This is a genomic window from Streptococcus orisratti DSM 15617 (genome assembly GCF_000380105.1).
GTDB lineage: Bacteria > Bacillota > Bacilli > Lactobacillales > Streptococcaceae > Streptococcus > Streptococcus orisratti.
Map to the genome: position 1 here is coordinate 1 of NZ_KB904457.1, position 50,359 is coordinate 50,359.

Genomic DNA, 50,359 nt, shown 5'->3' on the forward strand with positions numbered 1-50,359 from the left:
CGCCCAAGCAGACGAGCAATCTCAGAGGGGTTCTTGCCCATCTTGAGATAGGCGCTGATTTCTCCGCGTTCAGAGGCTGAAAGGTGTGAGTATAACGATTTTTTGGTAGAATGATTAGTGGACATGTTCATCTGCTTTCTATACTGAGTTGGGGAATTCTAGTATATCAGACGAGCATGTCTTTTTTGTTGCACTTCATTTTACAACGCGGGAAACATTTCAAACAGTTATAAGTTATGAGATGTTTACAATTCGCTATAGCTTATGATATAATATATTATGTATAAGTTTAAACGAATAGGGAGAACTGTATTATGGAAATTTCTGAAGTTATAAAAAATATTCGTTACCAGCTGAGTTTATCTCAAGAAGGATTAGCAAGAGAATTGCATATGGGATTCACTTCGGTTAATAGATGGGAAAACAATAAATCAAAACCCAATCAGATTGCAAGACACGCTTTGGCAGAACTTTGCAGGAAAAATAATTTAGATCAGGAATTGATAGATTTATTAGAGAAAACAACTAAGTGAAAGGTGTCGCAATATGAGGAACGAAAAACAAATTGAACTGAGTTTTATTGAAAAACTTAAAGAGTTAAAGTATATATATCGAGAAGATATTAAAGATAAAGCCTCTCTAGAGGAAAATTTTAGAAAGCATTTTCAAGAACTTAATAGGGTTAGATTAAGTGATTCTGAATTTGCAAGATTGAAAGAAAGCATCATTACACCGGATGTGTTTTCAGCGGCAAAAATCTTGAGAGAAACGAACACATTTAAAAGGGATGATGATACACCCCTACAGTACACCCTTGTAAATACGAATGATTGGTGCAAAAACGAGTATGAGGTAATTAATCAGCTTCGTATTAATACAGAAAATAGTCACCATAGATACGATGTTATTATTCTTATCAATGGCATTCCTGTTGTACAGGTTGAATTAAAGTCGCTCCAAATTACTCCTAAAAGAGCAATGGAGCAGATTGTTGATTATAAAAATGATCCCGGAAATGGATATACAAATTCTTTGCTCTGTTTCATGCAACTTTTTATTGTCAGCAATGAAAGTAATACCTACTATTTTGCCAACAACAACAAAGAGCATTTTGCTTTTGATGCTGATGAACGCTTTTTGCCTGTATATCAATTTGCCGATAAGGACAATAAAAAAATTACCCATTTGCACGATTTTTCTGAGGCTGTGTTGCGTAAATGTGCTTTGGGTGAGCTGATTAGCAAATATATGGTCTTAGTAGCAAGTGAACAGAAAATGATGATTATGAGACCATATCAAATTTATGCAGTTAAAGCTATTATGGATTGCATTGAGCAAAACAGAGGAAATGGCTATATTTGGCATACAACGGGAAGCGGTAAAACCCTCACCTCTTTTAAGGCATCTACCTTGTTAAAAGATAATCGCAACATAGCAAAATGTCTTTTTGTAGTGGACAGAAAGGATCTTGACCGACAGACTAGAGAGGAATTCAATAAGTTCCAAGAGGGATGTGTGGAAGAAAACACCAATACGGAAACTTTGGTAAAAAGACTTGTTTCGGAGGACTATCGAGATAAAGTCATTGTAACGACCATTCAAAAGTTGGGTTTGGCGCTTGACGACGATAATAAGCGGAGTAAAGAGAAAAAGAAAAAAGGTGAACTCACATACAAAGAAAGATTGGCGCCTTTAAAAGATAGCAGAATTGCAATTATCTTTGATGAATGCCATCGTTCACAGTTTGGAGAAAACCATAAAGCAATCAAAAACTTTTTCCCAAAGGCTCAGCTCTTCGGGTTTACTGGAACACCTATTTTTGAGGAAAATGCAACTTATAAGCAAATTGATGGAACAATCGGTTCTTATACAACCACGAAGGATGTTTTTGAAAAAGAGCTGCATGCTTATACGATTACTCATGCCATTGATGACAGAAATGTATTGCGATTCCATATTGACTACTTCAAGCCGGAAAATGACAGAGATGCTTCAAGAATCAATGAGGAACAACAAAAAAGGGCTGTGGTACAAACTATTCTGTCAAAACATGACGCTATAACAAATAACAGAAGATACAACGCTATTTTAGCTACATCATCAATCAATGATGCTATTGAATATTACAACTTGTTCAAAGAAGCACAACAAAATTGTATTGATGCCGACGACAGTGAATTTACGCCATTGAATATCGCCTGCGTATTCTCGCCGCCGGCAGAAGGTAATAAGGATGTTCAGCAAATTCAAGAGGATCTTCCACAGGAAAAAGAAGATAACAAAAAAGAACCTGATAAAAAGAAACAAGCGTTGACCAGTATTATCAAAGACTATAATGAACAGTATGGAACCAGCCATGACATCAACAATTTTGATGTATATTATCAGGATGTACAGCAAAGAATTAAAGACCAGAAATATACTAACGCAGATTATCCTCATAAAAACAAAATTGATATTACCATTGTTGTGGATATGTTGCTGACCGGTTTTGATTCTAAGTATCTGAATACTTTGTATGTAGATAAGAACTTAAAATATCATGGCTTAATTCAGGCATTTTCCAGAACAAATCGAGTTTTAAATGATACAAAACCTTATGGTAATATTCTTGATTTCAGAAGCCAGTCTGATGAAGTAGATAAAGCTATTGCTCTGTTTTCCGGTGAAAATAACAGTAACCGAGCAAAAGAAATATGGCTTGTTGCCCCAGCACCAAAGGTTGTTGAGAAACTGGATAAGGCAGTAAGTGAATTAGAAAAGTTTATGGAATCACAAGGATTGGAGTGCAAACCGGAAGAGGTAAACAACTTGAAAGGTGATGCCGAAAGATGTGAATTTATCAATAAATTCAAGGAAGTACAGCGTTTGAAAACGCAGTTGGAGCAGTACACGGAAATTGAAGAAAAAGACGCAGAAAAAATCGAGGAGCTGTTGCCGGAGGATACCCTGCGTGCGTTCCGTGGTGCTTATATTGATGTGGCACAAAGACTGAAATCTGAGCAAGGAAAAGAGAACGAGGATAAAAATCCTGAAGTTGAACAGATCGATTTTGAGTTTGTTCTGTTTTCGTCTGCAATTATCGACTATGACTATATTATGACATTGATTGCGAAATACACCCAGACCGAACCGAAAAAGCAAAAAATGAGTAAAGAACAACTCATCGGTATGCTTTCGGCTACTTCCAATTTGCTTGATGAAAGAGAAGATATTATCGAATATATCGATTCGCTTCAAGTTGGCGTGGCTTTGGATGAAAAGGAAATCAAAGCAGGGTATCAGAAATTCAGAGAACAGAAAAACAATCAGGAAATCAATATCATTGGGAAAAAACATGGTATTGAAATCCAAAGTTTGCAAGAGTTTATTCAGGAAATCATTGACCGAATGATTTTTGACGGAGAAAAACTCGGCGATCTTTTGGCGCCGCTTGACCTAAGCTGGCGAGAAAGAACGCAAAAAGAACTGGATTTGATGGATGACCTGATCCCGCTGTTAAAAAAACTGGCAGATGGTCGTGAAATTGTGGGGTTAAATGCGTATGAATAAGAAGAAAGAAATAGTTCCTAAGTTACGGTTTCCAGAATTCATTGGGGACAAATTGAAAATTACGAAGTTGGGAAAAATATCTTCCGTCGTAAAAGAAAAAGCAGGAGAAAATAAATACACTCTTATGAGTGTAACATCTGGCGTGGGTTTAATACCACAAACAGAAAAATTTGGGAGAGAAATAGCAGGAGATTCCTATAAAAATTATATTGTTATCAGGAAATATGATTTTGCATATAACAAAAGCGCGACAAAGCAGTTTCAAGAAGGTTATATTTCTATGTTGGGAGAATATGATATAGCCGCTGTTCCCAATAGTATTTTTACTTGCTTTAGAATTACTGGTAATGAATCATATCCTCCGTTTTTTGATTACCTCTGGCACAATAACTATCACGGACATTGGCTGAGAAAATATATTGAGGTGGGTGCAAGAGCACACGGGGCGTTAAGTGTTGATACAAAATATTTATGGAGTATGCCTCTTGCATTACCTGATTTTAAAGAACAACAAAAGATTGCTGATTGCCTATCATCACTTGATGAGCTGATTGATACGGAAAGAAGAAAACTGAAAGCATTAGAAAAATACAAAAAAGGCTTGATGCAAAAGCTGTTCCCTGCGGAAGGGAAAGCCCTGCCCGAATGGAGATTTCCTGAGTTTCAAGGATGCGGAGAATGGAAATTGCAAAAGCTAAAACTAATATGTGGTTTTCAAGAAGGATATGCCTTTTCGTCAAGTGATTTCGTTACAAATGATACAGATTCTAACTATATTCAAGTTGTTAGGATTACTGATATAAATAACAAGAATTCAAATACTGACAAAGTGTTTGTCAATATGGATTTGATTAAGCGTAACGATTTATATAAATATTTAATTTCAAAAAATGATTTAATATTGAGCTTGACGGGTGCAGCAGGGTTTAATTTCTTTATATGGAATACAAATATTGCTGTATTAAATCAGCGTACTTTGAAATTGATTCCTAAAGACGAAAAGAACCATGCAATTAAATTTTTGATAGAACCACTAATACACAAAGAAATAAACATGCATGGTACGGGACAGAACAATAATCTTTCTAAAGAAGTTTTGAAAAATGTTGAAATTGTTCTTCCTACATCTTTCAAAGAACAACAAAAAATTGCAGATTGCTTGTCTGAGATAGATAAGATAATTACCGAGCAATCAAATAAAGTGGAACAGTTAAAAGCACATAAAAAAGGATTAATGCAGGGATTGTTTCCTTCTCTTGAGGAGGCAGATGTATGAGTGGTACAAAACAATTTGCAACCTTAAAAAGATTTGCACACAATATTCGTGATACGCTTGGTACTGCGGATGCAACAAATACGAAAAATTACTACCTTTTGTTTGCGTATAATGGAACTGGAAAAACAAGGCTTTCCGGTGAATTTAAGAATTTAGGAAAAAGAAGAATTCGAGGCAGTGAGGAAACAACAAGAGATACACTGTATTATAATGCCTTTACCGAGGATCTATTCTATTGGGACAATGATTTAGAAGGGGATACGGATAGACGCCTGTTTTTTAATACAAATTCTCGTTTTTTTGATGGCTTGAGAGACCTTGAAATGGACACTCGTATACGGGGATTTTTGCAGATTCATGCAGATTTTGACTTTACAATTCATTATGATGATGGATATGTCAGCTTTTCACGAACAGTACAAACCAGAACCGGAGAGGAAACTGTTACCGGAATAAAAATTTCTCGTGGCGAAGAAAACCTATTTGTTTGGTGTTTCTTTCTTGCTATTGTTCAACTTGTAAAAGACGAAGCGTTATCTTATGATTGGGTGAAATATATCTATATTGATGATCCGATTTCGTCCCTTGATGACAATAATGTTGTAGCGTTAGCATGTCAACTGTCAGAATTGTTAAAAGATTGTAAGATTAAAACTGTTATTTCCACTCATCACACGCTGTTTTTTAATGTGATGTACAATGAGTTGAGAAAAGAAAGCACAGCCAGTCGTTTTTTGAGTTTTGATAAAGAGACAAACGAATACATAGTAAAAAACACCGGAGACACTCCGTTCTTTCATCATGTTGCACTATTGAAAGAATTAAAAAAAGTGGCTGACAGCGGGAAAATCTATACTTATCATTTTAATATTTTAAGAAATATCCTTGAAAAAACGGCTACATTTCATGGATTTGATGATTTTTCAGCCTGTATAAAACGGGAAGATGATGATTTAGATGATGTGATTTTTGCTCGAATGACGAATCTACTAAGTCATGGTAATCACTCGATATTTAATCCTCTCGAAATGGTTGAGGATAATAAGGAAATATTCAAAAATATACTGAATAGATTTCTGGAAAATTACAAATTTAACGACAAGCTGTTTATAGAAAGATAGAGGTAGTAAATTATGAATGATACACAACAAAAACAGTTAGGCTCAACATTATGGGCGATTGCTGATAAACTGCGTGGCGCAATGAACGCCGATGATTTTAGAGATTATATGCTGTCTTTTCTCTTTTTGCGCTACTTGTCCGATAATTATGAAGAGGCAGTAAAAAAAGAATTGGGAAGTGATTATCAGAAAAGTGAGCTTGAAATTCAAAAAAATGCAGAGGATCTTGATACCTATATTGGCGAGCTGAAATCCGTTATTACCCAATACAGTAGATCGCTTTCTCCTGAAAAATTAGGGTTACATGAAGACGAAAAAGACCATCAAAAAATTGAAAAAGCAAGACAATATTTTGTGGATGATAATAATAAGATGCTCTATAGCCACAATGTAATCCCGCTTGCAGTCTGGTATATTCGCAATTTGGATCAAGTTGATATGCTTGAAAAACAAATGCGCCGTAAAATTCATTATGTGATAAAACCGGCATATTTGTGGAGTAATATCTATGAATTGGCACGAACACAAAATAGTCAATTGCTGAAAACTTTGCAGAGTGGCTTTAAATATATTGAGAATGAGTCGTTTGAAAGCAGATTTCGTGGATTGTTTTCAGAAGTTAATCTGGATTCCGATAAGCTCGGGAAAAATTATGGTGAACGCAATAGCTTACTATGTTCGATTATTACAGAAATCGCAAAAGGACTTGCTGAATTTCCAAATGAAACAGATATTCTTGGTGACGCCTACGAATATTTGATAGGCCAGTTTGCTGCTGGTTCTGGTAAAAAAGCGGGTGAATTCTATACCCCGCAGCAGGTTTCAACTATCCTTTCCCGAATTGTATCTCTTGATAGTCAAGATCCAAGCACCGGAAAAAAGAGCAAACTAAAAAATGTGCTTGACTTTGCCTGTGGTTCGGGATCTCTGTTAATTAATGTACGAAAGCAATTTTGTGCAAATGGTATCGGTCAGATCTATGGGCAGGAGAAAAATATTACTACCTACAACCTTGCTCGTATGAATATGTTACTTCATGGTGTAAAGGATTCTGAATTTCAGATTCATCACGGAGATTCCTTATTAAATGATTGGAACATCTTAAATGAGATGAATCCTGCGAAAAAAATGCAGTTTGAAGCAGTGGTAGCCAATCCGCCTTTCAGTTATAGATGGCAACCCAAAGAAGAAATGGCAGAAGATTTCCGATTCAAAAATTATGGACTTGCTCCAAAGTCAGCAGCAGATTTTGCTTTTTTATTGCATGGGTTCCATTTTTTAAGCGATGATGGAACAATGGCGATTATTCTACCGCATGGAGTATTGTTCCGTGGTGGCGCTGAGGAAAAAATCAGAACAAAACTTATCAAAGATGGAAATATTGATGCTCTCATTGGTTTGCCGGCAAATCTGTTTTTCTCTACGGGTATTCCAGTGTGTATTCTGGTTCTTAAAAAATGCAAGAAATATGATGATGTGCTGATTATCAATGCAAGTGAGTATTTTGAAAAAGGGAAGCGTCAAAATACGCTTTTACCGGAGCATATTGATAAGATCATTGAAACATACCAATACCGAAAAGAAGATGATAAAAAATATTCCCGCCGAGTTTCTATGGAGGAAATTGAGAAAAATGGATATAATCTAAATATTTCTCGTTATGTCAGCACTGCGCCCGAAGAAGAAATTGTTGATATTGAAGAAGTACGGCAGGAGCTTGAAAAAATTGAGAATGACATTAATGTGGCAAAGGCTCGGCATAATGAGTTTTTGAAGGAATTGGGATTGAATTTATTACCATAAGAAGAAAGAATCAGTTGTGATGTTTTGCAACTGATTCTTTCTTCTTTATACATAGATTATTTCAGCATTAACTATTTCGGTAGCTCTTTCTCGAATATTATTGAGTTGTGAACACCAAAGCATTGGATTTTTTGCCTTAAGTTCTTCTGTTATATTTTCGCTTTCTGCTAGTTGCTTTACGATTTGAAGAAACATATTTTTAGCCTGATTTTCAATATCGACAAGATAGCCGTTTAGTTTCCCACTTGTCAACAGGTTCATATAAATAATTTTATGGTGTTGCTTTAAATATCTTGCGTGCCGATGCCCCCATGTTCCGATTGGTTGAGCCTGTTGTTTGGATAAGATGAGATTTGGTAGCATATAATCTCCGACTTGCGTATAAGTACCGCCCATCTGTTCAAATAATGATTTTTCCATTTTGTTTTCCTCCTGTGTTTTAGTGTACTTTTATTTTACAGAAAGATGGGTAATAATACCAATGTGCTGATAAAAAAATACAGCGTACCTGCTATATCACAGATACGCTGTATTTTCATATATTTATTTCGGGATATGTATTTACCAATTGCCGATACATTTTTCTTGACGGCTGTCGTGAACCACCCTCCCACTTAGAATAGATGCTCAAACTAATACCTGCTTTTTCAGCAAAAGTTGCTTGATTTAATCTGTGTGCTTTTCTGATTTCACGAAGTCTATCACTGTATGGATAATCCATAAATTGAGCAAATTCATCGAAGAGCATATTTCTATCAATTTCAAGGATTTCAGCCATAGCAACGGCTGTTTGATATGGTATCGGGAATCGTTCACGCTCATACATTAACACTGTTGCGGGTACAATTCCTACACTCTCAGCTAACTGTCGTGTGGTTAAACACTTTCGCTGTCGGTAGTATTTTAGCATTGCCGCAGGAATTTGTTCTGTAGGAACACCTTCGAAGCAAAAGTGTAAATGCATTAACATTTTTCCGTGCTTGTATTCATATAAGTTTGTGTGATTGAGAATAGTGTCGTATTTACCCCTAAGTATAGACGAAAAGTAATCTATAATCACTATCGAAGTAGTCTAGGTGAAATAATAGAAGGACATTTAATGCCAGACCACGTTCACATGTTAGTTAGTATCCCACCACGAATTAGTGTTTCAAGTTTCATGGGCTACTTAAAAGGTAAGAGTGCCCTGATGATGTTTGACAAACACGCCAATCTCAAATACAAGTTTGGGAATCGCCATTTTTGGGCAGAGGGCTATTATGTGAGCACAGTTGGACTGAACGAAGCCACTATCAAAAAATATATCCAAGAACAAGAAAAACATGACCTCGCCCTAGATAAATTGAGCGTAAAAGAATACGAAGATCCCTTTAGGGATGATGGCAAGTAATACCAACGCCTCTTTAAGAGGCAAGTGACGAGTCAAAAGCAGTGAGGCTTGAACAAAGTGAAAGCCAGCGTCTTTAGGCGCTGGCTGGTGATGTGGGCTTATAGCCCCTGTTCAAACCACCCGTTAGACGGGTGGTCATGATTCTTATGATGATTTATAAGGAAAAATAGAAGCATAGATCTAGTATTCACAAAACAAATACTATAATAAATAATCAGTATTGTTCCATTTAAGAAATTAGGAATATAATAGATTCATACATAAGAAAGAGGTAAAAATGATGACACAAACAATGACACTCAACGACGGAAACAAAATCCCTGCCATTGGTTTTGGAGTATTTCAAATCCCTGCAGATAGCTCAACCTACAAAGCCGTGAAATAAGCCTTGGAAATCGGCTACCGTCATATTGATACCGCGCAAGCCTATTTCAATGAAAAGGAAGTCGAACAAGCGATCAAGGATTCAGGTATTCCACGGGAAGAAATCTTTGTCACTAGCAAACTCTGGATTCAAGACTTTGCTTATGAAACAGCCAAAGCTGCTGGAAAAATCAAATCAATCGGTGTATCAAACTTCACACCAAACTTCTGGAAACAATTTGTTCCAAACTTTGCGACAATGCCTGCTGTCAACCAAGTTGAGTTCAATCCGTACTTCCAACAAAAAGAAATACGTGACTTGCTTTCAAAAGATCAAGTGATCATTGAAGCTTGGGCACCACTCGGACAAGGCAACAAAGACCTCTTTGAAGAGCCTGTTATTACAGAACTAGCAAGCAAGTATGGTAAAGATGTGGGGCAAATTATCCTCCGTTTTGAAAACCAAGAAGGAATCGTTGTCTTACCAAAATCAACTAAAAAGAGCCGTGCCGTATGACCTCTAACAAAGACATTTTTGATTTTGAATTGACTGCTGAAGAATTAGCGGCCCTTCGTGCTCTAGATAAGGGTAAAGGTGCACATGATCCAGATGCCCCAGGTGTGGGAGAGTATCTTTTGACTGCTTACGATATTCATGCTAATGACTAGTTGAAAGACCAAGGTGTAAGAAATGAAAAGTGGGAGTAGCTGATAAAAATGCAGATATGCTCACCTAGCTTTTTATGCTATCTTGCTATTCTTTGAAAAATCTATAATGTAATAGACTCGGAGGTTGGACCTCTGAGTTTTTAATCTTGCCAAGCCTAGTATGTAAATTGTGAATACTTGTATGATAAAGAAGTATTTCAAAAGGTTAGCATTTTTCAGTACAATAAGACTATAAAAATAATAAAAAATTACATCCCAAATAGAACGAAGTTGTTCCCATGATTGTGGTCAACCTCACTTGCAACAATTCTAGCTCTCAGGACAGCAGTGACTTTGGTTTGGCCGTACAATTAACCAGCCGTTACTATCAAGAGCTAATCCATGACTTAATTCCTGCTGTTGAGAAGAAATACAGCACCTACGCCACCTCAACCAGTCCAGAAGAGTTGATTGACTCTCGTCGCTATCGAGCCTTCAGTGGTTTTTCAATGGGGTCCGTCAACACTTGGCGAACTTTTGAGAATGCCTTGGACTACTTTTACTATTTCAATCCTATGAGTGGAAATGTCGGAACACCGGCCAGAGTATTTGCAAAAATAGCGGAGCAGAAACAGCAGGATTTCCTGATTTATGCTGTCAGCGGAACTGATGACTTTGCCTATCGAGCTTTTAAACAACAGGTCCTCTCCCTTTCTAGTCAAGCTCCAAGAATATTCAAACAGGAAGAAAATATCATTTTCCGTGAAAGAAAGGGAGGCCGTCACGATTATCAGGCAGTGTGTGATTATACCTATAATGCTTTTCGGAATTTTTTTAAAGAAGAATCGGAAAGCACCTAATTAATGCCATAAGCAAATACCGTACAAAAGAAATGATAATAATTCAAGTTAATTCTAACCTTTGACAAGTAGAACTTTATATCATTATCTCCTATGCATTTCTTGCTCCAAATGTAATTTTAGTCTTTTCATTTATCATAAAAAATAGTATAATTGGTTTATTATAAATTTTTGGAAAATTTTGAGAATAGCTCTGCTATTTTCTTAGAATGAGGTATTAAAATGGGCTACACAGTCGCTATCGTTGGTGCTACCGGTGCCGTTGGAACTCAAATGATTAAAATGTTGGAAGAATCTACGCTACCAATTGATCGCGTTCGATTGCTTGCGTCTGAGCGTTCAGCAGGTAAAACGCTTCCGTTTAACGGTCAAGAAATCGTTATTGAAGAAACGACAGAAAGTGCTTTTGAAGGAGTTGATATCGCTCTCTTCTCGGCTGGAGGATCAACTTCTGCCAAATATGCTCCCTATGCAGTAAAGGCTGGTGCTGTAGTAGTTGATAACACATCTTATTTCCGCCAAAATCCAGATGTTCCGCTTATCGTTCCAGAGGTTAATGCACATGCAATGGATGCCCATAACGGAATTATTGCCTGTCCAAATTGTTCAACAATCCAAATGATGATTGCACTTGAACCTATCCGCCAGAAATGGGGGCTTGACCGTATTATTGTGTCAACATACCAGGCAGTTTCTGGTGCTGGTGCTAATGCTATCAATGAAACTTTGGGACAATTGCACGAAGCAGTGGTTGATGGTGTTGAACCCAAAAAACTACACGCTGAAATTTTACCATGTGGTGGTGACAAAAAGCATTATCCAATTGCTTTCAATGCTCTTGCTCAAATCGATGTTTTCACTGAAAATGATTACACCTATGAAGAAATGAAAATGACTAATGAAACTAAGAAAATCATGGAAGATGATAGCATCAAAGTTTCAGCAACTTGTGTTCGCGTTCCTGTTATTTCTGGTCACTCTGAATCAGTTTACATTGAAACCAAGGAAATTGCAGCAATTCCAGAAGTAAAACAAGCTATCGCTAACTTCCCTGGTGCTATTTTAGAGGATGATCCAAGTCAACAAATCTATCCACAAGCTATCAATGCAGTAGGACGTCGTGAAACTTTTGTTGGTCGCATCCGCAAGGACTTGGATGCTGAAAAAGGCATTCACATGTGGGTTGTTGCTGATAACCTTCTAAAAGGTGCTGCTTGGAACTCTGTTCAGATTGCTGAAAGTTTGCATGAACGTGGCCTTGTTCGTCCTACGACTGAACTTAAGTTTGAATTGAAGTAATTTGACCTGTGTTGTGTTGAAAATTTAGTTCTTCAGAACTAAATATTAGTTACTTGTTAATTAGCCGAGGAGGGAGACAGCATGTCTATTGAACAATTAAAAAATGTAAAACTCATTACAGCCATGGTAACACCTTTTAAGGAAGATGGGTCAATTAACTTTGACGCGCTCCCAAAATTGGTAGAACACCTTTTGGCACACCATACTGAAGCGTTACTATTGGCAGGGACAACAGCAGAAAGTCCGACACTCACCCATGATGAAGAATTACAATTATTTGAAGCTGTTCAAAAAATTGTCAATGGGCGTGTCCCATTAATTGCGGGTGTGGGAACAAATGATACTCGAGATTCTATCGAATTTGCCAAAGAAGTAGCGGCTTTTGGCGGTTTTGCTGCTGGTCTTGCCATTGTACCTTACTACAATAAGCCTTCCCAAGAGGGGATGTATCAGCATTTTAAAGCTATTGCAGACGCCTCTGACCTACCTATCATCATCTATAATATTCCTGGGCGTGTCGTTGTCGAAATGACTCCAGAAACCATGCTTCGTTTGGCTGAACACCCAAATATCATTGGTGTCAAAGAATGTACAAGCCTTGCTAACATGGCTTACCTTATTGAACATAAGCCAGATAATTTCTTGATTTATACGGGTGAGGATGGTGATGCTTTCCATGCCATGAACTTGGGAGCAGATGGTGTTATTTCGGTTGCTTCACATACTAATGGTGATGAAATGTATAATATGCTGGTAGCTATTGAGAACAATGATATGAAAGCTGCAGCAGCTATTCAACGACAATTTATTCCGAAAGTTAATGCACTCTTCTCATATCCAAGCCCCGCGCCAGTCAAGGCTGTGCTGAATTACCTCGGGTTTGAAGTTGGTCCACTACGTTTACCACTTGTGGCAGCACCAGATGAAGATGCTAAACGTATTATCAAAGTTGTTGTAGACGGAGACTATGAGGCTACTAAAGCAACCGTAACAGGTGTTGTCCGTCCAGATTATTAAAATAATCATACTTACTTCTCAAAGTTCGAGTCATATAACAGCGTGATACTAATGTCGGAAATAGAGTTCACCCCATTTCCATTCTTAAAAGGTTTGCTGAACTTTTTGAGCTATGAGAAGAGGAGGAGAACTCTCTTTTTGGCTTCTCCTTTTAGAAAGCGAAGGTTAATGATGTCACTCTCAGATTTTTGGGATAAAGTAACCCCTCCAAAAACTTTAACACTTAACTTAAAGTTATCAGAAGTTAAACAACTAAAACTTATCCAGAATCGACATGGAGTAATAAAACTCAGTGATAGCAAAGATAAGGAATACCAATTAAAGAAGATTACTATGCTTCTCTCCGAGAAGGATAAACACAAAATTTCTGAAGGAGCAGTAGCTAGTGCTTTTGCAGCTGCATTGATGGATAAGGATGTACTGACTGGTGCTTTGATTGGAGACTGGTGGGAAAAACAAAGAGATAATCAGAGTCGCCAAGTTATAATTGAGTTAACCGAAGTGGAAACAAAGGAGGTTAGAAAAATTAGTTTACGTTTGAAACGTCAGCAATATCAACAAATACGCCGTTTTTTCAATCTTATTTAGATATTTTTTTGAATTATAGAGAGTCTCCTCTGATGAAAAATAACATAAGAAATTGTAAGGAGAAGTTAGATGTCGCAAAAGCCCAGAGTTGCCTTTATTTGTGTCCATAATTCTTGTCGAAGTCAAATAGCTGAGGCACTGGCCAAAAAATACTACTCTCATATCTTTGAAGCCTACTCTGCTGGAACAGAAACAAAAACACAAATCAATCAGGATGCTGTACGTATCATGAAAGAACAATATGATATCGATATGGAAAAAGAACAATTTCCCAAACTCATCGCTGTGCTACCACCGATTGATATCGTCATTACCATGGGTTGTAATGTGGAATGTCCTTATTTGCCTTGCCGTTACAGAGATGACTGGGGACTTGATGATCCTAGCGGGAAATCAGACGAATTATTTTTGTTAACAATTCAACTTATTGAGAAGAAACTACAATCCTTAGCAGAGATTTGTCTGGCAAAAGGTAAAATACTTGACAAAATGTGAAAACATTTGCATAATGAAAGTGGGTTATGAAAACTCATAAAATGAGGAATTCTAAACTACCAAATTCATATTTCCTACAACTTTTTGAGTTATTTAATTGATTATCATATCATTTTACACATGAGAGGAGTGTCTATGCAAATTATTAAACGCAATGGTCAAGTTGCTGATTTTGACCCTGATAAAATTTACCAAGCCATCATCAAAGCTGCTCAAACAGTTTATGTATTAGATGATACATTACGTGAGAATTTAGCTAATGTCACCAAAAAAGTGGTTCTTGATTTACAAGAAGCTCAGGTTGAACGACCAACTATCAGTATGATTCAGTCTTGTGTTGAAAATCGTCTCATGGATGCCGGCTACATTAACATTGCCGAACACTACATTTCCTACAGATTACAACGTGATCTTGAGAGAAATGGTTATGGTGATAGCATCATTGTTCATTTACGTTTTGAACAACTCAAGTAATGCACCAATTGACTCAATTGAAATTCTCCAAAAACTTATCAAATTCTTTAAAAATGAATAAGTAAGAAACGAATGAAGCTAGTTTGTCAAAAGAACAAATCTAGTGTTCATTCGCTTTTTTGATATTCAAGAATTCATGGATTAGGGTTCTTTCAGTAGAGGGACATTATTAAAAATGATCTGCCTTAGAGCATCTCTGCTTTTTCAAAAAGTCTCCGTCTCCCAGAAAAGCTTAAACTCAGTAACCTTCAATGAGTTTGCTTAAGTTATGCCTATTGAATACGTGTAGCGATATCATTAAAAATACTTTGTGAAAAAAATATTTTATAGTACAGAAAAGGCTTGTTATAGTCCAGAAAGAAAGCGGTTCAATTATTTGCACTTTGTGAATTATTGGAATAGAATGGGTTTGTAAATAAGATTTTTGGAGGGCCTTATGGTTACTTTATCAAAAGAACAACATTTAGAGATGTTTTTAAAAATGGAACGCATTCGTGAATTTGATATGCGCATAAATAAATTAGTTCGTCGTGGATTTGTTCAAGGGATGACTCACTTCTCAGTTGGTGAGGAAGCTGCTAATGTCGGGGCAGTCCAGCACCTGACCTACGATGACATCTTTTTCTCAAATCATCGCGGTCACGGTCAGTCTATTGCAAAAGATATGGACTTAAATAAAATGATGGCGGAACTTGCTGGAAAAGTAACTGGTGTTTCTAAGGGGCGTGGAGGCTCCATGCACTTGGCTGATTTTGAAAAAGGGAACTATGGAACTAACGGTATTGTTGGTGGTGGCTATGCTCTTGCAGTCGGCGCAGCTTTGACCCAACAATATAAAGAAACTGGCAATATTGTTGTGGCCTTTTCAGGAGATGGCGCAACCAATGAGGGTTCCTTCCATGAATCTGTTAATATGGCTGCAACCTGGAAACTACCTGTAATTTTTTTCATCATTAACAACCGTTATGGCATTTCAATGGATATTAGTCGCGCTACGAATACCCCTCATTTATACACACGAGCAGAGGCTTATGGTATTCCTGGATTTTATTGCTCAGATGGCAATGATGTTCTAGCTGTTTATGAAACAATGGGACAAGCCGTGGAGCATGTCCGTGCTGGAAATGGCCCAGCTATTGTTGAAGTTGAATCTTATCGCTGGTTTGGGCATTCAACAGCTGACGCTGGTAAGTACCGAACCAAAGAAGAAGTAGATGGTTGGAAAGAAAAAGACCCTATTATCAAGTATCGTACTTATCTGACTTCTGAAAATATTGCTAGCGCTGAGGAATTAGAAGCTATCCATAATCAGGTAGTTAAAGAAATTGATGCCGCTTATGAATTTGCACAAAGTAGCCCAGATCCAGATATTTCAGTTGCTTTTGAGGATGTTTGGGTAGATTAGGGATAATTTTTAAGAATAAGCAATACATATAATTAAGCATTTGGAGAAATAAAATAATGACTGAAACAAAATTAATGGCTTTGCGTGAGGCAGTAAATCTTGCCATGAGCGAAGAAATGCGTAAGGATGAGAACATTTATTTGATGGGGGAAGATGTCGGTGTTTACGGAGGTGATTTTGGAACTTCTGTGGGCATGTTTGAGGAATTTGGTCCAAAACGTGTTAAAGATACTCCAATTTCTGAAGCGGCGATTGCTGGGGCGGCGATTGGATCTGCCATTACAGGACTTCGTCCAATTGTCGATGTAACTTTTATGGATTTCATTACGATTGCTCTTGATGCCATTGTTAATAATGGGGCCAAAAACAATTACATGTTTGGTGGTGGTTTAAAGACACCAGTAACTTTCCGTGTAGCATCAGGTTCGGGAATTGGCTCTGCGGCACAGCATTCACAATCTTTGGAAGCTTGGTTGACACACATTCCAGGTATCAAAGTTGTTGCACCGGGTACGGCAAATGATGCCAAAGGTCTTCTAAAATCTTCTATTCGAGATAATAATATTGTCATTTTCATGGAACCTAAAGCTCTCTATGGAAAAAAAGAAGAAGTTAATCAAGATTCAGATTTCTACATTCCGCTTGGAAAAGGGGAAATTAAACGTCAAGGTAGTGATTTAACAATTGTTACCTATGGCCGCATGTTAGAACGTGTGCTCAAGGCCGCAGAAGAAGTCGCTGAACAAGGTATTAATGTTGAAGTTGTTGACCCACGTACCCTTATTCCTTTGGATAAAGAATTGATAATCAATTCTGTCAAGAAAACAGGAAAACTTATGCTGGTTAACGATGCCTATAAAACTGGTGGTTTTATCGGTGAAATTGCAACAATGGTGACTGAAAGTGAAGCCTTTGATTATTTGGACCATCCGATTGTACGTTTGGCATCTGAAGACGTTCCTGTTCCTTATGCACGTAAACTTGAACAAGCTATTTTGCCAGATGTGTCTAAGATAAAAGAAGCCATTATTAAGGTGGTTAATAAGGGAAATTAATTCTCAGATAGAGGCTATTTAGTAAAAATAGCTCTAACTATTTAAACTAGGAAGGTATTCAAATGTCTTTTGAAATTATTATGCCTAAACTCGGTGTAGATATGCAGGAAGGTGAAATCATCGAGTGGAAAAAGCAAGAGGGCGATGTGGTCAGTGAAGGCGACATTCTCCTTGAAATTATGTCTGATAAAACTAATATGGAATTAGAAGCCGAAAACTCTGGTGTGCTGCTGAAAATCACTCGCAGTGCAGGAGAAGTGGTTCCAGTAACGGAAATTATTGGCTACATTGGTGAAAAAGGCGAAGTTATTGATTTAGCGACTCCAAGTCGGGTTGCTGAAGAACTTTCGGTCGAAGCAGCGGCAGCTAAGCCGATTCTTGCAACTCCTGTGCCAGCTATTGTTGAGCGCAAGGCGGGTGAAAAAGTACGTGCAACCCCAGCTGCTCGTAAAGCAGCTGCCGAGTTGGGCATTAACCTTGAAGTGATTCAAGGTACAGGTGTCTATGGTCGTGTTCACAAGGATGATGTTGAAAACTTCAAGGGGGCTCAGCCAAAGGTAACACCACTTGCTCGTAAGATTGCCTCTGACAAGGGAATTAACCTTACGACTGTGATTGGTTCTGGAATTGGTGGCAAAATCACTAAAGAAGATATCTTGGCTCTTGTGCAACCAGCCAAGGTTGAGGTTTCCAACTCAGAGGTCAAGGAAAAAGCTGCGTCTGCCTTACCTGAAGGTGTTGAAGTGGTTAAGATGTCTGCCATGCGTAAGGCGGTAGCTAAGAGTATGGTGAATTCTTATCTCACTGCTCCAACGTTCACACTCAATTATGATATTGATATGACAGAAATGATTGCGCTACGAAAGAAACTTATTGAGCCTATCATGGAAAAAACAGGTTTTAAGATCAGCTTTACCGACTTAATCGGTCTAGCTGTAGTAAAAACATTGATGAAACCAGAGCATCGTTACCTCAATGCCTCCCTCATCAATGACGCAACTGAAATTGAGCTCCATAAATTTGTGAACCTTGGTATCGCAGTTGGTCTTGATGAAGGCTTGCTAGTGCCTGTTGTTCATGGTGCAGATAAGCTGAGCTTGTCAGAATTTGTTGTAGCTTCTAAGGATGTCATCAAGAAGGCTCAGACAGGTAAGTTGAAAGCAGCTGAAATGTCTGGATCAACCTTCTCCATTACTAATCTGGGAATGTTTGGCACTAAGACATTTAATCCCATCATCAACCAGCCCAATTCGGCTATTTTAGGTATTGGAGCAACCTTCCAAACACCAACCGTTGTTGATGGTGAAATCACCATTCGACCAATTATGGCAATGTGCTTGACTATTGATCACCGTATTGTTGATGGGATGAACGGTGCCAAATTCATGGTAGATTTGAAGAAATTGATGGAAAATCCATTTGAATTGTTGATTTGATAACTGTTTTCGCTACTTTTCTAATGTAGCGAGGGTAGAACCAATCATTGATGGTGGATTAGTAAAAAAGAAATTTATATTTCTGAGAGAAAATAAAGAAAGGATGTAGAACGAGTTCGTAACATTTGAACACGAACTAAATGCTCGGATAATAATGGCAGGTGTAGGACCCTCTGATTAGCGTAGATATGCCTACAAAATCGAAGATTTCTAACCTACCACAAAAAATTCTGCCGCATTTTGACGTTCTTTGTATCATAATTATGGCAATTGAAATTATTATGCCTAAATTGGGTGTTGACATGCAAGAAGGCGAAATCATTGAGTGGAAAAAATCAGAAGGTGAGACAGTCAATGAGGGCGACATTCTACTTGAAATCATGTCTGATAAGACAAATATGGAAATTGAAGCAGAAGACTCAGGGATTCTTTTGAAAATCGTTCACGGAGATGGCGATGTTGTTCCCGTCACTGAAGTTATTGGCTATATTGGTGCGGAAGGCGAAATTGTCGGAGAAAATGCAGTACCGGTAGTAGAAGTTGCTCAAGCAACGACACAACTTGAAGCTGCTGGACTTGAAGTCCCTAAAGCTCCCGGAACTCCTGCCCCAGCAGTTACAAAAGCAGCGCTTGCGAATGACGAATACGATATTATCGTGGTCGGTGGTGGCCCTGCTGGTTATTACGCAGCTATTCGAGGAGCTCAACTTGGCGGTAAGATTGCCATTGTTGAAAAATCAGAATTTGGCGGTACTTGTTTGAATGTCGGCTGTATTCCAACTAAGACTTATTTAAAAAATGCTGAGATTCTTGATGGTCTGAAAATTGCCGCAGGACGTGGCATTAATCTTGCTTCCACAAATTACACTATTGATATGGATAAGACCGTTGCTTTTAAAAATTCGGTCGTTAAAACCTTGACTGGTGGAGTTCAAGGTCTCTTGAAAGCTAATAAAGTCAGCATCTTTAATGGTCTTGGACAAGTAAACCCAGACAAAACAGTCACTATTGGTTCTAAGACCATTAAAGGACGTAACATTATCTTGGCAACAGGTTCTAAAGTTTCTCGTATCAATATTCCTGGTATTGATTCTAAACTTGTTTTGACATCAGATGATATTCTTGACCTGCGTGAAATGCCAAAATCGCTTGCAGTTATGGGCGGCGGTGTTGTTGGTATCGAGCTTGGATTAGTCTGGGCATCATACGGTGTTGACGTAACTGTCATCGAAATGGCCGACCGCATTATTCCCGCAATGGACAAAGAAGTGTCATTGGAGCTTCAAAAAATCCTTACGAAAAAAGGAATGAAAATTAAGACTTCTGTTGGGGTTTCTGAAATCATCGAAGCCAATAATCAATTGACCCTCAAGCTTAACAACGGCGAAGAAGTCGTCGCTGAAAAAGCTCTGCTATCCATCGGACGTGTTCCACAAATGAATGGTCTTGAAAAACTTAATCTTGAAATGGATCGCAATCGTATCAAGGTCAATGACTATCAAGAAACATCTATTCCTGGCATCTACGCTCCAGGTGATGTCAACGGTATTAAAATGTTGGCACATGCAGCTTACCGTATGGGTGAGGTTGCTGCTGAGAATGCCATGCGAGGCAACACGCGTAAGGCTCATCTTGACTTCACACCAGCAGCTGTTTACACTCACCCCGAAGTAGCTATGGTTGGGATTACCGAGGAAGATGCTCGCGCAAAATATGGTGATATTCTTATCGGTAAATCAAGCTTCGCGGGTAACGGACGTGCCATTGCCTCAAACGAAGCTCAAGGTTTCGTAAAAGTTATCGCTGATAGTAAGTACCATGAAATTCTCGGTGTCCACATTGTCGGACCAGCTGCTGCCGAATTGATTAATGAAGCTGCAACTATCATGGAAAATGAATTAACTGTTGATGAGTTACTTCTGTCAATTCACGGACACCCAACCTTCTCTGAAAACATGTATGAAGCCTTCGCAGACACACTGGGTGAAGCTATACATAATCCGCCAAAACGCAAATAAAATCCTCACTAGAATTAGAATATAATTATCAAAGAACACCTAGCCATTGCCTATAGGTGTTCTGATTTTCGATGGAGTTAAAATAAACATGAAATACATTGTCAATAAGTCTAATAACCCAGCTTACAATATCGCTCTTGAAGCCTATGCTTTTCGCGAGTTAGTTGATGAAGATGAACTTTTCATTCTATGGATTAACGAACCTGCTATAATCATTGGTAAACATCAAAATGCCGTTCAGGAAATCAACAAAGAATATACGGATGCACACGGCATTCATGTGGTTCGCCGTCTATCCGGTGGCGGTGCTGTTTACCATGACCTAAACAACTTGAACTATACTATTATTTCCAACAAGGCCGATGAAGGTGCTTTTGATTTTAAAACTTTTTCTCAACCTGTTATCGCAACTCTGGCCGACCTTGGTGTCAAGGCTGAATTTACAGGTCGTAATGACCTTGAAATTGATGGTAAAAAATTCTGTGGTAATGCGCAAGCCTACTATAAAGGCCGGATGATGCACCACGGATGCTTACTTTTTGATGTTGATATGACAGTGCTCGGCAATGCCCTTAAAGTTTCAAAGGATAAAATTGAATCCAAAGGTGTCAAATCGGTTCGTGCACGTGTTACTAATATTCTCAATGAGTTGCCAGAAAAAATCACCGTCCAAGAATTTTCAGACAAAATTTTGGATAAGATGAAAGAAACCTACCCTGACATGACTGAGTACATTCTCTCGGAGGATGAATTGTTGAAAATCCAGAAATCAGCTGATGAACAATTTGGTACATGGGATTGGACTTACGGCAAAGCACCAGAATATACAGTCGAACGCTCAGTTCGCTACCCTGCAGGTAAAATAACAACCTACGCCAATGTTGTTAATTCTGTCATAGAATCTATCAAAATCTATGGAGACTTCTTTGGTGTTGGAGATGTTTCAGATATTGAAGACTTGTTAGTTGGCACACGCTACGAGTACACCGATGTCTTAGAAAAATTAAAAACGATTGACACAACTCATTACTTTTCTCGTATGACAACAGAAGAGGTAGCCAAAGCTATCGTGGCATAATGAAATTAACTAAAAAAGCAGGGCAAAAACTAAAATTTTACCCTTCCGATTAAATTTGATTTTCGAAGAGTATGAGCAATCAAAAATAGCTTAGAATCAACGTTTCTGATGACGGAATTCTAAGCTATTTTCTTATTTTTTACTTTGCACTTTTACAACATACAATAAACAATACCAATATATTGAAGAGTAGATGCTAAAAGGATGAAAAGATGCCAAATCATGTGATCATAAGGACGTTTACGGGCATAAAAGATAGCACCAATGCTGTAGGAAAGTCCTCCAGCAATCATTAGCAACCAAAACATAGCGCCCGTTTTACTGATGATTGCTGGAATGACAAAGACAACTAGCCAGCCCATCAGAAGATACAAGAAAAGACTGAATTTTTCATTGATATTTTTGGCGAAAATTTTGTAAAGAATACCGAAAATCGTTGCTCCCCATTGAAGAACAATGATCAGATAACCGAGCCAACCACCAACCAGTGACAAAGCAACAGGTGTGTAGGAACCAGCGATAGCAATATAAATCATGCTATGATCAATGATCCTCAAAACGTATTTTTGAGGTGAATCATATTGCATAGAATGGTAGACAGCGGATGAAAGGAACATCAGAAAAAGGCTGATCACAAAAATTGACATTCCCACCGAAGCAGCTATTCCATAATGCTGATAACTGAAAATAGCCGTTATAGGCAAAAGAACCAGCATTGCAGCAGCACCAACAGCATGTGTCACACTATTAGCCACCTCCTCACCAAATGAAAGACGTTTACTAAGCTTCATAGTAATACTAGTGTTCATTTTCAATACCTCCAAGTTCTTGAACCAATTGATGTGTTGCATCGTATAATTTTAAAGTTTGACAAGCAGAAATCACCACCTGAGGTAATCCTTCAAGATCATCTCCGTTCATACAGGCAACAAAGCCATCATAGCTTTCTTCAGACCGTCCACCTGCTGTCAAAATTTTCAACGTTTGACTAATTTCTTGAATTGAAAATACATTTTTCAGACTTGTAATAGCAATCAACCTTGCCACTTGATGCCGACCATATTTTTTCTTAATAGGTTTTTCCAGATGACCATGCTTGACATAGTTATTAATCATAGAAGCTGTCAGTCCCTTATCATTTTGAGAAATGGCAGAGCTGGTAACCTGATTAACGTAGAGAAGGACTTGGTCCAAATACAAATCAATTTCAGGTAGCTCCGCCCATTTAGGATACTTTTTCACCATCGGTTCATCACCTCTTTATAATCTAGTCTTAATAACTAGATTATATATTTATCAAAAAATAAAGTCAAGAAAAAACCTTCATAAAGAAGGTTTTTAAAATAAGGATTTAAACTTTTCTTGTGACTCTATCAGAGCGTGAGTAATTTCAGGTTCAAACCCTGAATGTCCAGAAATGGTATAAATTATTTCAGCCTTATTGAGCTGCTCAAAAAGTAACTGGGCACCAATAGGTCGGCAATCCACATCATAACGCCCATGAATGATGATTGTGGGAATATTCTTTATTTTATGGGCATTTTCTAAAATATAATTATCTGACATAAAACAACTATTGATAAAATAATGTGTTTCCATTGTAGCCATGGCTATATCTTCATCGGTAATGCTATCTGATAAAAGCTTGGGATATAGTGTAATAACGCTATTTTCAAAATCTGCAAAAGCTTTTCCATATCGCTCTCTAATAGCCTTATCAGGAGAAGTCAAGTAGCGATAATAGCTAGCAATATTATTCTTTTGTTCTTCTAGCGTCAAAAGACTGGTGAATTTAGCATAGGCTTCTGGGAAAAATTGACCAGTACCTCCTTGATAAAGCCAGTCAATATCTTCTTGCCGTCCAAGGAAAACACCACGTAAAATCAAACCACAAACACTTGCTGGATAGGTTTCAGCATAGTAGAGTGATAACGTTGTTCCCCAAGATCCTCCATGAACCAACCATTTCTCAATACCAAGGTGACAACGAACTTTTTCCATATCTTCGGCCAAATCTTGGATTGTATTATTGTTTAATTCAAGAAAAGGCTCACTTCGACCACACCCACGTTGGTCAATACAAATAATTCTATAAAAATCAGGATCTAAAAATCGACGTGCCCAATCACCACAACCACATCCTGGTCCACCATGAACGAAGATGACAGGAGCACCCTCAGGATTTCCAGACTGTTCAACATAAATACGGTGTTGCCTATCCACTGCAAAAAGTTCCGTCTGAAATGGTGTTATTTCTGGGAAAAGAGTTTTCAAGCTCATAAATTTCTCCTTAAATGAAAAACTAGTCACTTTCTAGTTTTTATTATCTCTGATTTTCTGTAATATTGCTTGCGCAGTTTCTTGATTAAGATGCTTAGCTTGCAAGAGCTGAGTAACCAGTGTATTAAGCTCCTCTTGGCTAGCGCCAGCTAAGAGAGCAAGTGATTTGGCTTGCAATTTCATATGACCCGCCTGAATGCCAGTTGTTGTCAAAGCCTTCAGTGCAGCAAAATTCTGAGCTAAACCAACAGAAACAATAACCGAAGCCAAGTCACGTGCACAAGGATTGTTCAGCAAGTCATGTGAAATTTGAACGGTCGGATTAAGTCCGATAGACCCTCCTTTGGTTGCAATTGGCATTGGCAAAGTAAGTTGCCCTTTTAATACTTGTTCATTTTTGTCAAAAGTCCAATTCGATAGACCGCGGTATTGACCATTTTGACAAGCATAAGCATGGCAACCTGCTTCAACAGCTCGCCAATCATTTCCAGTCGCCATTACAACTGCATCAATACCATTAAAGATCCCTTTGTTGTGTGTACTAGCCCGATAAATATCCACTTGCGCTAAATAACTAGCTAACTCCATCTTTTGAGCAATTACTTGGGCTTCTTTTTTATCACGACTTAGAAAACGCAAATCAATGGAACAAGTGGCAGTCACTAGACTTTCCGTTGCATAGTTAGAGAGAATAGCCATAAGTGCTTGCCCACCAGATAATTCCTCTAAGGTCGGGGTGATTGCTTCCATCATGGTGTTGACCATATTGGCTCCCATAGCTTCTTGTGTATCAATAGTCACAAAAACAATTAGAAACTCTTCTTTAACTTCTACGCGAAGTTCACGCGCCCCACCTCCTCGTTTGACAATAGAGGGGTGAGCGTCATTAGCTTGAGATAATAGCAAAGCTGTTTGGTTGAAAATGTTCTGCTCAGCTATTTTACTATCTGGAACATTGTACAAAGCTACTTGACCAATCATTTCCCGATTATGGACAATCGTCTGAAAGCCACCAGAACGTTTAATGATTTTCGCCGCAAAACTAGCTGCAGCGACAACCGAAGGTTCCTCCGTCACAAAAGGTACTTGATATTCTTTACCATCAACAAGGACATCTGGAACCAGAGCCAAGGGAAGTGAGTGAGTGCCTATAACATTTTCTGCCATTTGATTAGCTGTTTCAAGAGATAATCTTCTCTGTTGCTCTAGTTGTAACTGATTTTCAGCGTTAAGCAAGTTGTTTTTACGGAGATGTTCAACCCGTTCTTGGGGTGCTTTCTTAGCAAAGCCAGTCCAGCTTAATTTAATCATTTTTTCTACCATAAATGCGTTGATGTTCTCGAATTTCTTTTAATACAAAAGGTCCTGTCTCATAGTCTGCAAAAGTCGCATTTCCTTCCTCATCTAACTGCGCCTCCTCAAAGAAAAGATGTTCGTAGTCTGAAATTGATAGGACGGTGCGTTTTTTGAGTTCCCCTAACCGACTAGGCTGTAGTTGATTTTGAAAACCTTCAACTAGCTTACCTGTGAAGATTTCAGCCACAGCACCACTTCCATAGCTAAAGAAGGCAATTTGATCACCGGCCAAAAGGTTTTGACTATTTTCCAAAAGTGACAAAAGTCCCAAAAAGAGCGAACCAGTGTAGATATTTCCAATTTGTTGACTGTAAAGAATAGAACTCTCAAAATTTTTCTTGAGTTTTTCTTGTATATCAATTGGCATAGACTTGTCCATGATTTTGTTGAAACCTTTGAGAGCTAACTTAGGAAATGGTAAGTGGAAACAGAAGGCTGCAAAATCAGCCAAAGAGGTATCGAACCTTCTTTGATACTCAGACCATGTTGATTTTAGCATATCCAAATATTGTGTTGTTGAGTATCGACCATTGACGTAAGGAGTAGTAGAGTAGTTTGGACGCCAAAAATCCATGATATCACGCGTCTGCGCAAGTGTCTGATCATTTAATTCCAAAATACGCGGACTTTGAGAAATAAGCATAGCAATACTACCAGCTCCTTGAGTTGATTCTCCAGAGCTTTCAATGCCATATTTTGCAATATCGGAAGCGATCACCAAAACTTTACTATTAGGATGCTTTTCAACATGAAGACGTGCATAATCTAGAGCAGCAGTGGCACTGTAACAGGCTTCCTTCATCTCGACACTACGAGCAAAAGGCTGTATTTCTAGTAGGCTGTGTACATATATAGCTGCCGCTTTGCTTTGATCAACAGATGATTCAGTTGCTACAATAACCATATCAATAGCTTCTTTATCATCCTCCGTTAAAATACTATCAGCAGCAGAGGCCCCCATCGTAACAATATCATCAGTGATGGGCGCAATGCTAAGTGCATTTAAAAGCAGTCCTTTGCTAAATTTTTCAGGATCTGCTCCACGACTATTTGCTAAATCATCCATTTGAAGGACATATTGAGAAGTCGCAAAGCCCATCTTATCAATACCGATTTTCATGAATAAACCTTTCTTTGCGTTAAATTATGAATTATGCTTAACCTCTATTCTACCACAAAGTCGTGAAAAACCAATGTAAAAAACACGATTGTTTTAAGTATCAAAGTATGGAGAGCCATATTAAAAAATATCAAGGAGGCCGGATTATGTTTATGAAAAACAGACAATTTCAAAAGACGGGAAGGTTGTTATTTTCTGAGGAAAACGTCTTTTTCTCGCTTTTTTAGACATTTTCAGGTACAATATTTTGTGACTTTAAGAAGAGATGAGACTTCTGAGCATTGTGAGCCAAAAAATCGTGTTTTTGAAGTGCTGCTGGTCAACATCACTCGCCGCAGTTACTTGACGATTTGACAAAAGTTAAAGCTTTCCATCGTTTGCTAGAAAATATAACTAATTAAACAGTTGGTTCATATCAGTTTTATAAGGGGTAATTATGACAAAAGCAGATAAGATTTTTAAAGACAATATCTCAAAGATTTTAAATGAAGGCGTTTGGTCTGAACAAGCTCGTCCAAAGTACAAGGACGGTACAACTGCCAATTCAAAATATATCACAGGCGCTTTTGCAGAATATGATCTAAGTAAAGGAGAATTTCCGATTACAACTTTACGACCAATTGCTATTAAATCTGCTATTAAGGAAGTCTTATGGATTTATCAAGATCAGTCAAACAGTCTAGATATCTTAGAAGACAAATATAATGTGCATTACTGGAACGACTGGGAAGTCGATGGAACGCGAACTATTGGTATTCGCTATGGTGCTGTGGTCAAAAAGCATAATATTATTAACAAAATTCTCAAACAACTAGAAGAAAACCCTTGGAATCGCCGCAATGTTATTTCCCTTTGGGATTACGAGGCTTTTGAGGAATCGGCAGGGCTTTTGCCATGTGCGTTTCAGACTATGTTTGATGTCCGTCGTGTAGATGGTCAGATTTATCTTGATGCAACTCTTACACAACGCTCAAATGACATGCTCGTGGCGCACCATATCAATGCCATGCAATATGTTGCCCTTCAAATGATGATTGCCAAACATTTTGGTTGGCAAGTTGGTAAGTTTTTTTATTTTATTAACAACTTACACATTTACGATAACCAGTTTGATAATGCACAAGAATTACTTCGTCGTGAGCCGTCCAATTGTCAACCACGATTGGTATTAAACATTCCAGATGGTACCAATTTTTTTGAAATTAAACCTGAAGATTTTGAATTAGTTGATTATGACCCTGTTAAACCTCAACTTAAATTTGATTTAGCTATCTAGAACGCAGCAGAGTTTTATCTCTGCATTTTTTAGGGAAATTTGATAAAATGGATTGAGACAATCTGATACCAATAGAGAGGAAGAAACTCTGACAAGCAAGACTATGACAAAAAAACTAATTGCCATTTGGGCTGAGGATGACAATCATCTGATTGGAGTCAACGAGAGATTACCTTGGCGCCTGCCAAAAGAATTACAACATTTCAAAGAAACGACTATGGGACAGGCTTTATTGATGGGACGTGTCACATTTGATGGTATGAATCGTCGTATTTTGCCAGGTCGTGAGACCTTAATCTTGACTAGAGATTCTGATTTTGAAGCAGATGGTATTATTCCTGTTCATAGCGTAGAAGAAGCATTGCAGTGGTTTAAAAATCAAGATAAAAACCTTTACATCGTAGGTGGTGCCAGTATTTATAAGGCATTTGAAAGTCATTATAATCAGTTGATTAAAACCTCTGTTCATGGTGTTTTTGAAGGAGATACATATTTTCCAAATCTTAATTTATCAGGATTTCGTGAAGTTTCTCAGACTTTCTATGAAAAAGACGAGAAAAACGCTTTTGATTTTACCGTCACTGTATTTGAAAGGTAGGAAAGGAAGCCATGCAAAGAAGTATTTTTGGCATTTTTACAGCGTTTTTGTGTGCTATTTGCGTCTTAACAGCTATTCCTGCCTTTCGTAGGAGACGTTATGGTCTGGGCATTCTATTACTTTTAAACGCCTTTACCAATTTAGTCAATACCATACATGCCTTTTATGGCACATTATTTTAGATTAGAATTTAGAGGAAATCATGGCTGGAAATCGAACTAACGATATTAAAGTACATTGCTCGTTTTGTGGAAAAAGTCAAGACGAGGTTAGAAAAATCATTGCGGGCAATGGTGTATTCATCTGTAATGAGTGCGTGACATTGTCCCAAGAAATAATAAAAGAAGAAATGGCAGAAGAAGTTTTAGCAGATTTGGCCGAAGTTCCAAAACCAAAAGAATTACTGGCAACACTCAACGAATATGTTGTTGGTCAAGATCGTGCCAAACGTGCTCTAGCTGTCGCTGTTTACAATCATTATAAGCGCATCAGTTTTACTGAAAGTCGCGATGATAGTGATGTTGATTTACAAAAATCAAACATTCTTATGATTGGCCCAACAGGTTCTGGTAAGACCTTCTTAGCACAAACCTTAGCTAAAAGCCTTAATGTTCCATTTGCTATCGCAGATGCTACTTCATTGACCGAAGCTGGTTATGTGGGAGAGGATGTCGAAAATATCCTTCTAAAACTTATTCAAGCGGCTGATTATAACGTTGAACGTGCTGAACGTGGAATCATTTACGTTGATGAAATTGATAAAATCGCCAAAAAAGGTGAAAATGTATCTATCACGCGTGATGTTTCTGGCGAAGGAGTTCAGCAGGCTCTCTTAAAAATCATTGAGGGTACAGTTGCTAGCGTACCACCTCAAGGTGGCCGGAAACATCCAAATCAAGAAATGATTCAAATTGATACTAAAAATATTCTTTTTATCGTGGGCGGTGCTTTTGATGGTATCGAAGATATTGTCAAGCAACGTTTGGGTGAGAAAATCATTGGCTTTGGACAAAATAATAAAAAAATCGATGATGATGCGTCCTATATGCAGGAAATTATTTCAGAAGACATTCAAAAATTTGGACTTATCCCCGAGTTTATCGGTCGCTTACCTGTTATAGCAGCCCTTGAACAATTAACCGCTGAAGATTTAGTACGTATCTTAACCGAGCCACGAAATGCTCTTGTTAAGCAATATCAGGCCCTCCTGTCATATGATGGTGTTGATCTTGAGTTTGACGACGATGCTTTGATTGCTATTGCAAATAAAGCGATTGAGCGTAAGACAGGTGCGCGTGGTCTTCGTTCGATCATTGAAGAAACCATGTTAGACATTATGTTTGAAATTCCTAGTCAGGAAGAAGTGACCAAAGTTCGTATTACAAAAGAAGCTGTTGAAGGTAAAGATAAGCCAATTCTAGAAATTGCCTGAGGAGGAAGTTATGGCAGAAGAGTATTTAAATACCCACAATGCTGACTTACTTTTAAGTGCGGCCAACAAATCGCATTATCCTCAGGATAATTTACCAGAGGTTGCCCTAGCAGGTCGTTCAAACGTTGGAAAATCCAGTTTTATCAATACTTTACTTGGACGAAAAAATTTAGCCAGAACCTCTAGCAAACCCGGCAAGACACAATTGCTTAATTTTTACAATATCGATGACAAACTACGTTTTGTTGATGTTCCTGGCTATGGCTATGCTAAAGTTTCTAAAGCTGAACGTGCTAAGTGGGGGAAGATGATCGAGGAATATCTAAGCAGTCGTGAAAACCTACGTGTGGTAGTTAGTTTGGTTGATTTTCGTCATGACCCTAGTGCTGATGATATTCAAATGTATGAATTCCTCAAATATTATGAAATTCCTGTCATTGTTGTAGCTACCAAGGCTGACAAAATTCCAAGAGGTAAATGGAATAAGCACGAGTCTGCCATCAAGAAAAAACTCAACTTTGAAAAATCCGATCACTTTATCATATTCTCATCAGTTGATCGTACAGGTTTGGATGAATCTTGGGATACCATTTTATCAGAATTATAAGTAAAGAGACTGAAGTAGTTCACATGATTACTATTAATGAAGTGAACTTTCTCAGTCTCTTCTTTAATAATCCGATAATCAATATCCTTCAAAAATAAAACTCAGACGTTGTTGTCTTGATTTGACTAACTTCAGTTTTATCTGCATTGCCTAGTCTGATTTTCATTGAGTATAAGATGATTTTTTATCAATACTTCTTAAAAAAGATAAAACTTGAATAGATTTTTGCTAAGGAAGTGATAGAAAATGCCTATTATCCATAGGTCAAATATTATGCTATGATAGAAGTATCACTGATTGGAGGTACTATGGAAAATCATCACTTTGAAAACGAAGGTCAATTTCAACGAAAAATGACCAGTAGACATTTATTTATGTTGTCTTTAGGCGGTGTTATAGGAACTGGTTTGTTTTTAAGTTCAGGTTATACCATTGCACAGGCTGGACCCTTAGGGGCTGTATTATCTTATTTACTTGGTGCTGTAGTGGTTTACTTGGTCATGCTATCCTTAGGAGAATTAGCAGTAGCCATGCCTGTCACAGGGTCATTCCACACCTATGCTACTAAGTTTATCAGCCCTGGTACGGGGTTTACCGTCGCCTGGCTTTATTGGATTTGTTGGACCGTTGCCTTGGGAACAGAATTCTTAGGAGCAGCCATGTTAATGGGACGCTGGTTTCCTGATGTTCCAACATGGGTGTTTGCGACACTGTTTGCTGTCATTATTTTTGGTATAAATGCTTTGAGCGTCCGTTCCTTTGCAGAAGCTGAATCTATTTTCTCATCCATCAAAGTTATTGCTATTATTGTCTTCATCATCCTAGGCTTGGGTGCTATGCTTGGTTTAGTTTCTTTTGAAGGACAACATAAGATTATTCTCTTTACTCACTTGACTTCTCACGGAGCCTTTCCAAAAGGTTTTGCTGCAGTGGTCTCCGTCATGCTGGCAGTTAATTATGCCTTTTCTGGAACGGAATTGATAGGAATTGCAGCAGGTGAGACTGATAACCCCAATGAGGCTGTACCCAAGGCAATCAAGACAACAATTGGTCGCTTGGTCATTTTCTTCATTTTGACTATCGTGGTTTTAGCTTCTCTTTTACCGATGGAAGAAGCGGGGGTATCTACAGCACCTTTTGTTGATGTCTTTGATAAAATGGGGATTCCTTTTGCTGCAGATATTATGAATTTTGTTATCCTGACCGCTATTTTATCTGCTGGAAATTCAGGGCTCTACGCTTCAAGCCGAATGCTCTGGTCCTTGGCAAATGAAGGCATGCTATCCAAAAAAGTGGTTAAAATAAATCGTCACGGTGTTCCTATGCGTGCTTTGTTATTTTCCATGGCTGGCGCAGTTCTGTCACTCTTTTCAAGTCTTTACGCTGCTGATACCGTCTATCTAGCACTTGTCTCCATCGCTGGTTTTGCTGTTGTGATAGTCTGGTTGTCCATACCAATGGCTCAAATTAATTTCCGAAAACAATTTTTGAAAGAACACAGCTTAGATGAGTTATCATTTAAAACACCCTTTACGCCGCTGCTTCCCTATCTGACCATTGTCTTGTTAGTAATTTCTGTCATTGGTATTGCATGGGACTCATCACAGCGGGCGGGACTTTACTTTGGACTACCTTTCATGATTTTTTGTTATGTTTATCATTATTTGCATTTTAAAAAGTGGTAGGAGTATGCTATGGGACAATTTAAAAACTTACTTGAAAAGCAAGATTACATTATTTTAGATGGTGCGTTGGGAACAGAACTTGAAAAACGTGGCTTTGATGTGACTGGCAAACTTTGGTCCGCCAAATACCTACTTGAAAATCCTCAAGTTATTAAGGATCTTCACAGAACTTATTTAGAAGCTGGAGCAGATATCTTAACAACTTCTAGTTATCAGGCTACTATTCAAGGTTTAGAAGATGTGGGGCTCCCTACACCTGCCGCACTTGACATTATGCGCCTATCTGTTCAATTAGCTAAAGAAGCTAGAGGGGAGTTTTGGACCTCTTTATCGGATGACGAAAAAACGAAACGACCATTTCCACTCATCTCAGGAGATGTTGGACCTTACGCTGCTTATCTGTCTGATGGCTCTGAATATACCGGTGCTTACAAACTAACAGCAGAGGAATATAAAGATTTTCATCGCCTACGTATTCAAATTCTAATAGAAGCTGGTAGCGATTTATTGGGAATTGAGACCATTCCCAACGTACATGAAGCAGAGGCCTTGCTTGAATTGCTCGCAACAGAATTTCCAACTGTTGAGGCCTATATGTCTTTTACAGCACAAAATAACTCACACATTTCAGATGGAACTCCCATTGAAGAAGTAGCAAAGATGATTCATTTCAATCAACAAGTTCTTGCTTTTGGTATCAACTGTAGTGCACCCAAAGTATTTGATGGTCTATTGGAACGTATTCGTAAAGTTTCAGACAAACCTTTAGTAGCATACCCAAACTCGGGTGAAATTTACGATGGGGCTAGCCAGACTTGGAAATCTCTTCCTGATAATTCACGTACTCTACTCGAAAATGCTTTGCAATGGCACAAAAAGGGTGTGAAGGTAGTTGGTGGATGTTGTCGAACCAGTCCAGAAGATATTGCATATCTGTCAGAGGCTATCCGTGGTCGGTGATTTCAATAGAAACTGCCATTTTAGTTCCACATTTTGATATGTATTTGATGTTGTATAGTCAGTTAGTTTATCCTTTATTACTTCGACGTAAGGGGAAACTCCATTTCCTTATTTCCAACTTCAAACACTCCACCGGATTGTTTGAACTCGCCTTATAATTAGATTTGGATAGTCTTAAGATATTCCCTATGAGTCTTTCTAATGAGTTGTTTAATTACTTTTCATTGTAGGTCATATGGGAATTTTTGTACACATTCAAAACAATCTCTCTTTTCTATCTTGAGAGCTGAGAGGTAATAGATAAGAAAGGGCTTATTAAAAAGTAAATTTACCAAAAATAATTTGAAATATGATATAATGATAAAGTTTGTTGAATGTTCATTGAAATCAGATTTGGAAGCAAGTTTAGCTTTTTTAACTGATTTGAACAAATACTGAATAAGAGGAGTTATATGAAAACTGTAGAACATTTTGTTGAAAAGTTTGTTCCCGAAAACTACAATATTTTCTTAGATATTAATCGTGAAAATAAAACGTTTTTTGGTAATGTTGCCATTGCTGGTGAAGCTTTAGACAATTACATGTCATTGCATCAGAAAGATTTATCAATCACTTCGGTCTTACTAGATAACGAGAGTTTATCCTTTGAAATGGATGATGAGAATGAAGCGGTTCATATTGAACTACCAGAAACAGGAACACTAACTCTGGTTATTGAATTTTCTGGTAAAATTACAGATAATATGACTGGAATTTACCCATCTTACTACACAGTTGATGGTGTAAAAAAAGAGGTTATTTCTACACAATTTGAAAGTCATTTTGCTCGCGAGGCTTTTCCATCGGTTGATGAACCTGAAGCGAAAGCGACTTTTGACTTATCATTGAAGTTTGATCAAGTCGAGGGAGAAATTGCTCTTTCGAATATGCCAGAAAGTAATGTTGAACGACGTCAAGAAACTGGCATTTGGACCTTTGCAACGACACCACGGATGTCGTCTTACCTACTTGCTTTTGCTTTAGGTGAATTGCAAGGTAAAACAGCTCATACAAAAAACGGAACTCTTGTAGGTTCTTATGCCACTAAAGCTCACAAGCCTTCTGCACTTGATTTCTCGCTTGATATTGCAGTTCGTGTTATTGAGTTTTATGAAGAATATTTTGGAGTGAAATACCCAATTCCACAATCTTTACATGTTGCTCTGCCTGATTTTTCTTCTGGAGCCATGGAAAACTGGGGGCTTGTGACTTACCGCGAAGTTTATTTACTTGTTGATGAAAATTCAACAGTTACAAGCCGTCAGCAAGTAGCGCTTGTGATTGCCCATGAGGTTGCTCACCAGTGGTTTGGTAACCTTGTAACGATGAAATGGTGGGATGATCTTTGGCTCAACGAATCTTTTGCAAATATGATGGAATATGTTGCTATTGATGCTATTGAACCAAGCTGGAATATTTTTGAAGATTTTCAAACAACAGGTGCACCTCTCGCTCTCAAACGCGATGCGACAGATGGTGTGCAATCTGTTCATGTAGAAGTTCATCATCCTGATGAAATCAACACTCTTTTTGATCCTGCTATTGTTTATGCCAAAGGTAGTCGCTTAATGCATATGCTTCGTCGCTGGCTTGGCGATGATGACTTTAGAGCGGGTCTCAAAATTTATTTCGAGCGTCATCAATACTCAAATACTATGGGACGTGATCTTTGGAATGCTCTGGGTGAGGCCTCAGATAAAGACGTCGCGGCCTTTATGGATGCTTGGTTGGAACAGTCGGGATATCCTGTTTTGACTGTAAGCGTTGAAAACGATAACCTTATTCTTCGACAAAAACAATTCTTTATTGGTCAAGCTGAAGATAGGGGGCGAATTTGGCCTTTACCATTGAACAGTACCTGGGTAGGCCTGCCAGATATTATGACAGAAGCGGAGATGGTCATCCCAGAATTTGCTAAACTTGCATCTCAAAATGTCGGCACAGCACTTCGTTTTAATACAGAAAACACGGCACATTACATCACAAATTATCAAGGGCAGTTACTGGAGTCGCTTTTAGATAGTTTGACAGACTTGGATGCAATGGCAAAATTACAAATCATACAGGAACGTCGTTTATTGGCTGAAAGTGGCGAAATTTCGTATGCTGACCTTGTCCCAGTGATTGCAGGTCTTACTGATGAAACCTCCTATCTTGTATCGGCCGCAATAAGTCAAGTTACTTCTGGTTTAAAACGTTTTGTGGATGACGACACAGTAGCAGATGCAGCCTACAAGCACTTGCTTGAGTCTATTTTCATTAAGAATTACGAGCGACTTGGTTTTGAACCAAAAGTTGGTGAGGCAGATGAAGATGAAATGGTTCGTCAAAATGCCTTAAACGCAGTATTATATGCTGATAATGCTAGTGCGGTTGCTGAAGCATCAGCTATTTTCCAAAAATATGCTGACAATATTGAAGCAATTCCAGCCTCTATCCGTTTGATAGTTCTATCAAATCAAATGAAACGCTCAGAAACGCCAGAATTGGTTGATCTTTACTTGTCAACTTATGTGAAGACAAACGATGGCACCTTCCGTCGTCAACTTGCTTTAGCACTTTCTTATACTAAATCTAACGCGACTGTGGTACGTATCTTGTCTGAATTAAAAAATAAAGATGTTGTTAAACCTCAAGACTTGGCTATGAGTTGGTATTTGCCATTCTTGAGTCGTGAATTTACTCAAAACGCCTTCTGGACATGGTCTCGTGACAATTGGGAGTGGATTAAGTCTGCACTTGGAGGTGATATGAGCTTTGATAAGTTTGTTATTTATCCTTCAAATGTTTTTAAAACAGCAGAACGTTTAGCTGAGTATAAAGAATTCTTTGAACCACAATTAGATGATATGGCTATTAGCCGTAACATTAAAATGGGGATAAATGAAATCACAGCTAGACTTACTTTAATTGAAAAGGATAAGGCTGCTGTTGAGGCTGCTTTGTTAGCGGCTAAATAAAAAGGTTTGCAATAGAGGATAAAAAATAATCCTAGAGAGAATGAGTTACGTTCTCTCTTTTTTTGTTTAGAAAAACTTAAGAAATATTGTTTACAATATGATGTAATAATCTTTTGTATTTTTTAAATAAGTAGAAGCCTTATTCTTAAAAGTCATGTTATAATAGGTAAAAAAGGAGTAAAGGTATGATAAAGATTTTATTAGTTGAAGATGATTTAAATTTATCCAATTCTGTCTTTGATTTTTTAGACGACTTCGCAGACGTCATGCAAGTCTTTGATGGTGATGAGGGGCTTTACGAGGCGGAGAGTGGCGTTTACGATATTATTCTTTTAGATTTGATGTTGCCAGAAAAGGATGGCTTTCAAGTTCTGAAGGAACTGAGAGAAAAAGGTGTGTCAACGCCAGTTCTCATTATGACAGCCAAAGAAGGTCTAGATGATAAAGGTCATGGATTTGAACTCGGTGCAGATGATTATTTGACCAAACCTTTTTACTTAGAAGAATTAAAAATGCGCATCCAAGCCCTTCTTAAACGTTCTGGTAAGATTAATGATAATTTTCTTCAATATGGGGATTTAGTAGTTGATACGTCTACAAATACAACCACAGTAAATGGAGAAGAGGTTGAATTATTGGGTAAAGAATTTGATTTATTGGTCTATTTTTTACAAAATCAAAATGTTATTTTACCTAAGTCACAAATTTTCGATAGAATATGGGGCTTTGACAGTGATACAACAATTTCAGTTGTTGAGGTGTATGTGTCAAAAATTCGTAAGAAACTTAAAGGAACAGGTTTTGTTTCAAATCTGCAAACCTTGCGCAGCGTGGGGTATATTTTAAAAAATGCTGAATAGATTGAGAAAGCGTTTAGCTTCTGAAACATTTACCCATTTCTTTCATTTCTTTGCTGTATTTACAAGTATTTTTGTCATTATGACTACCATTATTCTGCAAATTATGCGTTATGGGGTTTATTCGTCGGTTGATACACGTTTACAAGAAGCAGTGAATTCATATGAATCTTATGTTAATATGGCTTTGGCACGTATCTTTTCGGTTGAAACGGATGGAGATGGCATAACTTTTAAATTCGATCCCAGTAAGAAACCTAACTATAAGGTTAGTAATATTGATGTTTTACTTTATGACAAAGAAGGCAATCTTTTAAACACTGTCGATGCTTACGCGCAATTTGGGACTGTTTCTTTGGATACCAGTAAATTAAATGAGATTGTTGATGGCCAACTTCAGACAAGTTTTGGACAGAAAGAAAAATTTCATTATGTGACAATTAAGGTAAGTAGTAGTGACTACCCCAGTGTAAAATATGCCACATTTCTTGTTAATGTAAGCCAATTAGATGAGGCAAATGATCGTTTTATCACTATTACGATTAGCGTAATGGTAGTGTTTTGGATTATTTCAGTTGCCGCTAGCGTTTATCTAGCAAAATGGTCTCGAAAACCGATTTTAGAAAGTTATGAAAAACAAAAATCCTTTGTCGAAAATGCTAGTCACGAATTAAGGACACCATTGGCTGTTTTGCAAAATCGTTTAGAAAGTTTGTTTAGAAAGCCAAATTCAACCATTTTAGACAACAGCGAGAGCATTGCAGCAAGTTTAGACGAGGTTCGGAATATGCGCTTGCTAACAACGAATCTTTTAAATCTTGCTAGGCGCGATGATGGTCTAAATCCAGAAATTGAAGATATTGTTCCAAATTTCATTGATGATATTTTTGAAAATTATAGCATGATTGCTGAGGATAGTGGAAAAACATTTATTGGAAAAAATCAAACTAATCGAACCTTTAAATCTGATAAGACGCTACTAAAACAACTGATGACTATTCTATTTGATAATGCTATCAAATATACAGGGGACGATGGTGAAATTATTTTTACTGTTAAAACAACGGATAAGCAATTGATTTTACAAGTTGCCGATAATGGTCCTGGTATTGCAAATGAAGATAAAAAGAAAATTTTCGATCGTTTTTACCGCGTTGATAAGGCGAGGACACGCCAGAGTGGAGGATTTGGTCTAGGGTTATCACTGGCTCAGCAAATTGTTCACTCATTAAAAGGGACGATTGTTGTTAAGGATAATACTCCTAAGGGAACTATATTTGAGGTAAAATTATAAAAAGAAGCTTGGGACAAAATATACTTCCCAAACTTCTTTTTTATACTCTTCGAAAATCAAAATTATCCGTTGTCAACTTGCTTTGATGAACTCAAGTTCTATCGTCGGCTTCGTTTCCTAGGCTACTTTTGATTTTCATTGAATATTAGGTTCTATAGTATCTGTAAGGCGATAAATTGAAGCAAAAGAAAAAAACTCCGTTTGGAGTTTTCATTGGATATTAGTTAGCCAATTTTGCAGCAAGACGTGCTTTATCGCGGCTTGCTTTATTTTTATGAATCAAACCTTTAGTTTCGGCTTTATCAATGCTTGAAGAAGCAGCGCGGAAAAGCTCTTCAGTTGGGTTAGCTTCAAAAGCTTTGATTGCAGTACGCATAGCTGATTTTTGTGCTGAATTTTTTTCGTTTTGTTTAACGTTGAGTTCAGCGCGTTTGATAGCTGATTTAATATTTGCCAATGTTTTCACCTCCAAATTAATCTAACTATATTATTATATAGGAATTATTTAATTTTGGCAAGCCTTTATCACTTTTTCAGATAAATTTCATCAATTTTGTGGTTCTTAGATTTATGTAAAATAAGTTCAGCTCGGTTGCGTGTGGGTTCAATATAATTTTCCAAATTAACCAGATTGATAGTTTTCCAGATATCTTTGGCTAATAGCAGAGCTTCTTTTCTTTTCATACTTGTAAAACGATTATAGTAGTTTGTTGGATCTGTTTCTGCAAGTTCTAACAGACTTTCAAAGCGTTCCAAATACCATTTTTCAATATTGTCACTGTCTGCATCAATGTAGATAGAAAAGTCAAAGTAATCATTCATGTAGAGACGATTGTTTTGCTGATTTTGAAAAACGTTAATACCTTCAAGAATTAAAAAGTCAGGTGTCTTAATTGTTTGTCTCTTATTTGGAACAATATCATAAATTTCATGTGAATAAACTGGAATTTGAGCAGATTCACCGTTCTTAATAGTATCAAGGAAGTTCAAAAGATTCTCCATATCATAGGATTCAGGAAAACCTTTTCGATCTAATATCCCTTGCTCAATCAATGTTTGATTTGGATAAAGAAAGCCGTCTGTAGTCACCATTTCAACAGTACTGCTTTTAAAAGTTCGAGAAAGTAGGAGTTGAAGTAGTCGGCTTGTTGTTGACTTTCCAACGGCAACAGATCCAGAAATACCGATAATGAAGGGACGATTGCTGACATCTTTTTTCAAGAAAATGCTTTTGGCAAAGGAAAGATTTTCTTGATTGTTTTTATAAATCTGAATAAGGCTAATAAGGGGTAAGTAAACATCAATAACATCTTGGATATTGATGCTATCGTTTAAACTTTTGATAGAATCCAACTCTTCTTCTGTGAGTAATGGTTGTGATTTTTGATGCAATTCCTGCCAAGATTGGCGAGAAATTTTGTCAAAATTGATGAATTCAGTTGTCATTAAGCACTCCTCTTATGGCTGATGTTATTATTATAGCATTTTCATAAAAATGTAGAAATTTTTTTGGATAACATTTTTAAGTTATTTGTTTGAAATAATTTGAAAGGTCGAACGATGCGATTTTATGAGGTGATGCTATATTTTAAAAATTATCGAATGTTCGTATAAACCGAATGTTCCAAGCTATTTGTATGATTTTTCACAACTTGTAAACCATTACAAACTGTGTTAGAATGTTAAAGCATCCTAAAAAAGAATAGGAGAATTCATGGCTAAAATGTATTATGCAGAGAATCCTGACAGTGCTCATGATATTCACGAACTTAAGGTAACACTTTTAGGTGATAAATTCAGTTTTTTGACAGATTCCGGTGTTTTTTCTAAAAAGATGATCGATTTTGGAAGTCAATTGCTTTTGAACAATCTTCATTTCAGCGAAGGGGACACCTTATTAGATGTCGGCTGTGGCTACGGTCCATTAGGCCTTGCCCTTGCTAAAGTACAAGGCGTCAAAGCAACAATGGTGGATATTAATAATAGGGCGCTGGATTTAGCGAAACAGAATGCCGAAAAAAATGATGTTGAAGCGACGATTCTTTCGTCAAATATTTACGAATCGGTGTCTGGTTACTTTGACCATGTGATTAGCAACCCTCCAATTAGAGCGGGAAAGCAGGTGGTTCATACAATCATTGAGGAAAGTAAAAATTATCTTTTGGAAGATGGTGATTTAACCATTGTTATTCAGAAAAAGCAAGGGGCACCTAGTGCTAAAGCTAAGATGGAAGAAGTTTTTGGCAATGTTGAGGTAGTTAAGAAAGATAAAGGATACTATATCCTTAGAAGCGTGAAAGAATGAGAGCAGTTGATTTAATTCAAAAAAAACGTGAGGGAGAGGAACTCAGCACTGAAGAGATTAAATGGTTGATTGAGAATTATGTTGCTGGAACCGTTCCTGATTATCAAATGTCAGCTTTTGCAATGGCCGTTTATTTTAAGGGTATGACCATGCGTGAAACGCGAGATTTGACAATGACGATGGTTGGCACAGGAGAGCAGATTGATTTATCAGCCATTGCTGGAATTAAGACGGATAAACATTCGACTGGTGGTGTAGGTGACAAGGTCACGCTGATTTTGGCGCCTCTGGTAGCTAGTTTTGGTGTTCCAGTTGCAAAAATGAGCGGAAGAGGTTTGGGCCACACTGGCGGAACCTTGGACAAATTGGAAGCTATCAAAGGCTTCCAAGTCGAACGCAATCAAGAGGATTTTATCAAGCAAGTACAAGAAATAGGTGTGTCAGTGATCGGTCAGTCTGATAAATTGGTTAAGGCTGACAAGATGCTTTATGCCCTTAGAGATGTTACGGCAACAGTTGATATTATTCCTTTAATCGCCAGCTCAGTCATGAGTAAGAAAATAGCAGCAGGTGCAGATAGGATTCTTTTAGATGTAACCGTGGGAGATGGTGCCTTTATGAAAACCATAGATGACGCTGTAAAACTTTCAGAAACCATGGTTGCACTTGGAAATGAGGTTGGCCGTAAAACCATTGCAGTCATTACCGACATGAGTCAACCTTTGGGACAAGCCATAGGCAATCGTCTGGAAGTCCTTGAAGCTCTTCAAATCATGCAGGGACAAGGTCGTACCGATGTTACACACTTCATCTGCGAATTGGCGCAAATTATGCTAAGATTAGCTGGAGTTGAGTGCTCCTTAGATGTTATTCATGAACATTTAGTCAATGGTGAGACGTTAAAGAAATTTGAGGCTATGGTATCTGCGCAGGGAGGAAATCTAGAAGATTTGTACAGACCATCGGCAGCAAAAGTTATTACAGAAATTAGAGCAGAAGCTGAAGGCTATATCGAAGCTTTACCAGCCTTGGAATTTGGGCTTTTTGCAATGAGATTGGGTGCTGGACGAGCAGTTAAGTCGGATAAACTTGATTACGAAACAGGTATTGTCTTTGAAAAGAAAATTGGTGATTCTGTTCAGGTAGGAGAACTCGTAGCCAAGGTCTATTCAGAGGAAGTTTTAGAGACAAAATTACTTACAGAATTTCAAAAAAATGTTAAAATAGGTAGAACGCAAGTGGTGCCAAAAGAAATTATAAGAATTATTTCATAGAGAGGAGATATGATGAGATGCTAAATAAATACATCGATCATACCTTGTTAAAGCCTGACAGTACTCAGGAACAAATTGATAAACTTATTGCAGAGGCCGTTGAATATGGGTTCGCCAGTGTTTGTGTCAATCCTACTTGGGTAGCTCATTCAGCCAAGGCACTTAAAGATTCAGATGTTAATGTTTGTACAGTGATTGGTTTTCCTTTAGGAGCAAACACAAGTGCAACAAAGGCATTCGAAACAAAAAATGCTGTTGCAAATGGTGCTGATGAGATTGATATGGTTATCAATATTGGTGCTTTAAAATCTGGTGATTACCAACTAGTTGAAGATGATATTCGTGCTGTTGTTGAAGCCAGCGGGGAAAAGTTAGTAAAAGTCATCATTGAGGCATGTCTGTTGACAGAACAGGAAAAAGTAAAAGCATGCCAGTTGTCTGTTGCTGCTGGTGCTGATTATGTTAAGACATCAACTGGTTTTTCTACACACGGTGCGACTGTTGCGGATGTGACTTTGATGCGTCAAACTGTCGGACCAAATATTGGTGTCAAGGCGGCTGGTGGAGCACGCTCTTTTGCAGATGCTCAGGCTTTTATTAAAGCAGGTGCTACTCGTATCGGAACTTCAGCTGGTGTTGCAATAGTTTCGGGAGAAGTTGCTGATGGCGGATACTAATCTCGTAGACTTGGCTATAAAAGCCAGTCAAAAAGCCTATGTTCCTTATTCGCATTTTCCTATTGGCGCTGCAGTTAGAACTAAGGAAGGTAAGGTATTTACTGGTTGCAATATTGAGAATGCTAGTTTTGGTTTGACAAACTGTGGAGAGCGAACAGCTATTTTTAAAGCAGTCTCTGAAGGATTCACAGAATTTGACGAAATTGCCATTTATGGAACGAGTGAGGAGCCTATTTCACCTTGTGGGGCTTGCCGTCAAGTGATGGCTGAGTTTTTCGAACCCAGTGCTCAAGTTACCTTGATTTCAAAAAGTGGCAAGACACTAGTGACGACAGTCCAGGATTTACTTCCCTATTCTTTTACAAATTTGAACTAATTTTGTGAGGATTATTAATTTGTTATTTTAGCCATAAGGCTTGATAAATATTTTTTTGCAACTTAGTTGCGATAAGTTTTTTAGGAGGGTTCAGTTACATGAACAAGAAAATTGTTGGATTCGGTTTGGCTTCAGTTGCAGTTCTTGGACTTGCAGCATGTGGAAACCGTGGAGCATCTAAATCAGACAGTAGCAATGCTAAAACTGATTTGAAAGTAGCTATGGTTACTGATACTGGTGGTGTTGATGATAAATCATTTAACCAGTCAGCTTGGGAAGGACTTCAAGCTTGGGGGAAAGAAAATGGTCTCTCAAAAGGCCAAGGGTTTGATTACTTCCAATCAACAAGCGAATCAGATTATGCAACTAACCTTGATACAGCTGTTTCAAGTGGCTACAAATTAGTCTTTGGTATCGGTTTTGCTCTTCATGATGCTGTAGAAAAAGCAGCAGGTGATAATGCTGATACTAATTATGTCATTATTGATGATACAATCAGCGGTAAGGATAATGTTGCCAGCGTGACATTTGCGGATAATGAATCTGGCTACCTTGCTGGTATTGCAGCAGCTAAGTCAACAAAAACAAAAATTGTAGGTTTTGTTGGTGGTATGGAATCAGAAGTTATTACACGTTTCCGTGCTGGATTTGAAGCTGGGGTTAAGTCAGTAGATGATTCAATTAAAGTGAAAGTGGATTATGCTGGTTCGTTTGGTGATGCTGCTAAAGGTAAAACGATTGCTGCTACACAATATGCTGCTGGTGCCGATATTATCTACCAAGTTGCAGGCGGAACTGGTGCAGGTGTCTTTTCAGAAGCTAAATCAGAAAATGAATCTCGTAACGAATCTGATAAAGTTTGGGTAATCGGTGTTGACCGTGACCAATCTGCTGAAGGAAATTATACTTCTAAAGATGGAAAAAAATCAAACTTTGTTTTAGCTTCAACAATTAAAGAAGTTGGTAAAGCAGTACAACTTATCTCAAATAAAACTGCTAAAGGTAAATTCCCAGGTGGCGAGATAACAACTTATGGTCTGAAAGATAAGGGGGTAGATATTGCTACAACTAATCTATCAGATGATGCTGTTGCCGCTATCAAAGAAGCAAAAGAAAAAATCATCTCAGGCGATCTTAAGGTTCCTGAAAAATAATCTTTAAAAGGGCGACCTTAATCGGTTGTCTCTTTTTTGGGGCTGGGGTTTTTATACCTCAGTAAAACTCATCAAGGATGATGAGTTTTACTGAATTATAAAGATTTTTTCTGAAAGGGAGAACCACATGACACAAAATGTCATTGAAATGAAGGAAATTACCAAAAAGTTTGGTGATTTCGTTGCGAATGATCACATTAATTTGACTGTTCGTAAAGGTGAAATTCACGCCTTGCTTGGTGAAAATGGTGCTGNTAAGTCAACATTGATGAATATGTTGGCGGGGCTTTTAGAGCCAACCAGTGGTGAAATTGTGATCAATGGACAAGTAGTTAAAATTGACTCACCTTCCAAATCGTCACAACTTGGAATTGGTATGGTGCACCAGCATTTTATGCTTGTGGAAGCCTTTACGGTTGCAGAAAATATTATTCTGGGAAATGAAGTTGTCAAAAAAGGTGTTCTTGATTTAAAAAAAGCTTCTCAGGACATCCTCGACTTGTCTCACAAATATGGTCTTGCGGTTGACCCTGACGCTAAGGTGGCGGATATCTCTGTTGGAGCTCAACAACGTGCTGAAATCTTAAAAACTCTCTACCGTGGGGCAGATATTTTAATTTTTGATGAACCGACTGCTGTTTTAACACCATCTGAAATTCATGAACTGATGGAAATTATGAAGCATCTTGTCAAAGAAGGGAAATCTATTATTTTGATTACTCACAAATTAGACGAGATACGTGCTGTTGCAGATCGCGTTACCGTTATCCGTCGTGGTAAGAGTATTGAGACAGTAGATGTAGCAGGAGCAACATCACAAGAACTAGCAGAAATGATGGTCGGACACTCCGTTTCCTTTACTACAGATAAAGAAGCATCGAAACCAAAAGATGTTGTTCTCTCCATTAAGGATTTGATTGTTAATGAGAATCGTGGTATTTCAGCTGTTAAAAATCTTTCTCTGGAGGTCAGAGGGGGAGAAATTGTTGGGATAGCTGGAATTGATGGTAATGGTCAGAGTGAGCTTGTACAGGCCATTACAGGACTTCGAAAAGTCAAAGCTGGTTCTATTACGATTAAAGGACAAGATGTCACGAAACTTTCAAGCCGTAAAATTACAGAATTGAGTGTTGGGCATGTCCCTGAAGACCGCCATCGCGATGGATTGGTTTTAGAAATGACCATGGCTGAAAATTTAGCTCTTCAGACTTACTACAAAGAACCTATGAGCAAAAATGGAATTTTGAACTTTTCCCATATCAATGAGTATGCTCGTAAATTGATGAAAGAATTTGACGTACGCGGAGCTGGTGAATTTGTTCTTGCTAAAGGTTTTTCAGGTGGTAATCAACAAAAAGCGATTATCGCTCGTGAAATCGATCGTGACCCTGATTTACTTATCGTTAGTCAGCCAACGCGCGGGCTTGATGTGGGAGCAATCGAGTATATTCACAAGCGTCTCATTGAAGAACGTGATAGAGGAAAGGCTGTTTTGGTAGTCAGTTTTGAACTTGACGAAATCTTAAACTTGTCCGACCGTATTGCTGTTATTCACGATGGTAAAATTCAAGGCATCGTAACACCAGCTGAAACAAATAAACAAGAACTTGGTATTTTGATGGCTGGTGGAAAAATTGAAAAAGGAGGAGAGTAATGTCTAAACGAACACAACAAATTGCGGTTCCTCTAATTTCAGTTTTACTAGGAATCGTGTTAGGAGCTATCATCATGCTCATTTTTGGATATGATCCAATTTGGGGCTATGAAGGATTGTTTCAAACAGCTTTTGGGAATATCAAGAATATCGGTGAAATTTTTCGTGCTATGGCACCTCTAATCTTAGTGGCTCTTGGTTTCTCTGTTGCCAGCCGTGCAGGTTTCTTTAATGTTGGTTTACCAGGTCAAGCTTTGGCAGGTTGGATTGCTGCTGGTTGGTTTGCATTGTCACATCCAGACATGCCACGTCCCTTGATGATTTTATGTACGATTGTAATTGCTGCTCTTGCTGGAGGAATTGCTGGTGCGATTCCAGGAGTTCTTCGTGCTTATCTTGGGACCAGTGAAGTCATTGTAACTATTATGATGAACTATATTATTCTTTACTCTGGTAACGCAGTCATTCAAAATCTCTTTTCTAAGAATATCATGCGTACTACAGATTCTAGTATTTATGTTGGTGCAAATGCTTCTTACCAAACGGAATGGTTATCAGCTCTGACAAATAATTCTCGGATTAATATTGGTATTTTCATAGCTTTCATTGGTGTAGCGATTATCTGGTTCTTGCTTAATAAAACAACACTTGGATTTGAAATTCGCTCAGTTGGTTTGAATCCACATGCTAGTGAGTATGCAGGAATGTCTGCTAAGCGCACCATCATCTTGTCAATGATTATCTCTGGTGCCTTTGCGGGTCTTGGGGGTGTCGTTGAAGGACTCGGAACTTTCCAAAATGTCTTTGTTCAATCAAGTTCTATTTCAATAGGTTTTGACGGTATGGCGGTCAGCTTGCTTGCAGCTAATAATCCAATTGGTATTCTATTTGCAGCCTTCTTATTTGCTGTTTTGAGTGTTGGTGCACCAGGGATGAACATTGCAGGAATTCCGCCTGAACTGATTAAGGTTGTGACTGCTTCAATTATCTTCTTTGTTGGTATTCACTACATTATTGAGCATTTCTTAAAACCAAGAAAACAAGAGAAAGGTGGTAAATAAGATGAGTTTAACAACGATTTTAGCGCTGATGGTCTCATCCATGTTGATTTACGCAACACCACTTATCTTTACAAGTATCGGCGGAACCTTCTCCGAACGAGGCGGCATTGTTAATGTCGGTTTGGAGGGAATTATGGTTATGGGAGCTTTTTCAGGAGTTGTTTTCAATCTAGAATTTGCATCAACATTTGGGAAAGCAACGCCTTGGTTGGCTGTATTGGTTGGTGGAATTGTCGGAATTTTATTTTCTATTATTCATGCTGCAGCAACGATTAATTTCCGTGCAGATCATGTCATCAGTGGAACGGTGCTTAACTTAATGGCCCCATCGCTCGCTGTATTTCTGACAAAAGTTTTGTATAATAAAGGGCAGACAGATAATATTCAAGAGTCTTTCGGAAAATTTAATTTTCCACTTTTGTCAGATATTCCTATCATTGGGCAAATTTTCTTTAAAAACACGAGTATTCTTGGCTATATTGCTATTTTAGTAGCCTTTGTCTCTTGGTTTGTCCTTTTTAAGACACGCTTTGGACTTCGTCTGCGTTCGGTCGGGGAACATCCACAAGCAGCGGATACACTTGGGATTAACGTTTATTTAATGCGTTACCTAGGTGTCATGATTTCAGGTTTCCTTGGTGGTATGGGTGGTGCTATCTATGCTCAGTCTATCTCGGTTAACTTTGCTGTAACAACTATACTTGGACCTGGATTTATTGCTCTTGCAGCTATGATTTTTGGTAAATGGAATCCAATCGGTGCCATGTTAGCTAGTCTATTCTTTGGGCTATCGCAGTCTTTAGCTGTCATTGGTGGACAATTACCACTTTTATCTTCTATTCCCAAAGTCTATTTACAAATTGCACCGTACGTGTTAACAGTCGTTGTACTTGCGGTATTCTTTGGACAAGCTGTGGCACCAAAGGCTGACGGTGTTAATTATATTAAATCTAAATAATGATTTGATTTTCCTTTAGATAATATAAATAGAGAGTTGATCTGCAACTCTCTATTTTATATACAATTGTTGATTTTTTACAAAAATTTCTGAAACATTTGCAAATTTCTTCAATTTTTTGAGATCTTCTGGATGAGCAACAAAAGTGATAACCGCACCAGCCTTGCCCATACGTCCAGTACGTCCAGCTCTATGAGTGTAAGTTTCAATATCTCGTGCAATATCAAAGTTGATAACATATTCTAGGTTATCGATATCGATTCCTCGTGCAACGAGGTCAGTTGCTAATAGTAAAGCTAATTCATGGTTTTTAAATTTTTCTAAAATAATCTTTCGGAATTTTACATTAACGTCACTGGCCAAGGAAATAGCAGATGCGTGATTGAATTGTAGACGTTCTTCACTAGCTCCTAAATCAGAAAGGTTATTAAAAAAAACAAGACCTCGAAAACCTGGAATATTAGCTAATTTACGCAAGAGTTCAACTCGGTTACGTTTGTCAATTGTGATATAATAATGACTAATTGTATCAAGTGCTGAACCAGACAAGTCAAATCTCAGTGTATTTTCAGCTAGTAGAGAACTGTCAACCTTATTAGTCGCACTCATGTAAATCATTTGATGGTTACGTGGTACGTAGTTGATGATTTTACTAACAAAATGATATTGCGATTCACTCAAAAGTTCATCAAACTCATCTAAAACGATAGTATCAATAGCCATCATTTTAATTTTTTTTAATTTAATCAATTCAAAAACACGACCTGGAGTTCCAATGAGAATTTCAGGGCCTTTTTTGAGACGCTCAATTTGACGTTTTTGGCTTGAACCAGAGAGAAATAGCTGAGCAGTCAATCCTAATGGCTCTGCCCATTCTTTAGAAACTTCAAATATTTGGCCAGCTAGCTCAGTGTTTGGAGCGAGAATTAGCAACTGTTGAGACTTTTTAGGCTTTAGTTTGAGGAGACTTGGGAGAAGATAGGCTAAAGTTTTCCCTGTTCCTGTAGGACTAATGCCTAGCACATTGTCCCCTTGGGAAATAGGTTCAAATACCTTACGTTGAATATCGGTTAGTTGTGTGAAGTCAAGCTTAGCCATTTTTTCCTGCCAAGCCTTTGGAAATGTTGAAATCATAGTTTTCCTTATCTTTTTGCTTATTTCCTTTTATTATAGCATGAAATTTGGTAAAATAAACAGAAAGACTTTTTAAAACTGGAGTAACAAATGCGAAATAAACCAATTATTATCGGTGTTACGGGTGGTTCTGGTGGTGGAAAAACCAGTGTTTCTCAGGCCATTCTAGCTAATTTTCCTGATGAAAAAATTGCAATGATTGAACACGATTCTTATTATAAGGATCAAAGTCATTTGTCATTTGAAGAACGAATTAAAACGAATTATGACCATCCTCTGGCTTTCGATACGGATTTTATGATTGAACAACTTAAAGAGCTTATTGCTGGTCGCCCAGTGGATATTCCTATCTACGATTACACTCAGCACACAAGGAGCAATAAGACGTATCGTCAAGAGCCTCAAGATGTTTTTATTATCGAGGGCATATTGGTCATGGAGGATGAACGTCTTAGGAATCTCATGGATATTAAACTATTTGTTGATACTGATGATGATATTAGAATTATTCGTCGTATTAAGCGCGATATGGTTGAACGAGGCCGTAGTCTTGATAGCATTATTGAGCAATATATAAATGTTGTGAAACCAATGTATCATCAATTTATTGAGCCAACTAAGCGTTATGCTGACATTGTTATTCCAGAGGGAGTCAGTAATGTTGTTGCCATTGACTTAATTAACACCAAGGTAGCCAGCATTCTGAAAGCATGGTAAATGTCATGTGCAACTTAGCCAATGTGCAAAAACTTCCTTGAAAATCTGCATCCAATATTTTCTTAGAATAGTTGTTTATCCAATTTTCAATGAATGCGACTTGTTGTTGAGGCGCATTTTTTGCTTTCCTTTAAATAGATTTTCTGTGTAAAGTTAGCTGAGTAAATTCATTCAAAGCCTAGTGTTAACAGTCTTCCCTAATTGTCAAGACACTACAAAGGTCAATTTGCTCGCTAACACAAACTGACCTTAGATACTATTTTAACAATTTCCAATATATCACAGAATGATAGAGACACATTCGTACTCTTCGACAATCAAGTTTCGCTCAAAGATTTTTTCAAATTACTGATTCTGACGCCACGTATATTCCAGAAAACTAAAATCAGAGTAATCAATAACATCAATTTGACAATAATTATAGTTAATTGAAACAGGAGCAGGACAAAAGTGCCTCAAGAAAAGTATCGCAATTTGGCAATACTTTTCTGAGGTGTTTTTTGATTTGAGCCCATGTTTTCTCAATGGGATTATACTCAGGTGAGTAAGGAGGAAGTGGTAAAAGTCTATGCCCCTGCTCCTTGCATAACTCTTTTAGCTTACTCATCCTATGAAACCTTGCATTGTCCATAATGATAACAGCTGGTTTATCTAAAGTGGGGAGTAAGAATGTTTTGAACCAAGCCTCGAAAAAGTCACTAGTCATA

At 37.8% G+C, this 50,359-nt stretch carries 47 protein-coding genes and 1 pseudogene; 36 read left to right on the forward strand and 12 right to left on the reverse strand.

What is annotated here, in order from left to right; genetic code table 11:
* The coding region (locus tag A3I7_RS13990; protein ID WP_018375373.1) for a helix-turn-helix domain-containing protein at window positions 1-125 on the reverse strand (125 nt) is incomplete at its 3' end.
* Window positions 126-314: 189 nt separating this feature from the next.
* Here A3I7_RS13990 and A3I7_RS0103385 point away from each other — a divergent pair.
* Genes A3I7_RS0103385 through A3I7_RS0103405 form a run of 5 tightly spaced genes read left to right on the forward strand, consistent with a single transcriptional unit; the run spans window position 315 to window position 7,752 of the window.
* Window positions 315-533 carry a helix-turn-helix domain-containing protein gene (locus A3I7_RS0103385; protein WP_018375374.1) on the forward strand — a complete coding sequence of 73 codons (219 nt, stop codon included), beginning with the start codon at window positions 315-317 and terminating at the stop codon, window positions 531-533.
* Window positions 534-546: 13 nt separating this feature from the next.
* On the forward strand, window positions 547-3,552 hold the full coding sequence (locus A3I7_RS0103390) for a type I restriction endonuclease subunit R (protein WP_018375375.1): 3,006 nt from the start codon (window positions 547-549) through the stop codon (window positions 3,550-3,552).
* Window positions 3,545-4,828: a restriction endonuclease subunit S gene (locus A3I7_RS0103395; RefSeq protein WP_018375376.1), complete on the forward strand. Its 1,284-nt coding sequence runs from the start codon at window positions 3,545-3,547 to the stop codon at window positions 4,826-4,828. The genes A3I7_RS0103390 and A3I7_RS0103395 overlap by 8 nt, the downstream gene beginning before the upstream one ends.
* On the forward strand, window positions 4,825-5,949 hold the full coding sequence (locus A3I7_RS0103400) for an AAA family ATPase (RefSeq protein WP_018375377.1): 1,125 nt from the start codon (window positions 4,825-4,827) through the stop codon (window positions 5,947-5,949). Before A3I7_RS0103395 ends, A3I7_RS0103400 begins: the two co-directional genes overlap by 4 nt.
* Before the next feature lie 12 nt (window positions 5,950-5,961).
* Window positions 5,962-7,752 carry a type I restriction-modification system subunit M gene (locus tag A3I7_RS0103405; RefSeq protein WP_018375378.1) on the forward strand — a complete coding sequence of 597 codons (1,791 nt, stop codon included), beginning with the start codon at window positions 5,962-5,964 and terminating at the stop codon, window positions 7,750-7,752.
* A gap of 45 nt (window positions 7,753-7,797) precedes the next feature.
* Here the strand turns inward: A3I7_RS0103405 and A3I7_RS0103410 are convergent, their stop codons facing one another.
* Both A3I7_RS0103410 and A3I7_RS0103415 read right to left on the reverse strand, forming a co-directional pair.
* Window positions 7,798-8,172 (reverse strand): TnpV protein, encoded by a 375-nt coding sequence (locus tag A3I7_RS0103410; protein ID WP_018375379.1) that lies wholly within the window; start codon window positions 8,170-8,172, stop codon window positions 7,798-7,800.
* 115 nt (window positions 8,173-8,287) lie between these two features.
* Window positions 8,288-8,662 carry a helix-turn-helix domain-containing protein gene (locus tag A3I7_RS0103415; RefSeq protein WP_033418503.1) on the reverse strand — a complete coding sequence of 125 codons (375 nt, stop codon included), beginning with the start codon at window positions 8,660-8,662 and terminating at the stop codon, window positions 8,288-8,290.
* Between the two features lie 90 nt (window positions 8,663-8,752).
* Here A3I7_RS0103415 and tnpA point away from each other — a divergent pair, with 90 nt between their 5' ends.
* From tnpA to lplA, 13 genes and pseudogenes are all read left to right on the forward strand, one after another.
* Entirely contained in the window at window positions 8,753-9,142 is a 390-nt protein-coding gene (gene tnpA / locus A3I7_RS0103420) for an IS200/IS605 family transposase (protein ID WP_018375381.1), read from the forward strand.
* Between the two features lie 280 nt (window positions 9,143-9,422).
* Window positions 9,423-10,174, forward strand: a pseudogene (locus tag A3I7_RS13090) (aldo/keto reductase).
* Window positions 10,175-10,452: 278 nt separating this feature from the next.
* Window positions 10,453-11,013: an alpha/beta hydrolase gene (locus A3I7_RS0103430; protein WP_018375385.1), complete on the forward strand. Its 561-nt coding sequence runs from the start codon at window positions 10,453-10,455 to the stop codon at window positions 11,011-11,013.
* A gap of 222 nt (window positions 11,014-11,235) precedes the next feature.
* Complete coding sequence (locus tag A3I7_RS0103435) at window positions 11,236-12,312, forward strand: aspartate-semialdehyde dehydrogenase (protein WP_018375386.1); 1,077 nt, start codon at window positions 11,236-11,238, stop codon at window positions 12,310-12,312.
* A gap of 81 nt (window positions 12,313-12,393) precedes the next feature.
* Window positions 12,394-13,329, forward strand: coding sequence for a 4-hydroxy-tetrahydrodipicolinate synthase (gene dapA, locus A3I7_RS0103440; RefSeq protein ID WP_018375387.1), 936 nt, complete (start codon window positions 12,394-12,396; stop codon window positions 13,327-13,329).
* A 51-nt stretch (window positions 13,330-13,380) separates the two neighbouring features.
* Window positions 13,381-13,917, forward strand: a complete 537-nt coding sequence (locus A3I7_RS0103445) for a hypothetical protein (RefSeq protein WP_245538835.1) — start codon at window positions 13,381-13,383, stop codon at window positions 13,915-13,917.
* Window positions 13,918-13,986: 69 nt separating this feature from the next.
* Window positions 13,987-14,412: an arsenate reductase ArsC gene (locus tag A3I7_RS0103450; protein ID WP_018375389.1), complete on the forward strand. Its 426-nt coding sequence runs from the start codon at window positions 13,987-13,989 to the stop codon at window positions 14,410-14,412.
* 135 nt (window positions 14,413-14,547) lie between these two features.
* On the forward strand, window positions 14,548-14,886 hold the full coding sequence (locus A3I7_RS0103455) for an ATP cone domain-containing protein (protein WP_018375390.1): 339 nt from the start codon (window positions 14,548-14,550) through the stop codon (window positions 14,884-14,886).
* A gap of 436 nt (window positions 14,887-15,322) precedes the next feature.
* Entirely contained in the window at window positions 15,323-16,291 is a 969-nt protein-coding gene (locus tag A3I7_RS0103460) for a thiamine pyrophosphate-dependent dehydrogenase E1 component subunit alpha (protein WP_018375391.1), read from the forward strand.
* Between the two features lie 56 nt (window positions 16,292-16,347).
* Complete coding sequence (locus A3I7_RS0103465) at window positions 16,348-17,346, forward strand: alpha-ketoacid dehydrogenase subunit beta (protein ID WP_018375392.1); 999 nt, start codon at window positions 16,348-16,350, stop codon at window positions 17,344-17,346.
* Between the two features lie 62 nt (window positions 17,347-17,408).
* Complete coding sequence (locus A3I7_RS0103470) at window positions 17,409-18,782, forward strand: dihydrolipoamide acetyltransferase (RefSeq protein ID WP_018375393.1); 1,374 nt, start codon at window positions 17,409-17,411, stop codon at window positions 18,780-18,782.
* Between the two features lie 263 nt (window positions 18,783-19,045).
* Window positions 19,046-20,800 carry a dihydrolipoyl dehydrogenase gene (lpdA, locus tag A3I7_RS0103475; RefSeq protein ID WP_026217112.1) on the forward strand — a complete coding sequence of 585 codons (1,755 nt, stop codon included), beginning with the start codon at window positions 19,046-19,048 and terminating at the stop codon, window positions 20,798-20,800.
* Between the two features lie 88 nt (window positions 20,801-20,888).
* Complete coding sequence (gene lplA / locus A3I7_RS0103480; protein WP_018375395.1) at window positions 20,889-21,878, forward strand: lipoate--protein ligase; 990 nt, start codon at window positions 20,889-20,891, stop codon at window positions 21,876-21,878.
* Window positions 21,879-22,030: 152 nt separating this feature from the next.
* Here the strand turns inward: lplA and trhA are convergent, their stop codons facing one another.
* The 5 genes from trhA to A3I7_RS0103505 form a co-directional block, all read right to left on the reverse strand.
* Window positions 22,031-22,687 (reverse strand): PAQR family membrane homeostasis protein TrhA, encoded by a 657-nt coding sequence (gene trhA / locus A3I7_RS0103485; protein WP_018375396.1) that lies wholly within the window; start codon window positions 22,685-22,687, stop codon window positions 22,031-22,033.
* Window positions 22,677-23,123, reverse strand: a complete 447-nt coding sequence (locus A3I7_RS0103490) for a DUF1836 domain-containing protein (protein ID WP_018375397.1) — start codon at window positions 23,121-23,123, stop codon at window positions 22,677-22,679. The genes trhA and A3I7_RS0103490 overlap by 11 nt, the downstream gene beginning before the upstream one ends.
* Window positions 23,124-23,216: 93 nt before the next feature.
* Complete coding sequence (gene pip / locus A3I7_RS0103495) at window positions 23,217-24,158, reverse strand: prolyl aminopeptidase (protein WP_018375398.1); 942 nt, start codon at window positions 24,156-24,158, stop codon at window positions 23,217-23,219.
* A gap of 33 nt (window positions 24,159-24,191) precedes the next feature.
* Window positions 24,192-25,469, reverse strand: coding sequence for a hydroxymethylglutaryl-CoA reductase, degradative (locus A3I7_RS0103500; RefSeq protein ID WP_425423201.1), 1,278 nt, complete (start codon window positions 25,467-25,469; stop codon window positions 24,192-24,194).
* Window positions 25,462-26,634 carry a hydroxymethylglutaryl-CoA synthase gene (locus A3I7_RS0103505; RefSeq protein WP_018375400.1) on the reverse strand — a complete coding sequence of 391 codons (1,173 nt, stop codon included), beginning with the start codon at window positions 26,632-26,634 and terminating at the stop codon, window positions 25,462-25,464. Before A3I7_RS0103505 ends, A3I7_RS0103500 begins: the two co-directional genes overlap by 8 nt.
* Before the next feature lie 436 nt (window positions 26,635-27,070).
* On the opposite strand from A3I7_RS0103505, the gene A3I7_RS0103515 reads away from it, so the two are divergent.
* The 9 genes from A3I7_RS0103515 to A3I7_RS0103555 all read left to right on the forward strand — a co-directional run bounded on the left by A3I7_RS0103515 (window position 27,071) and on the right by A3I7_RS0103555 (window position 38,342).
* On the forward strand, window positions 27,071-27,910 hold the full coding sequence (locus A3I7_RS0103515) for a thymidylate synthase (protein WP_018375401.1): 840 nt from the start codon (window positions 27,071-27,073) through the stop codon (window positions 27,908-27,910).
* A gap of 103 nt (window positions 27,911-28,013) precedes the next feature.
* Complete coding sequence (locus A3I7_RS0103520; protein WP_018375402.1) at window positions 28,014-28,508, forward strand: dihydrofolate reductase; 495 nt, start codon at window positions 28,014-28,016, stop codon at window positions 28,506-28,508.
* Window positions 28,509-28,710: 202 nt separating this feature from the next.
* On the forward strand, window positions 28,711-29,940 hold the full coding sequence (gene clpX, locus A3I7_RS0103525) for an ATP-dependent Clp protease ATP-binding subunit ClpX (protein ID WP_018375403.1): 1,230 nt from the start codon (window positions 28,711-28,713) through the stop codon (window positions 29,938-29,940).
* Window positions 29,941-29,950: 10 nt separating this feature from the next.
* Window positions 29,951-30,547, forward strand: a complete 597-nt coding sequence (gene yihA, locus A3I7_RS0103530; RefSeq protein WP_018375404.1) for a ribosome biogenesis GTP-binding protein YihA/YsxC — start codon at window positions 29,951-29,953, stop codon at window positions 30,545-30,547.
* Window positions 30,548-30,855: 308 nt separating this feature from the next.
* Window positions 30,856-32,232 (forward strand): amino acid permease, encoded by a 1,377-nt coding sequence (locus tag A3I7_RS0103535; protein ID WP_018375405.1) that lies wholly within the window; start codon window positions 30,856-30,858, stop codon window positions 32,230-32,232.
* Between the two features lie 9 nt (window positions 32,233-32,241).
* A complete protein-coding gene (gene mmuM, locus A3I7_RS0103540; RefSeq protein WP_018375406.1) occupies window positions 32,242-33,192 on the forward strand; it encodes a homocysteine S-methyltransferase in 951 nt (316 codons plus the stop codon).
* A gap of 452 nt (window positions 33,193-33,644) precedes the next feature.
* On the forward strand, window positions 33,645-36,191 hold the full coding sequence (locus A3I7_RS0103545; protein WP_018375407.1) for a M1 family metallopeptidase: 2,547 nt from the start codon (window positions 33,645-33,647) through the stop codon (window positions 36,189-36,191).
* Window positions 36,192-36,376: 185 nt separating this feature from the next.
* A complete protein-coding gene (locus tag A3I7_RS0103550; protein ID WP_018375408.1) occupies window positions 36,377-37,051 on the forward strand; it encodes a response regulator transcription factor in 675 nt (224 codons plus the stop codon).
* Complete coding sequence (locus tag A3I7_RS0103555) at window positions 37,041-38,342, forward strand: sensor histidine kinase (RefSeq protein ID WP_018375409.1); 1,302 nt, start codon at window positions 37,041-37,043, stop codon at window positions 38,340-38,342. The genes A3I7_RS0103550 and A3I7_RS0103555 overlap by 11 nt, the downstream gene beginning before the upstream one ends.
* A 220-nt stretch (window positions 38,343-38,562) precedes the next feature.
* On the opposite strand, the gene rpsT is transcribed toward A3I7_RS0103555, so the two are convergent.
* Entirely contained in the window at window positions 38,563-38,814 is a 252-nt protein-coding gene (rpsT, locus tag A3I7_RS0103560; protein WP_074486519.1) for a 30S ribosomal protein S20, read from the reverse strand.
* Window positions 38,815-38,867: 53 nt separating this feature from the next.
* On the reverse strand, window positions 38,868-39,788 hold the full coding sequence (gene coaA, locus A3I7_RS0103565; protein ID WP_018375410.1) for a type I pantothenate kinase: 921 nt from the start codon (window positions 39,786-39,788) through the stop codon (window positions 38,868-38,870).
* A gap of 268 nt (window positions 39,789-40,056) precedes the next feature.
* On the opposite strand from coaA, the gene A3I7_RS0103570 reads away from it, so the two are divergent.
* From A3I7_RS0103570 to A3I7_RS0103605, 8 genes are all read left to right on the forward strand, one after another.
* Window positions 40,057-40,647, forward strand: a complete 591-nt coding sequence (locus A3I7_RS0103570) for a class I SAM-dependent methyltransferase (RefSeq protein WP_018375411.1) — start codon at window positions 40,057-40,059, stop codon at window positions 40,645-40,647.
* Window positions 40,644-41,921, forward strand: a complete 1,278-nt coding sequence (locus A3I7_RS0103575; protein ID WP_018375412.1) for a pyrimidine-nucleoside phosphorylase — start codon at window positions 40,644-40,646, stop codon at window positions 41,919-41,921. The genes A3I7_RS0103570 and A3I7_RS0103575 overlap by 4 nt, the downstream gene beginning before the upstream one ends.
* Window positions 41,922-41,938: 17 nt before the next feature.
* The gene (deoC, locus tag A3I7_RS0103580) at window positions 41,939-42,598 is read left to right on the forward strand and encodes a deoxyribose-phosphate aldolase (RefSeq protein ID WP_018375413.1); all 660 of its coding nucleotides are present in this window, start codon (window positions 41,939-41,941) and stop codon (window positions 42,596-42,598) included.
* A complete protein-coding gene (locus tag A3I7_RS0103585) occupies window positions 42,585-42,974 on the forward strand; it encodes a cytidine deaminase (RefSeq protein WP_018375414.1) in 390 nt (129 codons plus the stop codon). The genes deoC and A3I7_RS0103585 overlap by 14 nt, the downstream gene beginning before the upstream one ends.
* A gap of 98 nt (window positions 42,975-43,072) precedes the next feature.
* Window positions 43,073-44,128 carry a BMP family lipoprotein gene (locus A3I7_RS0103590; RefSeq protein ID WP_018375415.1) on the forward strand — a complete coding sequence of 352 codons (1,056 nt, stop codon included), beginning with the start codon at window positions 43,073-43,075 and terminating at the stop codon, window positions 44,126-44,128.
* 127 nt (window positions 44,129-44,255) lie between these two features.
* Window positions 44,256-45,782, forward strand: a complete 1,527-nt coding sequence (locus tag A3I7_RS0103595) for an ABC transporter ATP-binding protein (RefSeq protein WP_018375416.1) — start codon at window positions 44,256-44,258, stop codon at window positions 45,780-45,782.
* Window positions 45,782-46,843 carry an ABC transporter permease gene (locus A3I7_RS0103600; RefSeq protein WP_018375417.1) on the forward strand — a complete coding sequence of 354 codons (1,062 nt, stop codon included), beginning with the start codon at window positions 45,782-45,784 and terminating at the stop codon, window positions 46,841-46,843. Before A3I7_RS0103595 ends, A3I7_RS0103600 begins: the two co-directional genes overlap by 1 nt.
* A 1-nt stretch (window position 46,844) precedes the next feature.
* On the forward strand, window positions 46,845-47,801 hold the full coding sequence (locus A3I7_RS0103605; protein ID WP_018375418.1) for an ABC transporter permease: 957 nt from the start codon (window positions 46,845-46,847) through the stop codon (window positions 47,799-47,801).
* A 51-nt stretch (window positions 47,802-47,852) separates the two neighbouring features.
* Here the strand turns inward: A3I7_RS0103605 and A3I7_RS0103610 are convergent, their stop codons facing one another.
* Window positions 47,853-48,935: a DEAD/DEAH box helicase gene (locus A3I7_RS0103610; RefSeq protein WP_018375419.1), complete on the reverse strand. Its 1,083-nt coding sequence runs from the start codon at window positions 48,933-48,935 to the stop codon at window positions 47,853-47,855.
* A gap of 90 nt (window positions 48,936-49,025) precedes the next feature.
* Between A3I7_RS0103610 and udk the strand changes: the two genes are divergently transcribed.
* Complete coding sequence (gene udk / locus A3I7_RS0103615) at window positions 49,026-49,652, forward strand: uridine kinase (RefSeq protein WP_018375420.1); 627 nt, start codon at window positions 49,026-49,028, stop codon at window positions 49,650-49,652.
* A gap of 424 nt (window positions 49,653-50,076) precedes the next feature.
* Here the strand turns inward: udk and A3I7_RS0103620 are convergent.
* Window positions 50,077-50,359, reverse strand: a 283-nt coding sequence (locus tag A3I7_RS0103620) for an IS630 family transposase (RefSeq protein ID WP_018375421.1), incomplete at its 5' end; no start/stop codon positions are given.

What these genes read in the sequence shown, in the direction of transcription:
- dapA (WP_018375387.1), top strand. Translation starts at nt 12,394, where the DNA reads ATGTCTATTGAACAATTAAAAAATGTAAAACTCATTACAGCCATGGTA.
- A3I7_RS0103605 (WP_018375418.1), top strand. Translation starts at nt 46,845, where the DNA reads ATGAGTTTAACAACGATTTTAGCGCTGATGGTCTCATCCATGTTGATT.
- yihA (WP_018375404.1), top strand. Translation starts at nt 29,951, where the DNA reads ATGGCAGAAGAGTATTTAAATACCCACAATGCTGACTTACTTTTAAGT.
- lpdA (WP_026217112.1), top strand. Translation starts at nt 19,046, where the DNA reads ATGGCAATTGAAATTATTATGCCTAAATTGGGTGTTGACATGCAAGAA.
- A3I7_RS0103555 (WP_018375409.1), top strand. Translation starts at nt 37,041, where the DNA reads ATGCTGAATAGATTGAGAAAGCGTTTAGCTTCTGAAACATTTACCCAT.
- A3I7_RS0103470 (WP_018375393.1), top strand. Translation starts at nt 17,409, where the DNA reads ATGTCTTTTGAAATTATTATGCCTAAACTCGGTGTAGATATGCAGGAA.
- A3I7_RS0103515 (WP_018375401.1), top strand. Translation starts at nt 27,071, where the DNA reads ATGACAAAAGCAGATAAGATTTTTAAAGACAATATCTCAAAGATTTTA.
- A3I7_RS0103610 (WP_018375419.1), bottom strand. Translation starts at nt 48,935, where the DNA reads ATGATTTCAACATTTCCAAAGGCTTGGCAGGAAAAAATGGCTAAGCTT.
- A3I7_RS0103430 (WP_018375385.1), top strand. Translation starts at nt 10,453, where the DNA reads ATGATTGTGGTCAACCTCACTTGCAACAATTCTAGCTCTCAGGACAGC.
- A3I7_RS0103600 (WP_018375417.1), top strand. Translation starts at nt 45,782, where the DNA reads ATGTCTAAACGAACACAACAAATTGCGGTTCCTCTAATTTCAGTTTTA.
- A3I7_RS0103450 (WP_018375389.1), top strand. Translation starts at nt 13,987, where the DNA reads ATGTCGCAAAAGCCCAGAGTTGCCTTTATTTGTGTCCATAATTCTTGT.
- A3I7_RS0103575 (WP_018375412.1), top strand. Translation starts at nt 40,644, where the DNA reads ATGAGAGCAGTTGATTTAATTCAAAAAAAACGTGAGGGAGAGGAACTC.
- A3I7_RS0103445 (WP_245538835.1), top strand. Translation starts at nt 13,381, where the DNA reads ATGTCGGAAATAGAGTTCACCCCATTTCCATTCTTAAAAGGTTTGCTG.
- A3I7_RS0103570 (WP_018375411.1), top strand. Translation starts at nt 40,057, where the DNA reads ATGGCTAAAATGTATTATGCAGAGAATCCTGACAGTGCTCATGATATT.
- A3I7_RS0103410 (WP_018375379.1), bottom strand. Translation starts at nt 8,172, where the DNA reads ATGGAAAAATCATTATTTGAACAGATGGGCGGTACTTATACGCAAGTC.
- pip (WP_018375398.1), bottom strand. Translation starts at nt 24,158, where the DNA reads ATGAGCTTGAAAACTCTTTTCCCAGAAATAACACCATTTCAGACGGAA.
- deoC (WP_018375413.1), top strand. Translation starts at nt 41,939, where the DNA reads ATGCTAAATAAATACATCGATCATACCTTGTTAAAGCCTGACAGTACT.
- A3I7_RS0103415 (WP_033418503.1), bottom strand. Translation starts at nt 8,662, where the DNA reads ATGCTAAAATACTACCGACAGCGAAAGTGTTTAACCACACGACAGTTA.
- A3I7_RS0103550 (WP_018375408.1), top strand. Translation starts at nt 36,377, where the DNA reads ATGATAAAGATTTTATTAGTTGAAGATGATTTAAATTTATCCAATTCT.
- A3I7_RS0103395 (WP_018375376.1), top strand. Translation starts at nt 3,545, where the DNA reads ATGAATAAGAAGAAAGAAATAGTTCCTAAGTTACGGTTTCCAGAATTC.
- A3I7_RS0103585 (WP_018375414.1), top strand. Translation starts at nt 42,585, where the DNA reads ATGGCGGATACTAATCTCGTAGACTTGGCTATAAAAGCCAGTCAAAAA.
- A3I7_RS0103505 (WP_018375400.1), bottom strand. Translation starts at nt 26,634, where the DNA reads ATGAAAATCGGTATTGATAAGATGGGCTTTGCGACTTCTCAATATGTC.
- trhA (WP_018375396.1), bottom strand. Translation starts at nt 22,687, where the DNA reads ATGAACACTAGTATTACTATGAAGCTTAGTAAACGTCTTTCATTTGGT.
- coaA (WP_018375410.1), bottom strand. Translation starts at nt 39,788, where the DNA reads ATGACAACTGAATTCATCAATTTTGACAAAATTTCTCGCCAATCTTGG.
- A3I7_RS0103465 (WP_018375392.1), top strand. Translation starts at nt 16,348, where the DNA reads ATGACTGAAACAAAATTAATGGCTTTGCGTGAGGCAGTAAATCTTGCC.
- A3I7_RS0103590 (WP_018375415.1), top strand. Translation starts at nt 43,073, where the DNA reads ATGAACAAGAAAATTGTTGGATTCGGTTTGGCTTCAGTTGCAGTTCTT.
- clpX (WP_018375403.1), top strand. Translation starts at nt 28,711, where the DNA reads ATGGCTGGAAATCGAACTAACGATATTAAAGTACATTGCTCGTTTTGT.
- A3I7_RS0103490 (WP_018375397.1), bottom strand. Translation starts at nt 23,123, where the DNA reads ATGGTGAAAAAGTATCCTAAATGGGCGGAGCTACCTGAAATTGATTTG.
- A3I7_RS0103400 (WP_018375377.1), top strand. Translation starts at nt 4,825, where the DNA reads ATGAGTGGTACAAAACAATTTGCAACCTTAAAAAGATTTGCACACAAT.
- A3I7_RS0103390 (WP_018375375.1), top strand. Translation starts at nt 547, where the DNA reads ATGAGGAACGAAAAACAAATTGAACTGAGTTTTATTGAAAAACTTAAA.
- mmuM (WP_018375406.1), top strand. Translation starts at nt 32,242, where the DNA reads ATGGGACAATTTAAAAACTTACTTGAAAAGCAAGATTACATTATTTTA.
- A3I7_RS0103520 (WP_018375402.1), top strand. Translation starts at nt 28,014, where the DNA reads ATGACAAAAAAACTAATTGCCATTTGGGCTGAGGATGACAATCATCTG.
- A3I7_RS0103535 (WP_018375405.1), top strand. Translation starts at nt 30,856, where the DNA reads ATGGAAAATCATCACTTTGAAAACGAAGGTCAATTTCAACGAAAAATG.
- A3I7_RS0103405 (WP_018375378.1), top strand. Translation starts at nt 5,962, where the DNA reads ATGAATGATACACAACAAAAACAGTTAGGCTCAACATTATGGGCGATT.
- A3I7_RS0103385 (WP_018375374.1), top strand. Translation starts at nt 315, where the DNA reads ATGGAAATTTCTGAAGTTATAAAAAATATTCGTTACCAGCTGAGTTTA.
- lplA (WP_018375395.1), top strand. Translation starts at nt 20,889, where the DNA reads ATGAAATACATTGTCAATAAGTCTAATAACCCAGCTTACAATATCGCT.
- A3I7_RS0103500 (WP_425423201.1), bottom strand. Translation starts at nt 25,469, where the DNA reads ATGATTAAATTAAGCTGGACTGGCTTTGCTAAGAAAGCACCCCAAGAA.
- A3I7_RS0103545 (WP_018375407.1), top strand. Translation starts at nt 33,645, where the DNA reads ATGAAAACTGTAGAACATTTTGTTGAAAAGTTTGTTCCCGAAAACTAC.
- A3I7_RS0103435 (WP_018375386.1), top strand. Translation starts at nt 11,236, where the DNA reads ATGGGCTACACAGTCGCTATCGTTGGTGCTACCGGTGCCGTTGGAACT.
- udk (WP_018375420.1), top strand. Translation starts at nt 49,026, where the DNA reads ATGCGAAATAAACCAATTATTATCGGTGTTACGGGTGGTTCTGGTGGT.
- A3I7_RS0103460 (WP_018375391.1), top strand. Translation starts at nt 15,323, where the DNA reads ATGGTTACTTTATCAAAAGAACAACATTTAGAGATGTTTTTAAAAATG.
- A3I7_RS0103455 (WP_018375390.1), top strand. Translation starts at nt 14,548, where the DNA reads ATGCAAATTATTAAACGCAATGGTCAAGTTGCTGATTTTGACCCTGAT.